Origin of the sequence: Acrocarpospora phusangensis, from assembly GCF_016862995.1 — a bacterium.
In the GTDB taxonomy this organism is placed as follows: Bacteria; Actinomycetota; Actinomycetes; order Streptosporangiales; family Streptosporangiaceae; genus Acrocarpospora; species Acrocarpospora phusangensis.
Window position 1 is genome coordinate 1 of record NZ_BOOA01000044.1, and the last position, 55,186, is coordinate 55,186.

51 protein-coding genes and 1 pseudogene (1 of these 52 cut by a window edge) are annotated in these 55,186 nt (G+C 71.5%); 24 read left to right on the forward strand and 28 right to left on the reverse strand.

All coding sequences use genetic code 11. The annotated features are described in order from the left end of the window. Positions 1-121 precede the first annotated feature (121 nt). From Aph01nite_RS24710 to Aph01nite_RS24730, 5 genes are all read left to right on the forward strand, one after another. Positions 122-2,362: a HelD family protein gene (locus Aph01nite_RS24710; protein WP_204043362.1), complete on the forward strand. Its 2,241-nt coding sequence runs from the start codon at positions 122-124 to the stop codon at positions 2,360-2,362. Between the two features lie 580 nt (positions 2,363-2,942). After that, the gene (gene lnt, locus Aph01nite_RS24715) at positions 2,943-4,553 is read left to right on the forward strand and encodes an apolipoprotein N-acyltransferase (RefSeq protein ID WP_239161938.1); all 1,611 of its coding nucleotides are present in this window, start codon (positions 2,943-2,945) and stop codon (positions 4,551-4,553) included. Between the two features lie 80 nt (positions 4,554-4,633). Then, positions 4,634-5,377 (forward strand): polyprenol monophosphomannose synthase, encoded by a 744-nt coding sequence (locus Aph01nite_RS24720; protein WP_204043363.1) that lies wholly within the window; start codon positions 4,634-4,636, stop codon positions 5,375-5,377. Positions 5,378-5,446: 69 nt separating this feature from the next. After that, positions 5,447-5,956, forward strand: a complete 510-nt coding sequence (locus Aph01nite_RS24725; protein ID WP_239161939.1) for an FxsA family protein — start codon at positions 5,447-5,449, stop codon at positions 5,954-5,956. A gap of 81 nt (positions 5,957-6,037) precedes the next feature. Continuing rightward, complete coding sequence (locus tag Aph01nite_RS24730) at positions 6,038-7,918, forward strand: glycoside hydrolase family 15 protein (protein WP_204043364.1); 1,881 nt, start codon at positions 6,038-6,040, stop codon at positions 7,916-7,918. A gap of 108 nt (positions 7,919-8,026) precedes the next feature. Here the strand turns inward: Aph01nite_RS24730 and Aph01nite_RS24735 are convergent, their stop codons facing one another. The 3 genes from Aph01nite_RS24735 to Aph01nite_RS24745 all read right to left on the reverse strand — a co-directional run bounded on the left by Aph01nite_RS24735 (position 8,027) and on the right by Aph01nite_RS24745 (position 10,694). Next, positions 8,027-8,371 (reverse strand): RNA polymerase-binding protein RbpA, encoded by a 345-nt coding sequence (locus Aph01nite_RS24735; protein WP_155336694.1) that lies wholly within the window; start codon positions 8,369-8,371, stop codon positions 8,027-8,029. A gap of 135 nt (positions 8,372-8,506) precedes the next feature. Beyond that, positions 8,507-9,874 carry an MFS transporter gene (locus tag Aph01nite_RS24740; protein WP_204043365.1) on the reverse strand — a complete coding sequence of 456 codons (1,368 nt, stop codon included), beginning with the start codon at positions 9,872-9,874 and terminating at the stop codon, positions 8,507-8,509. Positions 9,875-9,893: 19 nt separating this feature from the next. Further along, entirely contained in the window at positions 9,894-10,694 is an 801-nt protein-coding gene (locus Aph01nite_RS24745; protein ID WP_204043366.1) for a glycerophosphodiester phosphodiesterase family protein, read from the reverse strand. Positions 10,695-10,858: 164 nt separating this feature from the next. On the opposite strand from Aph01nite_RS24745, the gene Aph01nite_RS24750 reads away from it, so the two are divergent. Further along, a complete protein-coding gene (locus tag Aph01nite_RS24750; RefSeq protein WP_204043367.1) occupies positions 10,859-11,344 on the forward strand; it encodes a cupin domain-containing protein in 486 nt (161 codons plus the stop codon). A gap of 8 nt (positions 11,345-11,352) precedes the next feature. Here the strand turns inward: Aph01nite_RS24750 and Aph01nite_RS24755 are convergent, their stop codons facing one another. The 8 genes from Aph01nite_RS24755 to Aph01nite_RS24790 form a co-directional block, all read right to left on the reverse strand. Continuing rightward, positions 11,353-12,330 (reverse strand): TolB family protein, encoded by a 978-nt coding sequence (locus tag Aph01nite_RS24755; RefSeq protein WP_204043368.1) that lies wholly within the window; start codon positions 12,328-12,330, stop codon positions 11,353-11,355. Further along, complete coding sequence (locus tag Aph01nite_RS24760; RefSeq protein WP_204043369.1) at positions 12,327-13,544, reverse strand: MFS transporter; 1,218 nt, start codon at positions 13,542-13,544, stop codon at positions 12,327-12,329. Before Aph01nite_RS24760 ends, Aph01nite_RS24755 begins: the two co-directional genes overlap by 4 nt. A 2-nt stretch (positions 13,545-13,546) precedes the next feature. Beyond that, positions 13,547-14,953: a CBM96 family carbohydrate-binding protein gene (locus tag Aph01nite_RS24765; protein WP_204043370.1), complete on the reverse strand. Its 1,407-nt coding sequence runs from the start codon at positions 14,951-14,953 to the stop codon at positions 13,547-13,549. 100 nt (positions 14,954-15,053) lie between these two features. Continuing rightward, positions 15,054-15,608, reverse strand: coding sequence for a TrmH family RNA methyltransferase (locus Aph01nite_RS24770; protein WP_204043371.1), 555 nt, complete (start codon positions 15,606-15,608; stop codon positions 15,054-15,056). After that, positions 15,605-16,210, reverse strand: coding sequence for a class I SAM-dependent methyltransferase (locus Aph01nite_RS24775; RefSeq protein WP_204043372.1), 606 nt, complete (start codon positions 16,208-16,210; stop codon positions 15,605-15,607). Before Aph01nite_RS24775 ends, Aph01nite_RS24770 begins: the two co-directional genes overlap by 4 nt. 40 nt (positions 16,211-16,250) lie before the next feature. Further along, on the reverse strand, positions 16,251-17,198 hold the full coding sequence (locus Aph01nite_RS24780) for a VWA domain-containing protein (RefSeq protein ID WP_204043373.1): 948 nt from the start codon (positions 17,196-17,198) through the stop codon (positions 16,251-16,253). Beyond that, positions 17,195-18,103 (reverse strand): DUF58 domain-containing protein, encoded by a 909-nt coding sequence (locus Aph01nite_RS24785; protein WP_204043374.1) that lies wholly within the window; start codon positions 18,101-18,103, stop codon positions 17,195-17,197. Before Aph01nite_RS24785 ends, Aph01nite_RS24780 begins: the two co-directional genes overlap by 4 nt. Beyond that, entirely contained in the window at positions 18,100-19,146 is a 1,047-nt protein-coding gene (locus Aph01nite_RS24790; RefSeq protein ID WP_204043375.1) for an AAA family ATPase, read from the reverse strand. The genes Aph01nite_RS24785 and Aph01nite_RS24790 overlap by 4 nt, the downstream gene beginning before the upstream one ends. A 95-nt stretch (positions 19,147-19,241) precedes the next feature. Here Aph01nite_RS24790 and Aph01nite_RS24795 point away from each other — a divergent pair, with 95 nt between their 5' ends. From Aph01nite_RS24795 to Aph01nite_RS24805, 3 genes are all read left to right on the forward strand, one after another. After that, positions 19,242-19,988 carry a hypothetical protein gene (locus Aph01nite_RS24795; RefSeq protein ID WP_239161940.1) on the forward strand — a complete coding sequence of 249 codons (747 nt, stop codon included), beginning with the start codon at positions 19,242-19,244 and terminating at the stop codon, positions 19,986-19,988. A 43-nt stretch (positions 19,989-20,031) separates the two neighbouring features. After that, positions 20,032-20,907, forward strand: coding sequence for a DUF2268 domain-containing putative Zn-dependent protease (locus tag Aph01nite_RS24800; RefSeq protein ID WP_204043377.1), 876 nt, complete (start codon positions 20,032-20,034; stop codon positions 20,905-20,907). A 68-nt stretch (positions 20,908-20,975) separates the two neighbouring features. Continuing rightward, positions 20,976-21,740, forward strand: coding sequence for a sulfite exporter TauE/SafE family protein (locus Aph01nite_RS24805; RefSeq protein ID WP_204043378.1), 765 nt, complete (start codon positions 20,976-20,978; stop codon positions 21,738-21,740). 3 nt (positions 21,741-21,743) lie between these two features. Here Aph01nite_RS24805 and Aph01nite_RS24810 read toward each other — a convergent pair whose 3' ends face one another. Next, positions 21,744-22,667, reverse strand: coding sequence for a hypothetical protein (locus tag Aph01nite_RS24810; protein WP_204043379.1), 924 nt, complete (start codon positions 22,665-22,667; stop codon positions 21,744-21,746). A 121-nt stretch (positions 22,668-22,788) separates the two neighbouring features. On the opposite strand from Aph01nite_RS24810, the pseudogene Aph01nite_RS42255 reads away from it, so the two are divergent. Both Aph01nite_RS42255 and Aph01nite_RS24815 read left to right on the forward strand, forming a co-directional pair. Next, positions 22,789-22,920 (forward strand): annotated as a pseudogene (locus Aph01nite_RS42255) (IS701 family transposase); the annotation flags it as partial. A 109-nt stretch (positions 22,921-23,029) separates the two neighbouring features. Continuing rightward, a complete protein-coding gene (locus Aph01nite_RS24815) occupies positions 23,030-23,929 on the forward strand; it encodes a hypothetical protein (protein WP_204043380.1) in 900 nt (299 codons plus the stop codon). A 224-nt stretch (positions 23,930-24,153) separates the two neighbouring features. Here Aph01nite_RS24815 and Aph01nite_RS24820 read toward each other — a convergent pair whose 3' ends face one another. The 3 genes from Aph01nite_RS24820 to Aph01nite_RS24830 are packed head-to-tail and all read right to left on the reverse strand — an operon-like array spanning position 24,154 to position 27,088. Continuing rightward, complete coding sequence (locus Aph01nite_RS24820) at positions 24,154-25,122, reverse strand: phosphotransferase (RefSeq protein WP_204043381.1); 969 nt, start codon at positions 25,120-25,122, stop codon at positions 24,154-24,156. 2 nt (positions 25,123-25,124) lie between these two features. After that, entirely contained in the window at positions 25,125-26,306 is a 1,182-nt protein-coding gene (locus Aph01nite_RS24825) for an MFS transporter (RefSeq protein WP_204043382.1), read from the reverse strand. Positions 26,307-26,329: 23 nt separating this feature from the next. Next, a complete protein-coding gene (locus Aph01nite_RS24830) occupies positions 26,330-27,088 on the reverse strand; it encodes a DeoR/GlpR family DNA-binding transcription regulator (protein WP_239161941.1) in 759 nt (252 codons plus the stop codon). A 73-nt stretch (positions 27,089-27,161) separates the two neighbouring features. On the opposite strand from Aph01nite_RS24830, the gene Aph01nite_RS24835 reads away from it, so the two are divergent. The 3 genes from Aph01nite_RS24835 to Aph01nite_RS24845 are packed head-to-tail and all read left to right on the forward strand — an operon-like array spanning position 27,162 to position 29,535. Beyond that, positions 27,162-28,130: a helix-turn-helix transcriptional regulator gene (locus Aph01nite_RS24835; RefSeq protein WP_204043383.1), complete on the forward strand. Its 969-nt coding sequence runs from the start codon at positions 27,162-27,164 to the stop codon at positions 28,128-28,130. A 41-nt stretch (positions 28,131-28,171) separates the two neighbouring features. After that, on the forward strand, positions 28,172-28,795 hold the full coding sequence (locus Aph01nite_RS24840) for a LysE family translocator (RefSeq protein WP_239161942.1): 624 nt from the start codon (positions 28,172-28,174) through the stop codon (positions 28,793-28,795). Next, complete coding sequence (locus tag Aph01nite_RS24845; protein WP_204043384.1) at positions 28,792-29,535, forward strand: alpha/beta fold hydrolase; 744 nt, start codon at positions 28,792-28,794, stop codon at positions 29,533-29,535. The genes Aph01nite_RS24840 and Aph01nite_RS24845 overlap by 4 nt, the downstream gene beginning before the upstream one ends. Positions 29,536-29,668: 133 nt before the next feature. Here Aph01nite_RS24845 and Aph01nite_RS24850 read toward each other — a convergent pair whose 3' ends face one another. Continuing rightward, positions 29,669-30,643, reverse strand: a complete 975-nt coding sequence (locus tag Aph01nite_RS24850; protein ID WP_204043385.1) for an aldo/keto reductase — start codon at positions 30,641-30,643, stop codon at positions 29,669-29,671. Between Aph01nite_RS24850 and Aph01nite_RS24855 the strand changes: the two genes are divergently transcribed. Continuing rightward, on the forward strand, positions 30,642-31,298 hold the full coding sequence (locus Aph01nite_RS24855) for a pyridoxamine 5'-phosphate oxidase family protein (protein WP_239161943.1): 657 nt from the start codon (positions 30,642-30,644) through the stop codon (positions 31,296-31,298). The two genes, Aph01nite_RS24850 and Aph01nite_RS24855, sit on opposite strands and share 2 nt — an antisense overlap. A 584-nt stretch (positions 31,299-31,882) precedes the next feature. Here the strand turns inward: Aph01nite_RS24855 and Aph01nite_RS24860 are convergent. The 3 genes from Aph01nite_RS24860 to Aph01nite_RS24870 all read right to left on the reverse strand — a co-directional run bounded on the left by Aph01nite_RS24860 (position 31,883) and on the right by Aph01nite_RS24870 (position 33,939). Then, a complete protein-coding gene (locus tag Aph01nite_RS24860) occupies positions 31,883-32,656 on the reverse strand; it encodes an SDR family NAD(P)-dependent oxidoreductase (RefSeq protein WP_204043386.1) in 774 nt (257 codons plus the stop codon). A 208-nt stretch (positions 32,657-32,864) separates the two neighbouring features. Next, complete coding sequence (locus Aph01nite_RS24865) at positions 32,865-33,302, reverse strand: hypothetical protein (protein WP_204043387.1); 438 nt, start codon at positions 33,300-33,302, stop codon at positions 32,865-32,867. Positions 33,303-33,402: 100 nt separating this feature from the next. Next, a complete protein-coding gene (locus tag Aph01nite_RS24870; protein ID WP_239161944.1) occupies positions 33,403-33,939 on the reverse strand; it encodes a MarR family winged helix-turn-helix transcriptional regulator in 537 nt (178 codons plus the stop codon). Between the two features lie 122 nt (positions 33,940-34,061). Between Aph01nite_RS24870 and Aph01nite_RS24875 the strand changes: the two genes are divergently transcribed. The 3 genes from Aph01nite_RS24875 (at position 34,062) to Aph01nite_RS24885 (ending at position 39,930) form a co-directional block, all read left to right on the forward strand. Next, on the forward strand, positions 34,062-37,280 hold the full coding sequence (locus Aph01nite_RS24875) for an efflux RND transporter permease subunit (RefSeq protein WP_204043388.1): 3,219 nt from the start codon (positions 34,062-34,064) through the stop codon (positions 37,278-37,280). Between the two features lie 163 nt (positions 37,281-37,443). After that, positions 37,444-38,865 (forward strand): adenylosuccinate lyase, encoded by a 1,422-nt coding sequence (purB, locus tag Aph01nite_RS24880; protein WP_204043389.1) that lies wholly within the window; start codon positions 37,444-37,446, stop codon positions 38,863-38,865. Between the two features lie 60 nt (positions 38,866-38,925). After that, the gene (locus Aph01nite_RS24885) at positions 38,926-39,930 is read left to right on the forward strand and encodes a DUF4037 domain-containing protein (protein WP_204043390.1); all 1,005 of its coding nucleotides are present in this window, start codon (positions 38,926-38,928) and stop codon (positions 39,928-39,930) included. Between the two features lie 3 nt (positions 39,931-39,933). On the opposite strand, the gene Aph01nite_RS24890 is transcribed toward Aph01nite_RS24885, so the two are convergent. From Aph01nite_RS24890 to Aph01nite_RS24910, 5 genes are read right to left on the reverse strand one after another with little or no spacing between them, the layout of a single operon-like run. After that, complete coding sequence (locus Aph01nite_RS24890) at positions 39,934-41,073, reverse strand: alpha/beta hydrolase family protein (RefSeq protein ID WP_204043391.1); 1,140 nt, start codon at positions 41,071-41,073, stop codon at positions 39,934-39,936. Positions 41,074-41,086: 13 nt separating this feature from the next. Further along, on the reverse strand, positions 41,087-42,511 hold the full coding sequence (locus tag Aph01nite_RS24895; protein WP_239161945.1) for a S41 family peptidase: 1,425 nt from the start codon (positions 42,509-42,511) through the stop codon (positions 41,087-41,089). Continuing rightward, positions 42,508-43,560: an ABC-2 membrane transporter-related protein gene (locus Aph01nite_RS24900; RefSeq protein ID WP_204043392.1), complete on the reverse strand. Its 1,053-nt coding sequence runs from the start codon at positions 43,558-43,560 to the stop codon at positions 42,508-42,510. Before Aph01nite_RS24900 ends, Aph01nite_RS24895 begins: the two co-directional genes overlap by 4 nt. Then, on the reverse strand, positions 43,557-44,447 hold the full coding sequence (locus tag Aph01nite_RS24905; protein ID WP_204043393.1) for an ABC transporter ATP-binding protein: 891 nt from the start codon (positions 44,445-44,447) through the stop codon (positions 43,557-43,559). The genes Aph01nite_RS24900 and Aph01nite_RS24905 overlap by 4 nt, the downstream gene beginning before the upstream one ends. Continuing rightward, positions 44,444-44,848, reverse strand: a complete 405-nt coding sequence (locus Aph01nite_RS24910) for a GntR family transcriptional regulator (protein ID WP_204043394.1) — start codon at positions 44,846-44,848, stop codon at positions 44,444-44,446. The genes Aph01nite_RS24905 and Aph01nite_RS24910 overlap by 4 nt, the downstream gene beginning before the upstream one ends. A 127-nt stretch (positions 44,849-44,975) precedes the next feature. Here Aph01nite_RS24910 and Aph01nite_RS24915 point away from each other — a divergent pair, with 127 nt between their 5' ends. From Aph01nite_RS24915 to Aph01nite_RS24925, 3 genes are read left to right on the forward strand one after another with little or no spacing between them, the layout of a single operon-like run. Continuing rightward, complete coding sequence (locus tag Aph01nite_RS24915; RefSeq protein WP_204043395.1) at positions 44,976-45,335, forward strand: GntR family transcriptional regulator; 360 nt, start codon at positions 44,976-44,978, stop codon at positions 45,333-45,335. After that, positions 45,332-46,198, forward strand: coding sequence for an ATP-binding cassette domain-containing protein (locus Aph01nite_RS24920; protein WP_204043396.1), 867 nt, complete (start codon positions 45,332-45,334; stop codon positions 46,196-46,198). Before Aph01nite_RS24915 ends, Aph01nite_RS24920 begins: the two co-directional genes overlap by 4 nt. Beyond that, positions 46,195-46,902 (forward strand): hypothetical protein, encoded by a 708-nt coding sequence (locus tag Aph01nite_RS24925; protein ID WP_204043397.1) that lies wholly within the window; start codon positions 46,195-46,197, stop codon positions 46,900-46,902. The genes Aph01nite_RS24920 and Aph01nite_RS24925 overlap by 4 nt, the downstream gene beginning before the upstream one ends. Here the strand turns inward: Aph01nite_RS24925 and Aph01nite_RS24930 are convergent. Together Aph01nite_RS24930 and Aph01nite_RS24935 are read right to left on the reverse strand one after the other, a co-directional pair. Continuing rightward, a complete protein-coding gene (locus tag Aph01nite_RS24930) occupies positions 46,871-47,608 on the reverse strand; it encodes an HAD family hydrolase (RefSeq protein WP_204043398.1) in 738 nt (245 codons plus the stop codon). The two genes, Aph01nite_RS24925 and Aph01nite_RS24930, sit on opposite strands and share 32 nt — an antisense overlap. A 73-nt stretch (positions 47,609-47,681) precedes the next feature. Further along, a complete protein-coding gene (locus tag Aph01nite_RS24935) occupies positions 47,682-48,443 on the reverse strand; it encodes a MerR family transcriptional regulator (protein WP_204043399.1) in 762 nt (253 codons plus the stop codon). A gap of 79 nt (positions 48,444-48,522) precedes the next feature. On the opposite strand from Aph01nite_RS24935, the gene Aph01nite_RS24940 reads away from it, so the two are divergent. Beyond that, positions 48,523-50,190: an aldehyde dehydrogenase family protein gene (locus Aph01nite_RS24940; RefSeq protein ID WP_204043400.1), complete on the forward strand. Its 1,668-nt coding sequence runs from the start codon at positions 48,523-48,525 to the stop codon at positions 50,188-50,190. Here Aph01nite_RS24940 and Aph01nite_RS24945 read toward each other — a convergent pair. Beyond that, positions 50,159-51,712 carry a class I adenylate-forming enzyme family protein gene (locus Aph01nite_RS24945; RefSeq protein WP_204043401.1) on the reverse strand — a complete coding sequence of 518 codons (1,554 nt, stop codon included), beginning with the start codon at positions 51,710-51,712 and terminating at the stop codon, positions 50,159-50,161. The genes Aph01nite_RS24940 and Aph01nite_RS24945 overlap by 32 nt on opposite strands. Positions 51,713-51,789: 77 nt before the next feature. On the opposite strand from Aph01nite_RS24945, the gene Aph01nite_RS24950 reads away from it, so the two are divergent. Together Aph01nite_RS24950 and Aph01nite_RS24955 are read left to right on the forward strand one after the other, a co-directional pair. Beyond that, positions 51,790-52,959, forward strand: a complete 1,170-nt coding sequence (locus tag Aph01nite_RS24950) for a thiolase family protein (protein ID WP_239161946.1) — start codon at positions 51,790-51,792, stop codon at positions 52,957-52,959. After that, entirely contained in the window at positions 52,956-53,423 is a 468-nt protein-coding gene (locus Aph01nite_RS24955) for a PaaI family thioesterase (RefSeq protein WP_204043403.1), read from the forward strand. The genes Aph01nite_RS24950 and Aph01nite_RS24955 overlap by 4 nt, the downstream gene beginning before the upstream one ends. Before the next feature lie 674 nt (positions 53,424-54,097). Here Aph01nite_RS24955 and Aph01nite_RS24960 read toward each other — a convergent pair. Then, positions 54,098-55,186, reverse strand: partial view of a tyrosine-type recombinase/integrase gene (locus Aph01nite_RS24960; protein ID WP_204043404.1) — the 3' portion only. 3 nt of this gene lie beyond the right edge of the window; only the last 1,089 of its 1,092 coding nucleotides appear in the window; the start codon falls outside the window, past its right edge; it ends in the stop codon at positions 54,098-54,100.

Genomic DNA, 55,186 nt, shown 5'->3' on the forward strand with positions numbered 1-55,186 from the left:
CGGTGCCCACCGGCTACACCTGCACCTCCCCGTGACGACCGGAAAGCGCTGAACCGACGTAGCCGATCGCGGGCTCGCCCGTCGTGAGAGACAGGACCACCCAGGTAGAATCTGGCGGCCTATGTCTCATTCAACGGCGGGCGAGCTTGCCCGCGAGCAGCAGTACGTCGCCAAGCTCTACGAGCGTCTCGACGTCCTGCGGGTGCGGACCCGCGGGCAGCTGGACGGCGTCCTGGCCCAGGGCGCCGCGGGCGGAACCCACCAGAACCGCTCGGAGCGCGACTCCTTCGCGGACATGTACGCCACCCGCCTGGCCCGGCTGTGGGCGGTCGAGAACGGCCTCTGCTTCGGCCGCCTCGACCTGGCGGAGGGCGCCGCGGAACCGGATGAGACCCGGCTCTACATCGGCAGGCTGGGCCTGTCCGACGACGACCAGCACCGGCTGCTGATCGACTGGCGGGCGCCCGTCGCGCAGCCGTTCTACCGCGCCACCCCCGCCGCGCCGATGGGCGTCACCCGCCGCCGCCACCTGCACACCAAGGGCAGGACCGTGCGGACCATCGACGACGACCTGCTCGACCTGGACGGCCTCTCCGACGCCGACCGGGCCACCCTGAACGGGGAGGCCGCCCTGCTGGCCGCGCTCGGCGAGACCCGTACGGGCAGGATGCGCGACATCGTCGCCACCATCCAGGGCGAGCAAGACAAGATCATCCGAAGTGACCTGAACGGCGTGCTCGTCGTCCAGGGCGGGCCGGGCACCGGCAAGACCGTGGTGGCCCTGCACCGGGCCGCCTACCTGCTCTACACCTACCGGGACCGGCTGGAACGCCGGGGCGTGCTCATCCTCGGGCCCAACCCGACCTTCCTGCGCTACATCGAGCAGGTGCTGCCGTCGCTGGGCGAGACCGACGTGCTGCTGTCCACGGTGGCCGAGCTGTACCCGGGGGTGACCGCGCGCCGGCCCGAGCGGCCGGAGGCCGCGGCGTTCAAGGGGGCGGCGCGGATGGCGGAGGTGGTGGCGCGGGCCGTACAGGACCGGCAGCGCATGCCGCGGCAGACGGTGGAGATCAAACTCGACAAGTTCACCCTCAGGCTGGACCGGCAGGCCTGCGACGTGGCCCGCTCCCGCGCGGTCAAGTCCCGCCGCCCGCACAACGCCGCCCGGGGCGTGTTCGTACGGCAGCTGCTCAACGCCCTCACCAAGCAGGCCGCCCGCCACCTCGGCCGCGGCATGCTGAACGACGAGGACTTCGCCGACCTGCGCGAGGACCTGCGCACCGAGGAACCGGTACGGGCCGCGCTGAACCGCCTGTGGCCCTACCTGACCCCGCAGCAGCTGCTGATCGGGCTGTTCACCTCGCCCGAGCGGCTCGCCTACGCCGGGCTGACCCCGGCCGAGGCCGCGCTGCTGCTGCGCGAGCCGCCCAGGGCGGGGGAGAGCTGGTGGAGCGAGGCCGACGTGCCGCTGCTCGACGAGGCGGCCGAACTCCTCGGCGACATCGACGAGAACGTGCTGCGGGCGGCCCGGCGGGCCGAGGAGGAGCGCGAGCAGCAGCTCGCCTACGCCCGCGAGGTGCTGGAGCTCACCGGCATGGCCGACATCATGGACGCCGAGCGGTTCGCCGCCCGGCAGCAGGCCGAGGAGACCTACCTCACCACCGCCGAACGCGCCGCCAAGGACAGGACCTGGGCGTTCGGGCACGTCATCGTGGACGAGGCGCAGGAGCTGTCGGCGATGGCCTGGCGCACGGTGATGCGCCGCTGCCCCACCCGCTCGATGACCGTGGTCGGCGACATCGCCCAGACCGGTTCCACGGCGGGCGCGCTCAGCTGGGCGAACGTGCTCGACCCGCACGCCGCCGGACGGTGGCGGGAGGCCAGGCTGACGGTCAACTACCGCACCCCGGTGGAGCTGATGAGCGTCGCCGCCGACGTCCTCACCCTGGTCGACCCGGCCCTCAAGGCCCCCGAGTCGGTCCGGGAGAGCGGCGAGCCCCCGTGGGCGCGCCGCCTGGCCGGCCTGAGCGAGCTCGAAGAGGTCGTGGCCGAGAGCCAGGTGCCCGGCGGCAAGCTCGCCGTGCTGGTCCCCGAAGGATTGACGGTGGACCTGCCGGGAGCGGCCGTCGGAGCCGGCCTGGCCGCGCTGGAGGCGCCCGTTTCGGTGCTCACCGTGGCCGAGGCCAAGGGCCTGGAGTTCGACGCGGTGGTCATCGTCGAGCCGGGCCGCATCCTAGAGGAGTCCCCGCGCGGCCCCAGCGACCTTTACGTCGCGCTGACCCGGGCCACGCGACGACTTGGCGTGGTGCACACCGCCGGCCTGCCGTCTGTTTTGACGGGCCTTGATCAGCGCACCAGGTAGTGCGGCAATAGCGGGATGTGGGCGACATCACTGGTGCGCCTGCGTACGCGGTTGCTCACCCCGGCCTGTCCTAGCTGCGAAAACTTGGTATTCCCGCTGTTCGGGACACGGTTGACATCTGCGCTGAGGTCGGTAGTTTGCTGCGCAGTCCAGCACGGGACTGACCGGTTGGCCGTCTTCAGACATCGTCGGATTCTGCGTCCGTGACGGTGCGTGACCACCAGGTCCCGTCCGTTAGCTCAGCCAGGCGCAGCGCCGACGTTCCGTCGAGGCGGGGCACCCCAACCGGGTGGGGGGTTGGACCCGGGAAGGATCCGGACACCCAGTAGACAACGGAGCTCCGCGCCCGCCGCCGACGGGACGGAACCGGTCCGAAGGGTCGTCGGGGTCCTGTTCCGTCTCGTGCGGGGGACTGCGAACGACGAAGGGCACGAAGGCACCCGTGCCCCGAGCGAAACGCCGGGATGGGCCTTGAGTTCTCCTGTGGCCACAGGAGAACTCAAGGCCCATTGATCCGGAACAGGCCCATAACGCCCCCGGTGGTTTGGGGTCCGCAGTTCATCGCGGGTACGGTCCTATCGTGCTGAGTGACGCGACTGTTCCCGACGTCGGCGACCCGGCCGGCAGTGCCGAGACGCCAGAGACGCCGGGTCCCGGTCGCGACGCCGGTCCGCCCGCCTGGGCGCGCGCGCTCACCGCCGTCGCCGGCGGCCTCCTCGCCTTTCTCGCCTTCCCGCCGATCGGCTGGTGGTTCACCGCCCCGCTCGGCGTCGCCCTCCTCTTCGCCGCCCTGCACGGCGCGCGTCCGCGCCGCGCGGCCTGGATCGGCTATCTGGGCGGCGCGGCCTTCCTGTTCCCCGCCCTCGCCTGGGTGCGCCCCATCGGGGATGACGCGTGGCTGGCCCTGGTCGGCGTTGAGAGCGCTTTCTGGGCGGCCATGGCGGTCCCGGCCGCCCTCGTCATGCGGCTGCGCCTGTGGCCGCTCTGGGTGGCCTGCCTGTGGGTCGCCCAGGAGTGGGCCCGCGGCCTGTTCCCGGTCGGCGGGTTCCCGTGGGCGCGGATCGCGTTCAGCCAGGGCGACTCGCCGTACACGGGGCACGCCGCGCTGGGCGGGGCCCCGCTTGTAACTTTCACGGTCGTGCTGACCGGGGCGCTCATCGCCCACGTGCTCGTGCGGGGGGTCTCCCGCCCGGTCTGGGACCGCCGGGTCGCCGCGGTGCTCGCCGGAGCGGTGGCGCTGCCCGTGCTGGGCCTGCTGGTGCCCCGGCCGGGCGACGAGGGCCGGTCCATCCGGGTCGGCGTGGTCCAGGGCAACGTGCCCGGCCGCGGCCTCGGCTGGGCCGGCGACGAGCCCGCCGTCGTGCTCAGGAACCACGCCGACGAGACGCACCGGCTGGCCGCCGACATCCGGGCCGGAAAGCAGCCCAGACCCGACATCGTGGTGTGGCCGGAGAACTCCACCGACATCGACCCGTACCGGGACCGGGCCGCCTACCAGACGATCGACGCGGCCGTGAAGGACATCGGGGTGCCGGTGCTGGTCGGGGCCGTGGTCTCGGTCAGCCCCGAGACCCGGGCCACCCGCAGCATCGTGTGGGATCCGGTGACCGGGCCGGGGGACTATTACGACAAGCAGAAGCTGGTGCCGTTCGGGGAGTTCACGCCGTACAAGGAGGTCGTGCTGGCGCTGTTCGAGCGGGCCAACCTGGTCGGCCGGCAGTCGGTGCCCGGCTCCGGGGACGGCGACCTGAAGGTCGGTCCCGTCACCGTCGGCGCGGTCAGCTGCTACGAGGTGGCCTTCGACGGGATCGTGCGCGGCACCGTGCGGGCCGGGGGGTCGCCGCTGGTCGTGCAGACCAACAACGCCACCTACGAGCTGACCAACCTGCCGCCGCAGCAGCTGGCCATGTCCCAGCTGCGCGCCGTCGAGCACAACCGGTCCGTGATCGCGGTGGCCACCACCGGCATCTCCGCGTACGTCTCGCCCGCCGGGAAGGTGGAATGGCGGACCGCGGAGCTGGTGCCCGCCCGGACCGTGGTGAACGTGCCGGTGCGCACCGGAAACACCCTGGCCACCAGGGTCGGCGCGGGGCCGGAGCTGGTGTTGATATTGATGGGGGCGGCGGCGACCATTGTGGCGGCGGGTGCGGCGCGGGCCGTACGGGCATCACGGACAGGACGGGTGCGATGACAACGGCGGGTAAGGCGCGCCGGGCGGGCAAGGCCGGGCCACGGCGCCGGGCACGCAGACGGACTGGACAAGGGAGTCGAATGGAACGCATGCCGGGACGCGTGCTCGTCATCGTCCCCACCTACAACGAGCGTGAGAACCTCCCGCTGATCGTGAACCGGGTCCGTGCCGCGCTGCCCGACGTGGACGTGCTCGTCGCCGACGACAACAGCCCCGACGGCACCGGCAAGATCGCCGACGAGCTGGCCGGCGAGGACGGGCACGTGCGCGTCCTGCACCGGCCCGGCAAGCAGGGCCTGGGCACCGCCTACATCGCCGGCTTCCAGTGGGGCCTGGACGAGGGCTACGACGTGCTCGTGGAGATGGACGCCGACGGCTCGCACCAGCCCGAGGAGCTGGTCAAGCTGCTCGACGCGGTGGCCGCGGGGGCGGATCTGGCGATCGGATCCCGCTGGGTGCCCGGCGGCAAGGTCGTCAACTGGCCGTCCTCCCGCGAGTTCCTGTCCCGCGGCGCCAACACCTACACGCGCCTCATGCTGGGCCTGCCGGTCCGCGACGCCACCGCGGGCTTCCGCGCCTACCGCGCCAGCACCCTCCGCAAGATCGGCCTTGAGGGCGTGCAGTCGCAGGGCTACTGCTTCCAGGTCGACCTGACCCTCCGTACCGTCCGGCACGGCCTGCGCGTCACCGAGGTCCCGATCACCTTCGTGGACCGCACGATCGGCGCCAGCAAGATGAGCCGGAGCGTGGTCACCGAGGCGCTGTGGCGGGTCTCGGTGTGGGGCGTGACCGGCCTGCCGGCGCGGCTGCGGCGCAAACGCTGACCCACGCGCCGGGACGCTGGAACGCATAGGGTTCCCCCGACGTTGCTTAGGTATGAGTGAGGTCGTGTGATGCTGCGAATCGGACTGTTCCTGGCGTTTCTCGTCGTGCCCGTGCTGGAGATCTGGGTGCTGATCCAGATCGGGCAGGTGATCGGCGGCTGGCAGACGGTGGGGCTGCTCATCGCGGACAGCCTGCTGGGCGCCTGGCTGGTGCGCCGGGAGGGGCGCAGAGCCTGGGCGGCGCTGCAGAGCGCGCTCCAGTCGGGGCGCATGCCGGAACGGGAGCTGGCCGACGGCGGCATGATCGTCGCCGGTGGCGCGCTGCTGCTGACCCCCGGCTTCATCACCGACATCGCCGGATTCTTCCTGATCCTTCCGTTCACCCGGCCGCTGGCCCGGCGCGGCCTGCGCTGGTTCCTCGGCCGGCGGGTCCAGGCCATGTCGGCTCGCTCGCCGTACGGGCCGCTGCTGAACAATCCCCTCCGTCCCCAGGACTTCCAGGAGTCCCAGGATCACCGTCGCCCGGGGAACGTGGTCCCCGGGAAGATCGTCGATGACGACGATTTTGCCGAACGGTGATCATCGCGAAAACCTGACCGCCTGCCCCGGCTACCTCCCCCGCGTATCGTTTGGGGGATGTACAAGGGGATAGGACGGTAGATGGACACGCTTCATGGATCTTCGCCCTTTCCGCCGATAGCCGACTACGGATTCCTGTCCGACTGCGAGGTAACCGCGCTGGTCGCCAGCAGCGGGAACATCGAGTGGCTGTGTCTGCCCCGGCTGGATTCGCCGAGCGTGTTCGGCGCCATCCTGGACCGCAGCGCCGGACGGTTCCGGCTCGGCCCGGCCGACACCATGGTGCCGGCCGCACGGCGTTATCTCCCCGGCACCATGGTGCTGGAGACCAGCTGGGGGACGCCCACCGGCTGGATCATCGTCAGGGACCTTTTACTGATCGGCCCCTGGCACCACGAGCGTGAGCTCTCGCACACGCATCGGCGGGCGCCCACCGACTACGACGCCGACCACGTGCTGCTGCGCACGGTCCGGTGCGTGAGCGGCGAGGTCCAGGTCACCCTGGACTGCGAGCCCGTGCTCGACTACGGGCGCAGCCCGGTCCGCTGGGACTACACCGACCGCGGCTACCACCAGGGCCTGGCCACGGCCGACGACGCGGACATCCGGCTGCGGCTCACCACCGACATGCGGCTGGGCTTCGAGGGCGGCAGGGCGATGGCCCGTACGCTGCTCAAGGAGGGCGACACCCGGTTCTGCGCGCTCAGCTGGACCGAGCACGAGCCGCCGTACACGTTCGCGGAGGCGTACCAGCGGCTGGTGTGGACCGCGCACCACTGGCAGCACTGGCTGGCCCGGGGCGACATCCCCGACCACCCGTGGCGTCGTTACCTGGAGCGCAGCGCGCTCACCCTGAAGGGGCTCACCTTCGCCCCGACCGGCGCGCTCGTCGCGGCCGCCACCACCTCGCTGCCGGAGACCCCGGGCGGCGAGCGCAACTGGGACTACCGCTACACCTGGATAAGGGACTCCACGTTCGCCCTGTGGGGCCTCTACACGCTCGGCTTCGACTGGGAGGCCGACGACTTCTTCTGGTTCATCGCCGACATGGCGGAACGCGACGAAGAACTCCAGATCATGTACGGCGTGGACGGCGAGCGCGACCTGACCGAGCGCACGCTGGACCACCTGCACGGCTACGAGGGAGCCCGCCCGGTCCGGGTCGGCAACGGCGCCTTCAACCACCGCCAGAACGACGTGTGGGGCGCGGTCCTGGACTCCTTCTACATCCACATCAAGTCCAGGGACCGGCTCGACGAGCGCGTCTGGCCGATCCTGAAACGGCAGGTGGAGACCGCCATCGTGCACTGGCGGGAGCCGGACCGCGGCATCTGGGAGGTGCGCGGCGAACCCAAGCACTTCACCTCGTCCAAGGTCATGTGCTGGGTCGCCCTGGACCGGGGCGCCAAGCTGGCCCGGCTGCGGCAGGAGCCGGAGCTGGCGCAGCGCTGGCAGGAGATCGCCGACGAGATCCACGCGGACGTGTGCGAGAACGGGGTCGGCGAGAACGGCGTCTTCACGCAGCACTACACCACCACCGCGCTGGACGCCTCGCTGCTGCTCATCCCGCTGGTCCGGTTCCTGCCGCCGGACGACCCGCGGGTACGGGCCACCGTGATGGCCATCGCCGACGACCTGACCGTCGAGGACCTGGTGCTGCGCTACCGCACCAAGGAGACCGACGACGGCCTGGCCGGCGAGGAGGGCACGTTCACGATCTGCTCGTTCTGGCTGGTCTCCGCGCTGGCCGAGATCGGCGAGCTGGGCCGGGCCCGGCGGCTGTGCGAGAAGCTGCTCTCCTTCGCCAGCGCGCTCGGCCTGTACGCCGAGGAGATCGACCCGGTCAACGGCCGCCAGCTGGGCAACTTCCCGCAGGCGTTCACCCACCTGGCGCTGATCAACGCGGTGATCCACATCATCCGCGCCGAGTCGCACGCGCCGGTCCCGCACCACACGACGTAACTTCGGGCCCGGTCATGCGGAAGCCCCCGGGACGATCTCCCGGGGGCTTCCCTTCTCCCTCTGCCTTGTCGAGGGTCGGCCTGAGGTCTCCTAGGGTCCCTGCTCTGCCTACGCGCTCTTGCGCCGCTGCGCCCGGAGAATCGCCAGCCGCTCGTTCAGCACCTCTTCGAGGTCCTCGATCGAGCGCCGCTCCAGCAGCATGTCCCAGTGCGTTCTCGGCGGCTTGGCCTTCTTCTGCTGGGGCTGCTCCGCGTCCACCCGGAGGGCCGGAGAGCCGCAGCTGCGGCACTCCCAGCTCGCCGGAATCTCGGCTTCGGCGGCAAGCGGCACGGTGGTGTGATGGCCCTTCGGGCAGGTGTAGGACACCTCCTGGCGCGGAGCCAGGTCGGTGTTGCGGTCGTTCTCGTAGCTGGTCGCCCCGAGCCGGGTACCGCGAAGTGCACGCTCGCCCATGTTCTAAGCCTCCTGAGGTCCCCCTAGCGATACAGCCTTAGAGGGGTTGGTCTCCACCGCGTACAACGCTTGATACCGTGTGTGGATTCCCACCCAAGAGGTGATCCAATCGCGCTTTTTGGCGCGGGCTCGGCACTAAATCCGCTCGGGCACCTCGTTGCCGGCGGCCCGGATGGCCTTGGGCAGGTTGATGAAGGCCAGCAGCACGCCGCCCAGCACGAAGAACACGATCAGGGACAGGATCCCGAAGCGGTAGCTGTCGGTCAGCTGGAGCGCCATCCCGAGGCTGAAGGAGCCGATCAGGGTGGCGCCCTTGTCGCTGATCTCGTACAGGCTGTAGTACTCGGCCTCGCGGCCCTTGGGGATCACGTGCGAGAACAGGGAGCGGGACAGGGCCTGGGTGCCGCCCATGACGATGGCGATCGCGAAGCCGAGGGCGAAGAACGGCAGCGCGGAGCCCTTGGGCAGGAAATAGGCCACGGCGACGACGACGGTCCAGCCGACCAGGGCGTACAGGACGACGCGCTTGGTGCCGTGGCGGGTGGCCAGCCGGCCGAGCAGGAGCGCGCCGAAGAAGGCCACGAACTGGACCATCAGGATGGCGCCGATCCGGACCGTGTCGTCCAGGCCGAGCTCCTTGTCGGCGTACGTGGCGGAGAAGGCGATCACGGTCTGCACGCCGTCGTTGTAGGCCAGGTAGGCCAGCAGGAACAGCAGCGTCTGCGGGTAGCGCCGGAACAGGTCGGCCACGGTGCGGCCGAGCTGGGAGAGGCTGCGGCCGACCGCCTGGGAGGCGCTCTCCGTGCCGGGGGCCAGCGCGCGCCGGTTGCGCAGCCGCAGCAGCGGGATGATCGTGAAACCGCCCCACCAGAGCCCGGCCGAGGCCAGCGCCAGCCGGGCCGCCGTCCCGCCGTCCAGGCCGAGCGCCTCGGCGTTCAGGAACAGGCCCAGGTTGATCGCCAGCAGCAGGCCGCCGCCCAGGTAGCCGAAGCCCCAGCCGCGCGCCGAGACCGTGTCCCGCTCGGCCGGCTCGGAGATCTCCGGCAGGAACGAGTTGTAGACCACGAACGCGGAGGCGAAGCTGACGGTCGCGATGATGAACAGCACCCCGCCGAGCAGGTACGCGCCGCCGCTCACGAACCACATCAACAGCGTGGCCAGCGACCCCAGGTAGGCGAAGAAGGCCATGATGCCCTTCTTGCGCCCGGTGTGGTCGGCCAGCGCGCCCGCGACCAGCATGACCACGACCTGGAAGATCGCCGCCACACCCACCACGAACGAGTAGTACGCGCTCGGCCGCACGTCGAACCCGATCACGTCGATGTACGGCGCGCCGGCCGCCGCCGTCTCGGCCACGTCCGTCAGGTACGGCCCCAGGAACACGGTCAGCACGGTCGTCGGGAAGGCGGAGTTCGCCCAGTCGTACCAGTACCAGCCGCGCTGTTCCCGCTTGCGGGCTTCCGGGCTCTCGTCGATGACCTGGGGGGCCTGGGGGGCAGTCATGTTCTCCTACTTAAGGTGCTCAGGGTTGCCGGGTTTCCCGCGGATGCCACTGGCCGCGCGCGTCCAGCACGCCGCGCAGGCCGGAGATGTTGTCGGTCATGATCCCGTCCACGCCCAGGTCGAGCAGGCGCTCCATGACGGCGGGCGCGTCGACGGTCCACACGTGCACCTGCATGCCGATGGCGTGCGCGGTGCGGATGAACGCCGGGGTGACGATGCGCAGCCCGCGTACCCCGATGGGCACCTGGGCGCAGGGCACGCCGGTCCTGGCCAGGCCGGCCAGGAGCCTGCCGTACCCGGAGCCGATGGCGGCGGTCCGCAGGGCCGCGACGCCGCGCGGGCCGAGCGCGGAGCACACGCGCGCGCCGACCGCCCGCCGGGCCCGCGCCAGCCGCTGGTCGGAGAAGGAGGTCAGGCAGACCCGGTCGTGCGCGCCGAGCCGGTCCAGCGCCGCGGCCAGGGGCTCGATCGCGGGAGCCTCCTTGACGTCGATGTTGACCCGCACGTCCGGCCAGGTCCCGAGCAGGTCCTCCAGCAGCGGGATCTCGTCCACGCCGCCGATCCTGGCCTTGGCCACCTCCCGGTAGGGCAGCTCGGAGATCCGGCCGGTCCGGTCGGTCACCCGGTCGAGGGTGTGGTCGTGGAAGGCCAGCAGCACGCCGTCGGCCGTCGCGTGCGCGTCGGTCTCCAGATAGGAGTAGCCCAGGTCGACGGCCCGCTCGAACGCGGCCATGGTGTTCTCGCGGCCCTCGGCCGCCCCGCCCCGATGGGCGAACGCCAATGGCCCGGGATGCTCCAGAAACGGGAAACGCCGCCGCACGAGTGGAGTATGCCGTTTGTCAGGGCTCGCCGTCAGCGCGCGGAGGTGAACGTTTGGGTCACGTCTGGACCAATGACCACTCAGGACTCGGCAGAGCACCGGGGCACGGCCGGTAACGTCGGGAATATCGCTGAAATGTCACTGTAAGCGGAGGTGAGGCGACGATGAGTCACCCCTACATTCGGCGAGCGGGCGAGGGGGACACGATCTGGTTCATCGGCAACCTCGTCACGGTCAAGACGACCGGCGCCCGGACGCAGGGGCACGCCACGGTGGTCGAGTTCGTGCACGCCCCCGGGTTCGCGCCGCCGCTGCACGTGCACAGCGTCGAGGACGAACTGTTCTACCTGGTCTCGGGGACCGCCAGGTTCCAGTGCGGCGGCGAGCGGTTCGAGGCCGGGCGCGGCGACTTCGTCCTGCTGCCCGTCGGCCTGCCGCACACGTTCCTGGTCGGCCCCGGCGAGCCGCTGCACGCGCTGCTGATCGCCACGCCGTCGGGGTTCGAGCGCTTCATCGCCGAAGCCGGGCGGCCGGCGCGGGCGCGCAGCCTGCCGGATCCCGAGCCCGAGGACCCGGCGGACATCGTGGCCATCGCGGCCCGGCACGGCATCGAGATCCTGGGCCCGCCGCCCGCCGAGATCCCGCTCTGACCCGAGGGTCATGCCAGGACGGCGGGGGAGTTCGCCCCCGGCACCAGCAGGACGGGCGTGCCGCTCCCGTCGGCGGGGACCGACCAGGTGTTGTTGGTGCCGTCCCCGGTCTGCAGCGCGTACGCGACGGTCCGGTCGTCCAGCCAGGCGGGCTGGTCGTCGACGCTGCGGGTCTCGGCCAGCGGCGTGATCCGCCCGCCGGCGACCTCCAGCACCGACAGCCGCCAGCCCTGGGCCGGGTCGGCCCCGATGGCCGCCTTGAAGGCGATCCTGGAGCCGTCGGGGGACAGCGACGGGCACTCCACGTTGTCGCGCAGCGTGCGTACGGTTCCGGCCGCGAAGTCGCCTTCGACCAGGTAGCGGCGCCCGCCGGTGGACAGCGTCGCGTAGAACCGGTTGTCGTCCGCGGTGAAGGTCACCCCCCAGAAGTTCACGTCCGCGTTCCGGTACGGCCTGCCGTCCAGCGTGACCGCGAACTCCTCCAGGGACTTCACGGTCCTGCCGGTCCGGGTGTCGAGCACGCCGGTCTGGGTGGAGAAGCCGGTGGTGGCGTAGGAGTGGCCGTCGATGAAGAGGGTCCAGGCGACCATGCGGCCGCTGGCCGACACCCGCAGCCGGTTGGGGAACCCGGTGAGCGGGATCGTGGTGCGCGGCCTGAGCGCGGAGTCCATGACCACCAGGCTGGTCGCGGTGAGCGCCTGGGCCGGGGTGAGGCAGGCGACGGTCCCGGCGGCGGCGTGGGCGCGGTCGCAGCGCACGGCCGTGACCTCGCGCGGCCCGCCCGGGTCGGCGCGCGTCACGGTGGAGAGCAGGCCGTTGGTGAGCACCTGGAGGCGCGGCCCCGAGCCGAGCGGGGAGCCGGCCGCCACGCCGGACGGGGCGGGGGCGGCGGCGCTGGGGGCCAGCGCGGCGTAGCCGAGGGCGATCCCGGCCAGGACCACGGTCGCCAGCACGGTGACGATGAGACGTCTGCGGAGCGAGGTCACGGCTTCCTCCTGAGCAGCAGCACGGCGACGGGGAGCACGACGGCGGCGGCCGCCGCGGCGGCCAGGCAGGCCGGGCCGGGACCCCACGCCTGCCAGGCCAGGCCGAACAGGACCGACGAGACGAGGTAGGACAGGGCCTGGCCGCTCTGGATCAGCGCCAGCCCGGTGGCGCGCAGCTCCGGCGGCAGGACCGCGCCGGCCATGGCCATCAGGATCCCGTCCGTGGCCGCGTAGAACGTCCCGTACAGGAGGGGGATGAGGACCAGCAGGGGCCAGCCGCCGAGCGGGCCGTCCAGCAGGAGGTAGACGGCGACGAGGCAGGCGTGGCCGGAGATCATCACGCGGAGGCGGCCGAACCGGTCGGCCAGGCGGCCGAGGGGCGCGGCCAGCAGCAGGTAGGCCAGGCTGGTGCCGACCGCGAGCAGCGGGAACCAGCCGAGGCCCAGGTCGGTACGGCGCTGCAGGAGCAGGAAGACGAAGCCGTCGCCGACGGTGGCCAGGCCGAGCAGGCACGCGGCCGGCAGCAGCCGCGACCTGGCCGGGGCGAGGGCCTCCCGCCACTGGGACAGGGCGGGCTTGCGCTCGCGGGGCGCGGGCAGGCGCACGTCCTGGACGAACAGGGCCAGGATGAGCACGCCGAGCAGCGCGACGCAGAAGCTGGCCAGGAAGACGGGACCGAACGCGCCGCCCGCCAGGGCGAGCACGCCGACGGCCGCCAGCGGCCCCAGGAACGCGCCGGTGGCGTCCATGGTCCGGTGCACGCCGAAGGCGGTGCCCAGGCGTTCCGGCGGCTCCGTGAGCGTGATCAGGGCGTCCCTGGGCGCGGTGCGCAGGCCCTTCCCGGCCCGGTCCGCGGTGATGGCCAGGCCGATCAGGGGGGCGGACGTGCCGGCCGCGAGCAGCCCGAGCTTGGCCAGCGCCGACAGGAGGTAGCCGGCGCCGGCGACCGCCTTGTGGCGGCTGATCCGGTCGGCCAGGTGGCCGCCCGCCAGCCGCAGCAGCACGGTCGCGCCGGTGTAGAGGCCGTCGATCAGGCCGTACGCGGCGGGGCTGAACTGGAGGCCGATCACGAGGTACAGGGGCAGGACGGCCGTGATCATCTCGGCGGAGACGTCGGTGACCAGGCTGACCGCGCCGAGGGCGAGGACGGTCCCGCCGACGGCTCCGCGTGAGCCGTCGGCGGAACGCGTCCGGCCGAGTGTGGACAGGTACACCGTCAGTGGCAGTTCGTGGTGCCGCTGTCGCTGTACGTGCGCCCGGCCTGCGGGACGAACTGCCAGGTGTAGGAGTTGCTGCGCAGGGTCAGCTTGAGCACGCCGTAGGTGTCGCTGTTGCGCGCCTCGCTGTTGGCCAGGATCGTGCCGAAGCCGTAGTGGCTGGCGCCGCCGGAGCCGACCACGAAGTGGCGGATGCCGCGGGAGTTGTCGAGCTGGTTCGACGGGTTGATCGGGGCGAACCGCTCGTACTGGTGGTTGTGGCCGGTCAGGATGAGGTCGGCGTTGGCGTCGTACAGGGCCTGGACGAACGGCGCGACCGAGCTGTTGGGGGCGTGGTTGGAGCCGGAGGTGTAGCGCGGGTGGTGCCACATGGCCACCGTGCACGGGCGGGTGTTGGCGGCCAGGTCGGCGCGGAGCCAGGTCACCTGGGCGGAGCTCGTCCCGCACGGGACCGCGGAGCAGTTGGAGTTGAGCACGATCACGTGCCAGTTCGAGCCCAGGTTGTAGGAGTAGTACCCCTTGGCCGGGTCACCGGCCGACGACCCGAAGTACGCGTAGTATCCGGTCGCGCCGGAGGTGTTGTAGTCGTGGTTGCCGGGCACCGGGCGGGTCCGCGCCTTGTGCCGTCCCCACGTCGGGTCGTAGTGGGTGTTGAACTCGGAGAGCGTGCCGTTGTCGTACACGTTGTCGCCGAGGGTGAAGACCGTGCCGGGGATGGAGTCCAGCAGGGCGGCCGTGGTGCTGTCGCCGGAGCCGGAGTTGGCGATGTCGCCCGCGCCCACCAGCACCGGGTCGCCGCCCGGCGATGGGCTCGGGGAGGGGCTGGGGGACGGGCTCGTGCCGGTGGTGACCACCAGCTGCGGGGCCGTGCCCGAGCCGCTCTCGCGGGAGTCGTAGTCGGCGCCGTTGCTGCTCGGCGAGGTCACGCCGATGCTGTAGGTCCCGTTCCCGGTCACGTACGAGGTGACGTCCACCTCGTACCACCCGTTCCTGGCGACCGAGCCGAGCGTGCCGAGGGTGGCGCCGTCGATGGACGGCTGGTTGTTCCACGTGGTGGCCGTCTCCGACCAGGTGGTGCTGCTCATCCGGCGGAACACGCCGCCGCTGTCGCTCTCCGAGCCGCTCACGTCGTCGGTGTGCACCCGCAGCTTGACCGAGCTGATCGGGCCGCTCACCCCGGACACGGTGAACCGCAGGAACATGCGCTTCACCGGCGAGTTGTCCACGCCGAGCTGGCCGGACGTGCCGTAGTTGGTGCCCGTGGCGCTGTTGTCCACGTACGTGTCCGCGACCGGCGCGAACGTGGTGGTGGCCGCGCCGGCCACTCCGGTGGAAAGACTGATGGTGACAAGTACGGCGGCCACACCGGCGGCGACCGCCGTGAAGCTTGTACGCCGGAAGAACATGCGACGCTCCTCGTGCTCCTGGCTTGGGGCACCCCGGAGATTAGATCGCCGATCGCGCGATCAGGTGATCGCCAGGAGTCCGGCGGGTGAAGGGCGGGCTTCAGCCGGGCGCGCGGGAGGTCCACTCCTGGCGGCGGGCCTCCGCCACGGCGATGGCGGCGGCGATGGAGACGTTGAAGGAGCCGACCCTGCCGACCTGGGGGATGTAGGCGACGCCGTCGCAGGCTTCCAGCAGCGCGGGGGAGCAGCCGTGGTCCTCGCTGCCGACGACCAGGCAGACGTCGCCGGTGAGGTCGGTCTCGTGCAGCGGCTTGGCGTCGCCGGTGAGCTCCACGGCGACGACGCGGTAGCCGTCCTCCTTGGCCAGCTTGACGGCTTCGGCGGCGGGCACGGCCTCGTGCCAGGCCACCAGGCGGTCGGTGCCGAGGGCGGTCTTCTGGGCCTTCGGGTTGGTGGGCGGGGTGGCGTTGCCGGCCAGCCAGACCGTGTCCACGCCGAAGGCGGCGGCCGTACGGAAGATGGAGCCGATGTTGAAGGGGCCGGTGACCGACTCCAGGATGAGCGCCAGGCGGGCCTCGGTGCCGCGGCGCCAGGTGCGGTTGAGCCGCTTCACGTCGGTCGGCCGGAGCTGGCGGCGCGGGTTGGGCGTGCTCATCGCGGGGTCACCTTCAGGATTCGGTAGGCGGCTCGGGAGGTGTGGCGGCCGGCGTGCCAGCCCTGCTCGGTCAGCCAGCGCTGGAGCGAGTCGGAGCCGAGGTGTTTCTGCACGACCAGGTAGGCGACCCCGTCGGGGGTGAGGCGGTCGAGCCAGCGGGTCAGCATCTCGTGCAGGGCGGCCTTGCCGATCCGGATGGCCGGGTTGGACCAGATGGCGCGGAACCGGACGTCCGGCGGCACCTCGTCCACGTGCACTGACCTTACTTTGTCAAGGGCGGCGCTCGCGGCGTTGCGGGCGGTCAGTTCGACCGAGCGGCGGTTGACGTCGACGGCCCAGACGGTCGCCCCGGGCGCGCGGGAGGCCATGGTCAGCGCGATCGGCCCGTAGCCGCAGCCCAGGTCCAGCAGGTCGCCCTCGGCGGGCGGCGCGGGCACCGACTCCAGCAGGATGCGGGTCCCCAGGTCCACCTTGTCGGGGGAGAACACGCCGCGGTCGGTCTCCAGGCGCAGGTGCAGGTCGGGCAGGATCAGGCTGACCGTCCCCGGCCGGGACGCGGCCCGCGGACGCTCCTCGAAGTAGTGCGCGCCGGTGTTGCTCACACGCAGCAACCTTACCAATCCCGTGGTGCCCGCCGGTCCGTCAGGGGATGCGGGTGCCCAGGATGAGGGCCGAGCCCGCGACCAGCAGGCCCACCAGGATGGCGCCGATGATGAAGCGCTGGGTGATCTCCTCGTGGACGATCTTGTAGCCGAGCGAGGTGCCGATCTGCTCGTACACGTCGCGCAGCTCGCTGCCCGACTCGGCCGTGTACGCGCGCCCGCTGGTGCCGTCGGCCAGCGACTGGAGGGTCTGCTTGTTGACGGGCACCTGGACGTCCCTGCCGTCGATGGCCACGGTTCCCTCGGGCGTGCCGTACGCGATGGTGGAGACCGGGACCTTGCCGGCGAGGGCGGCCTCGATGGCCTCGTTGACCGAGCGGCCGGAGGTGTTGTCGCCGTCGGAGAGCAGCACGATCGCGGCCGGCGGCGGGTCGGTGACGGCCTGCTGGTCGAAGGAGCGGATCGCGTCCAGGGAGTTGAAGACGGCCTCGCCGATGGCGGTGCCGGGGCGGGTGCTCAGGTTCCTGATGGTGTTGACGACGGCGGCGTGGTCGGTGGTGGGCGGGATGGCGACGGCGGCCGAGCGGGCGAAGGAGACCACGCCCACGTTGAAGCGCTCCGGCAGTTCCTGGACGAACGTCTCGGCGGCCTGCCGGGCGGCGATCATCCGGGTCGGCGGCACGTCGGCGGCCTCCATGGACAGCGAGATGTCGATCGCGATCATGATGGTGGCCCGGTCCCTGGGCACCCGGACCGCGTCGGCCGGGCGGGCCGCGCCGAGCACCAGCAGGCTCATCATGACGAAGAACAGCGCGGCGGCCACGTGCCGCCGCCAGCCGGGCTTCTCCGGCGCGACCAGGGCCAGCAGGGCCAGGTTGGTGAAGCGCACCGCGTACTTGCGGCGGGTGAGCTGGATCACCACGTAGAGCGCGACCAGGCCGGCGAGGGCGGCGAACAGCCAGAGCCAGGCGGGGGACAGGAAGATCATACGCGTGCCCTCCGGGCCATCAGGTGCGCGGTCCGCCGCTGGCGCAGGACGAACTGGGCGATGTCGAAGACCCAGTCCCGGTCGGTGCGGAGCACCAGGTGGGCGACGCCGCTGCGGCGCAGCGCCACCCGGTTGGCCTCCCGCTGGGCGGCGGCGGCCTCGGCGTAGCGCTCGCGCAGCCGCCGGGACAGGTGGATGTCGCGGGAGTGGCCGGTCTCCGGGTCCACCAGGGTGATCTGGCCGACGTCGGGGAGGGTCAGCTCGCGCGGGTCGATGATCTCGACGGCGAGCACCTGCTGGCGGGCGGCCATCCGCCGGATCGGCCGTTCCCAGGTGTCGGGGGCGTCCAGGAAGTCGGAGATCACGACCCGCATGCCGCGCCTGCGGTGCGCGGCGGCCATCAGCTCGATCGCGCCGCCCAGATCGGTGGAGCCGGCGTCGTGGGGGGCCTCGGTGAGCGACTTGAGCAGGCCGAACAGGGCGGGCCTGCCGGGCCTGGCCGGGTAGCGGTGGACCTCCTCGCCGTGCATCACGTACGCGCCGAAGCGGTCGCCGACACGGCTGGCCAGGAAGCCGATGGCGCCGACGGCGGCCACCACTAGGGAACGTTTGTCGGTGCCGGCGGTGCCGAAGTCCATGCTGGCCGACAGGTCGGCCAGCGCCCACGTCTCCAGCTCGCGGTCGGCGATCAGGTCGCGGACGTGCGGGACGGTGGTGCGGGCGGTGACCGCCCAGTCCATGCGCCGCACGTCGTCCTCGCCGGGCACGTAGACGCGGGTGTCGCCGATCTCGCTGCCGGGGCCGGGCAGCAGGCCCTGGTGGCCGCCCTGGAGCAGCCCGTCCAGGCGGCGCACCACGGTCAGCTCCAGGCGCCGGAGCGCGGCGTCCGGTGAGCGGGAGGTCACCGCTGGCCCTGGTTCCAGACGACCAGCGGCGGCGGCACCGACAGCAGGATCTGGCGGACCACGTCCTCGGGTTCGATGCCGTCGGCGAGGGCGTCGAAGGTGAGCATGAGCCGGTGCGACATGACGTCCACCGCCACGTCCCGCACGTCGTCGGGGAGCAGGTAGTCGCGGCCGCGCAGCAGGGCCAGGGCGCGCCCGGCGGCGACCAGGCCGAGGGTGGCGCGCGGGCTGACCCCGATCTCGATGGTCTCCTCCAGCTCGCGCAGCCCGTACTCGGCCGGGTTGCGGGTGGACATGACCAGGCGGACCACGTAGTCGGCGACCAGCTGGTGGACCGACACCTCCTCGGCGGCGTGCTGCAGGGCCAGCAGCCGGGCCGGGTCGAGCACCTTCTCCGCCACCGGCGGGGTGACGCTCATCCGGTGCAGGATCTCCAGCTCCTCGTGCGCGCTGGGGTGGGCGACCCGGACCTTGAACAGGAAGCGGTCGCGCTGCACCTCCGGCAGCGGGTAGACGCCCTCCGACTCGATCGGGTTCTGGGTGGCCAGCACCACGAAGGGCCGGGGCAGCTGGTGGGTGACGCCGGCGAGGGTGACCTGCCGTTCGGCCATCACCTCCAGCAGCGCCGACTGCACCTTGGCCGGCGCCCGGTTGATCTCGTCGGCCAGCAGGAAGTTGACGAACACCGGGCCGAGCTCGATGTCGAAACGTTCAGTGCTCGGATGGTAGACGCGGGTGCCGACGATGTCGCTGGGAACCAGGTCGGGGGTGAACTGGATGCGGGCGAACGTGCCGCCGACCACATTGGCGAGGGTGGCGGCGGCCAGCGTCTTGGCCACACCCGGCACCCCTTCGAGCAGGCAGTGCCCGCGGGCCAGCAGCGCCACCAGCAGGCGCTCGACCATGTGGTCCTGGCCGACGATCACCCGCCGCACCTCGTTCAGCGCGTCCTGGAGCGCGCCGAGGTCGGCCGTGGCGCCGATGTCGTCGTCCTGCTCCACCCGGGCCACCGTGGTTCCCGGCTCTCCTTCAGCAACCGTCATGGGTGTTATTCAATCGTGACTCCCCGGCAGAATCCATGCTTTGATCACTGCCCGTTGCGGTGGGCGAAAACACCCCATGTGTTTTCATGAAGGAGATGGCCACACCACTGCAGTACGGCGACCCGCCCCGGCTGGGGCCCTTCGTGCTCCAGGCACGCCTGCAGGCGGCTCCGGCGGGCCTGGTCTACCTCGGGCAGGCGGCGGACGGGCGGGCGGTCTCGGTGGCCGTGCTGACCCGGGGCGCGGCCCTGGACCCGGCCGCCAGGAACCGGTTCGTGACCGGGATCAAGGACGGGGAGGCGGCCAGGTCGGGCGTGCGCGGCCTGTTCACCCGGGTGTCGCGGCGGCGGAGCGTGAGCACGCCGCCGGTGGTGGCCTGGGACGGGGGAGAGGCGCCCTGGGTGGCGGTGCCGTACGCGCCGGGCGGGGTGGGGGCGGAGCGGTTCCTGGAACCGGTCATGGTGTCGGGCATGCTGATCGGGGACCGGCACGGTCCGGACTTCGTGCCGTACTGGCTGGGGGACCGGAATCCGGCGCTGCCGGCGCCGCCGCCGCCCGCGCCGCCGCGGACCGAGACGGTGCGCTCGGTGGCGCTGGCCTCGGCGCTGCTGGCGACGCTGGTCCTGTTCATCGGGGCCATCCTGTGGCTGATGCTGATGCGGTCCGACGACGATCCGATGCCGGCCAGGCCGCTGCCGCCGACCGTGTTCGTGCCGACGCCGCCGCCGGTGCCGAGCTCGCCCGAGCCGATGCAGCCCTCGCCGACGCCGGGGGAGACCGAGCAGGGGGAGAGCCCGTCGCCGATGCCGGGGGACAACGACGATCCCGGGGACGACATTTAATGGGCTTGAGCCTCACGTAACGTGAGTTCTTAGCGTCGTGCGCATGAAACTTCACGTGCACGACACCGCCGACGTCATCGGCGGCATCCTGGCCCTGCCGCTGGACCGGCGGGCCGAAGGACTCTCCGCGCTCATCGGCCCCATGGCGGCCGGCCTGCCCTTCCCCGTCGGCGACCTCGCCGCCTTCCACCACCGGGGGAGCGGCTTCCGGGTGGACCGCGACGACGACCGCTACCCGGCCGCGCTGGACCGCCTGCGGGCGGCCGGGACGTGGCGGCGGGTCGAGGACGAGCTGACCCGCGCCTGGGACCACCAGCGGGCCGCCGTCCCCGGCATCGCGACCGCCGACGAGATCCACGTCATCCTCGTCCTCGGCGACCCCGACGACGAGTGGCTGACCCGCCACAACCAGGGCCTGTTCGGCATGGGCGGCATCCCCGGCTGGATCCACCTGACCGTCTGGCCCACCGACGCCAACCTCGACCTGATCCCGCACTGCGCGGTCCACGAGTTCCACCACAACGTGCGCTACGCCAACGTGGCCTGGAACCCGGCCAAGGTGGAGCTGGGCGAGCAGATCGTGTCCGAGGGACTGGCCGACGCCTTCGTGCGCGAGCTGTCCGGCGAGGCCGCGTTCGGGCCGTGGGCGACGGCGCTGCGCCCGGAGGACTTCCCGGCCGCCTACGACAAGATCACCGGTGCGCTGGGCCTGACCGGGATGGGCAACTTCTCCGCGTACGTACACGGGGACACCGCCGCCCGGCGGATGGGCGCGGACCCGGTCGGCCTGCCCGACATGGCCGGTTACCCGGTGGGGCTGGCGATCGTGGACGCGCACCTGGCGGCCACCGGGCTGACCGCGGCCGCCAGCACCGCCCTGCCGAGCAAGGAGATCATCGCCAACGCGGGCCTCAGCTGAATGTCCTGATATGGGGTTTTGCTACTGTCCTGGGGGTCTTACTACACAACACTGCGGGGTCGGCGGGGATGCGGGCGGAACAGATCGTGTTGCTGCTCGCGGCGGCGCTGGCGGCCGGGTGGGTGGACGCGGTGGTCGGCGGCGGCGGGCTGCTCCAGCTGCCCGCCCTGCTGCTGGCCGGGCTCTCCCCCGTGCAGGCCCTGGCCACCAACAAGACGGCCTCCATCTTCGGTACGGCCTCCGCCGCCGTCACCTACGCCCGCAAGACCAAGCTCGACCGGGCGGTCGCCGTACCGGCGGGGGCGCTGGCCGTGTGCGCGGCCGGGGCGGGGGCGCTGTCGGCGGCCCTGCTCTCGGCGGACGTGCTGAAACCCCTGGTCATGGTGGTGCTGCTGGCCGTGGCCGCGTTCGTGACGTTACGTCCCGCGTTCGGGGTCGTGCCGCACCCGCAGCTGCGGATCCGGGCGCGGGTGGCGGCGGCCATCGTGGCGAGCGGCGTCTTCATCGCCTTCTACGACGGCATCCTCGGGCCCGGCACCGGCACCTTCCTGCTGATCGCCTTCACCTCGATCCTGGGCATGGACTTCGTGCACGCCTCCGCCACCGCGAAGATCATCAACACGGGCACGAACCTGGGCGCGCTGCTGGTGTTCGGCGCGCAGGGGCACGTGGTGTGGGCGCTCGGCCTCGGCATGGCCGCCTGCAACGTCGCGGGCGCGCAGATCGGGGCCCGGATGGCGCTGCGCCGGGGAGCCGGGTTCGTCCGGATCGTCCTGCTGTGCGTGGTGACCGCGCTGGTGCTGCGCCTCGGCTACGACCAGTTCGCCGGCTGAGCCTCACCACTCGTCGAGGAAGCTCAGGAACCGGCACCACAGGCTGTGGTCCTCCCGGCGGGCCGCCCACCGGCCGCAGTCCGGGCACTGCTGAGAGCGGACGGGGGGCGCGAACGTGCGCCCGGCGACCGACATGACGGCCGTCGCCGTCAGCGGGCGGGCCAGGCCGCCGATCGCCGGCCGGTTCGGGCATTCGTCCATCGCCTGGAACGCCGATCCGGTCACCGTCTGCCCGCACCACGGGCACCGCACCGCCGGCAGCGCGCTCAACCGCCGCGTCGGGTACGGCGTCCGCCCCACCAGCGGCAGATTCACCTGCCGCGCCCCCGGAACCCAGAAGCCCCCCGGCGTCCGCTGCAACTCCCCGAACCTCGGCCCGCCCGCCGCCACCACACCCGTCCCGGTGCCGGTCACCGGGTCCTTCGTGCCGAACAGCGCGTGCGCGCTCGTGCCCAGGGCGGCCACCGCGTAGTCGTCGCCCGGCACGGTGATCCGCGTCGTGGTCCCGATCCGCGCCGGCACGATCAGCCCACTCCTGGTCGAACTCACCGTACGGCTCGACAGCGCCAGCGACACCGGGTCGCCGTCGCGCAGGCCCATCGCCCGGGTGGACGACGTCAGGCTCGGCGTGACCGACAGCACCTGCGTGCCCCGGCCCCGGTCGCCCAGCAGCGGCACCGCGTTCACACTCGGATACCCGTCGCGTACGGCGACCGCCTCGCCCTCCGGGTTCATCGCCTGGAACGGCGCGCCCCCAGCGTCGAACAGCAGGTGCCGGCGGTCGTAGAGGTATTCCCCGGCCAGGTACAGGATGAAGCCCCCGGGGCCCGCCAGCAGGCCGGCCGCGGCCCGGAAGGCGTCCCGGGTCCACGTGCTGCGCTCCATGGCGGTCGGCCGCCACGACTGCGGTCGATTGTCCTGAGTCATCACGCTCTCCCGGCTGCTCCAGGGCCCCGCTCCCGAGACCACCGCAACCGTAGGCACCCCCGACCCCCCGCCCCCAGGGTGCTGCCCCTGCACTCCCCTCCCGGAAAACCCGGGCCATCCGGTGCTGCAGGCGATGATCGAACGCGCGATCACCGCGAAGGTCCCTTTCAGCTGGGTCACCGCCGACGAAGCCTACGGCGACAACGGGCCGCTCCGCCGTTTCCTGGAGATCGCCCAGGCCGGCTACGTTCTGGGCGGTCTCGCGTGACCACCAGATCTGCTAGCGGCCACCCGCCCGTACGGCGATGCAAATGTGATGCGACTTCGATGCGGCGGCCCCCGACGCTACCGATATGCCAACCTTGACGCAACGAATCGGAGCGGCGGCCGGGGCCGTCGCGCTGGTCACGGCCGCGCTGGTCGTGCCCGCATCCCCGGCGTTCGCCGCGCTGCCGGGCCTCCAGCGCGTACCCGGAGCCAGCATTACGTTCCAATCGGAGGACAGCAAGAACGTGCTGGTCCAGTGCCCGTCCGGCAAGCAGGCCGTCGGCGGCGCGTACTGGATCACCACCAGCGCCGCGGCATCGGTGGCCGTCATCTCCGTCATCCCCACCGGCAACCCGCCCACCGGGATGTCGGCCACCGCCGTCGAGACGGACTCGACCAGCGGGAACTGGCAGCTCGCCCTTCAGGTCTTCTGCGTGAACCCGCTCCCGGGCATGGAACTCGTGTCAGGTCCGGGATCCGCGTCGAACAGTGCCGCCACCCGCCACGCGGAGGCGGAGTGTGACGACGGCAAGGTGATGACCGGCAGCGGCTTCTCCGTCGCGAACGGAGCGGGCCAGGTCGTCGTCACCAGCTGGCAGCCACGAGGCGTCGCCACTTCGACGCCCACCTCCGTGGGGGTGCAAGCTGATGAGGAGGATTCCTACTCGGGGACCTGGAGCCTGCGGGCCTGGGCGATCTGTGCCAACCCGATCAGCGGCTTGACCGTCACGAGTGTCAGCCACGCGTCCCAGGACGTCGACAGCCAGCAAATCACCCGGACCTGCGCCAGTGGCAAGCGACTGCTCAGTGCCGGGTTCCACGTGAGCCTGACCGACCCGGACGCGCCCGCCGGGCAGATCGGGATCCACAACCTCGACGTCGACATGAACCCGGTCGGCAACCAGGCGACCGAGGTCGAGGCCAACGGCACAAGGTTCGACTCGAATGACGAGGACTGGTCCCTGACCGCCTACGCGATCTGTGCCACCGCTTAATACTCTTAGCAGGGCGGCCGCAGATTGGGATCTTGGCCGCGTAGGCCCGAGGCCCTGCCATGTCCGGACGTCCGCATCATCCGTACGTACGCGCCAGTAAAAGCAACGGCCACCGCTGTGATCATTCAGGTGTGCTGGAACTGAAGATCATGCGGTGGCCGCGCCTGCGCCCGGCGATGCCACTACCAGCGACGACAACTCAGAGATCAGTAGATGCGGCTGCCCTACCAGGGCTGGTCGAGGTAGCCGAGGAGGATGCGCCAGGACTCGGCGTCGTCGCGGGTGCCGGTGTGGGGGGCGCGGAAGCCGGCGACGCAGATGGCCAGGTCGGTGAGGGTCCAGCGGATCTGGTAGAGCTCCATCACGGCGGGGTCGGGGGTGACGCCGGTCGCGGTGGCGTACGCGGTGAGGATGGAGCCGTCGCCGGGGTCGAGCGCCCACAGGTCGCGTTCCGGCGGGGCGAGCAGGGCGGTCTCCCAGTCGATGAGCACGAAGCCGTCCGCCGTGCGCATGGTGTTGCCCGGGTGGGGTTCGCCGTGGGTGAGGACGGCCGGCCGGGTCCGCGCCCGCCGGGCCAGTTCGTCGTAGCGGGCGAGCATGCCGGTCACCCTGGCCGCGTTCGCGGTCATCAGCCGGGCGGCCGGCCGGGCGTACGGGCCGACGTCCTCGGCGTCGGGGGAGAGCAGCGACGCTTCGAGCTGGTCGCGGTGGAGGAGGGCGAAGTCGTCGGCGCGCGCCTGGACGGGCGCGCCGTGCAGCGACACCAGCAGGCCGAGTACGGCCCGCCGGTGCTCGGGCGTGGGGAACTCCCCCCAGGCGAAACTCTCACCGTCGATGTACGGGTAGAGGGCCAGGCCGTACCGGGGGGTGAGGCGGATCAATGGGCGTCCGTCGCGGGCGGGGAGCGGGGCCGCGGCGAAGTGGTGGCCCTGGTCGTGGAGGGCGCGGGCGGCGGCCAGCGCCGAGGCCAGCCGCCCGAACGGCTCGTCCAGCGGCTCGTCCCGGGAACGCCGTTTCTGCTCCAGGTCGTCGACGGTGGCGAACCAGCGGCCGTCCCCGTCGCCCCGGACCTCCCAGTGGTGGCTGCCGAAGCCGACCGGACGGTAGACGAGCGACCCGGCCTCGACGCCCCAGCCGCGGCCGATCTCCGCCGCCAGCGTCGTGGCGGGGAGATCCTCCGGCGGCGTGAACACGGTTACCCGCGGGCCGGGCGCAGCGCGGGGGCGGCCGCGGCGACGAACAGGGCCATGATCGCGGGGATGGCGAGCGCGATGGGCTTGCCGGTGAGCTCGGCGACCGCGCCGATCAGGACCGGGCCGGCCAGCAGGCCCGCGTAGCCGATGCTCGCGACCCTGGCCAGCGCCCGGCCGGACTGGGCGGGGTCCCGGTGGCCGGCGGCGGAGAACACCTGCGGGATGATACAGGACAGACCCGCGCCGAACAGGCCGAAGCCGATGACCCCGGCGACCTGGTGACCGATCAGCAGGGTGACCAGCAGGCCGACTCCGGCCAGCGCGCCGCAGCACCGTACCAGCAGGACCGGGCCGAGGCGGGCGGTCAGCCGGTCCCCGGCGAGACGCCCCGCCGTCATCATGATCGAGAAGGCCGCGTATCCGGTCGCGCCGACCGCCTCGGCGGCGTGCAGGTCCTCCACCAGGTAGACCGAGCTCCAGTCGGCCGCCGCGCCCTCGCCGACCAGGCAGCAGAAGGCCAGCACGCCCAGGAACAGCACCCACCCGGCCAGTGAGCGCCCCGGCGTCGCCGCCGCTTCGGCGGTGACGGGCTGCCGGCTCTGGTCGTACGCGTCAGGCAGCGCCCACCGCAGGCACAGGAACGCGACCACGGTGGTCACCGCGGCGACCGAGCCGAAGGTCACCGGCACGCTCGCGCCGGCGTGCGCGAACAGGCCGCCGGTGCCCGCGCCGAGGAAACCGCCGATGCTGAAGACGGCGTGGAACGAGGACATGATCGGTTTGGCGTAGGCGCGTTCCACGACGACCGCGTTGGCGTTCATCGACACGTCCAGCACGCCGTGCACGATGCCGAAGGTGAACATGGAGGCGGCCAGCGCGGGCAGGTTCGGCGCGAACGCGGGCAGGGCCAGGGCGGCGCCCTGCAGCAGGCCGACGGGGATCATGACGCGGCGGCTGCCGTACCGGTCGATGAGGCGGCCGACGGCCTGCATGCCGGCGATGGCGCCGCCGGCGATGCCGAGCAGGGCGATGCTGAGCTCGCCGTCGCTGAGGGACAGGCCGTCCTTGATGGCGGGGATGCGGGAGGTCCAGGTGCCCAGCGCGACTCCGGCGATCAGGAACAGTCCGTACACGGCGAGGCGGGCGTGGAGCAGCGTGGTGCGGGGAGGGGCGGTGGTTGTCATGGTTGTCGACTCCGGGGGAGGGGTCAGGTGACGCGGACGGTGACGCCCGCGCCCGTGAGCGCGTCGTGCTGGTCGGAGGGGATCCCGATGTCGGTGACCACGACGTCGAGCTTGTCGTAGGAGCAGACCGCGCCGAACGCGGTCCGGGTGAACTTGCCCGAGTCGCAGGCGACGATGACGCGCCGGGCCGAGGCGATGGCGGCCTGTTTGACCGCGACGTCCTCCAGGTCGTGGGCGGTGACCCCGTGCTCGGCCGACATGCCGCAGCAGCCGATCACGGCGGTGTCGAAGCGGAGCGAGCGCAGCGAGGCCTCGGTGAGCGGGCCGGTGAAGTTGAGCTCGCCGGGCCGGACCTCGCCGCCCGGGAGCACCAGTTTGATCCGCGGCGCGGTGGCCAGTTCGTCGGCGCAGCGCAGCGCCAGCGGTAACACCGTCAGCCGCCGGTCGTGCACGATCCTGGCCACCTCCAGGGTGGTGGTGCCGCCGTCCAGCACGATCGCCTCGCCGTCGGCCAGCAGGGCGGCCACCTCGGCGGCGATCCTGCGCTTGGCGTCGACGGCTTCCCGTTCCCGTACGCCGAAGGGGGGTTCCTCGCCGCGCAGCAGCAGGCTGAGGGCGCCGCCGCGGACCCGCCGCACCACGCCCTGCTGGGCGAGTTCGTCCAAATCGCGGCGGATGGTCATCTCGGACACGCCGTACCGGCCGGCGAGTTCGGCGACGGACACGCTGTCGCTCGCGCGGAGCGCGTTCATGATGGCCCTGATCCGGTCTGCACCTTCCATGTGTGCATTTGAACATGAGCCATGTTCGGAAGGCAAACTGAATCTACAATGTAAAGGTGGCAGACTGGGTGCCATGCGCGCCAGCCGGTTGCTGTCCCTCCTCCTTCTCCTGCAGACGAGGGGGCGCATGACGGCGGCCGAACTGTCGGCGGAACTGGAGGTGTCGATCCGGACCGTCTACCGGGACATGGAGGCGCTGTCGGCGGCCGGAGTGCCCGTTTACGCGGATCGGGGGCCCGCCGGAGGCTACCAGCTGCTGGACGGGTACCGGACCAGGCTGACCGGGCTGACCGCGGCGGAGGCGTCGTCGTTGTTCCTGGCGGGGCTGCCGGGGCCGGCGGCCGAGCTCGGGCTGGGGGAGGTGGCGGCGGCGGCCGAGCTGAAAGTGCTGGCGGCGCTGCCGCCGGAGCCGCGCTCGCGGGCGGCCATGATGCGTGAACGTTTCCATCTGGACGTGCCGGGGTGGTACCGGGGGAGTGACGAGGCGCCGTTCCTGGCCGAGGTGGCCGAGGCGGTGTGGGAGCAGCGCCCGCTGCGCATGCGCTACCAGCGCTGGGGCCGGCAGGTGGTCGAGCGCGACATCCACCCCTACGGCCTCATCCTGAAGGGCGGCTCCTGGTACCTAGCCGCCGAAACATCCGGAGATTTCCGGACTTATCGTGTTGCGCGCATTCTGGGGGTGGAGCCGCTCGCCGGCCGGTTCGACCGCCGGGACGACTTCGACCTGGCCGAGTTCTGGTCCCGGTTCGCCGCCGACTTCGCCGCCCGCATGTACACCGGCACCGCGCTCATCCGCCTCGACCCCGGCTACCTGGGCCTGCTCCGCTACACCTTCGGCAACGACGTCATCGACAAGGCCGTCGCCTCCGCCGAGACCGGCCCCGACGGCTGGCTGCGCCTCACCGTCCCCGTCGAGTCGGTACGGCACGCCCCCTGGCAGTTCCTCCGGCTCGGCTCCGCCCTCGAAGTGCTCGGACCGCCCGAACTGCGCGAACGCATGGCCGAGGCGGCCGAGGAGCTGGCCGGGATGTACCGGGATTAAATGCGTTGCCGTCACCCGGCCGGGATGGCGACGATGACGGCGTGCTCTTCCTCGCCTTCCTCGGCTCCTGCCTGCTGCTCGCCATGATCCCCGGCGTCAGCACGGCGGTCATCGTGCGCCAGACGCTCCGCGAGGGGCGAGCGTCGGGCCTGGCCGCCACGCTCGGCAACGAGACCGGGATCTTCCTGTGGGCGATGGCCGCGGTCTTCGGCCTGTCCGCGCTGGTGCTGGCCTCCGAGGCCGCGTACGGCACGCTCAAGATCGTCGGCGCGGGGGTGCTGGTGGCGATGGGCGCCCAGTCGATCTGGCACGCCCGCCGTGCCACGCCGCTCCCCGGCCTCGGCCCGGCGCCCGCGGGCACGCCGTCCAGGCGGCGGTCGTACGCGCTCGGCCTGGCCACCTGCGGCGCCAACCCGAAGGCCGCCGTCTTCGCCATGTCCTTCCTCCCGCAGTTCGTCCCGGCGGGCGCCAACGTACCCGTCACTTTGGCCCTGCTTGCTGCGGTTTGGGTGGTCGTGGACCTTTTCTGGTACGTTGCGCTGATCTGGACGGTTGGTAAGGCGCACGCCGTGTTCTCCCGCTCGTCGGTACGCCGCCGGCTGGAGCAGATCTCCGGCGCCGTACTGATCGGCCTCGGCATACGACTGGTGGTGGAGTCACGATGAGCGTCTGGTTCGAAGAGGCCGGAACCGGCCGGGCCGTGGTGCTCCTGCACTCCACGGCCGCCGACGCACGCATGTGGGACGAGGTGTGGGAACCCCTCGCAGCGCGCTTCCGCGTGATCCGCCTGGATTTCCGCGGGTACGGCAGGAGCCCGCTGGTGGCGGACAAGCCGTACTCCAACGCCGGCGACGTGGCTGACCTGCTCGACCGGCTCGGCGTCGCGACCGCGGCGGTGGTGGGGTCCTCCGGCGGCGGCCGGGTCGCGCTGGAACTGGCGACCGTCCGCCCCGACCTCGTGTCGGAACTGGTGCTGATCGCCGCGGCGGCCGGCCTGCCGCCGTCCCCCGAGCTGGCGGCGTTCGGCGACGAGGAGGACCGGCTGCTCGAAGCGGGAGACGTCACCGGCGCGGCCGAACTCAACGCCCGCACGTGGCTCGGCCCCGACGCCGACGAGCGGGCCCACGCCAAACTCGTCGAAATGCAACGCAACGCCTTCGAGATCCAGCTGGCCGCCGACCCCGAGCCCGAGGTGACCCGCCCCGAGGTCGATCTGACCGCGATCACCGCGCCCGCCCTGGTCGTGATCGGCGGCCAGGACCTGGCCGACTTCGCCACCACCGGCAGACACCTGGTCGCCGAAATGCCCTCCGCGACCCTCCTCGAACTCCCGTGGGCAGGCCACCTACCCGCCATGGAACGCCCCGCCGAAATCGCCACCCTGCTCATCGACCGCTTGGGCTGATCTCCCGCGCCGAGGTCAGGGGGACATTCCGCGTTTGCGGTCCTTTCGCGCAACGTAGGTGCCGCTTCTCGCAGCACCGGCGTCAAGGATCAGCCGGGCGGTTCATTCGCCTGGGCGGTATCAATCCCGGGGGTCAGCGGTTGACGGAGGACATGCCGCCCTCGTCGTAGCGTTCGCCTGCGACGGCGGATGCCAGTTTGGCGAGTCTTTCGAGTTCGTCCTCGGTGAGGGTGAGTTCGGTGGCGGCGGTGTTCTGTTCGAGGTACTTCACGCGCTTGGTGCCGGGGATGGGAACGACGTCTTCGCCTTGGGCGAGGACCCAGGCCAGGGCGACCTGGGCGCCTGTCGCGTTTCTGGCTTCGGCGAGTTGGGTGATCTCCGCTACCAGGGCCTGGTTGGCCTCTAGGTTGCCGTCGCGCCAGCGGGGGTTGTTGCGGCGGAAGTCGTTTGGTGCCAGTTGATCCACGTTGCGGTACGCGCCGGTGAGGATGCCGCGGCCGAGTGGGCTGTAGGCCACCAGGCCGATGCCGAGTTCGCGCAGGGTGGGGAGGAGTTCGGCTTCGATGCCGCGCGAGAACAGGGAGTATTCGTACTGGCCTGCGGCGACCGGGTGGACGGCGTGGGCGCGGCGTACGGTCTGGGGTGCGGCTTCGGAGATGCCGAGGTGGCGGACCTTGCCGGCTTCGACGAGTTCTTTGAGGGCTCCCCAGGTGTCCTCGATCGGGACCGAGGGGTCGACGCGGTGCTGGTAGTAGAGGTCGATGTGGTCGACGGCGAGGCGCTGGAGGGAGGCGTCGACGGCGCGGCGTACGTAGTCGGGGTGGCCGTTGACGCCGACGCGGGTGCCGTCGGGGCGGCGTTCGATGCCGAACTTGGTGGCGAGCACGACCTGGTCGCGGCGGCCGGCGATGGCCTTGCCGACGAGTTGCTCGTTGGTGAAGGGGCCGTACATGTCGGCGGTGTCGAGCATGGTGATGCCCAGGTCGAGGGCGCGGTGGATGGTGGCCACGGACTCGTTCTCGTCGCCGGGGCCGTAGAAATCGCTCATGCCCATGCAGCCGAGGCCGAGTTCGGATGAACGCAGGGCACCCAGGGTGTGCTGCTTCATGTACTCCTCCGTCCGGTGGTCTAGAGGTCTGTTTCAGTCTTCAGGTTGGAGCGCACACCAGGTCAAATTAATCTACATTGTAAAGTCGGGCTCTCCGGGATTTCGAAATATCCGGGGCAAGATCAAAAGCCTCACCGAGTCCGGCCGCGCGATTTTGTCGGTGGCGGCGGGCACGATGGGGGGCATGGCTTCATGGCAGGAGATCGAGAGCGAGGCTCCCGAGTTCGCCGCTCGCGTGCTGGCGGCGATGGGGGCGGGCAAACACAAGACGATGGCGACTCTGCGCAAGGACGGGTCGCCTCGGATCAGCGGCACCGAGTTGGAGTTCAAGAACAACGAGGTGTGGCTGGGGTCGATGCTGGGTGCGATGAAGGCCCTGGACCTGAGACGTGATCCGCGGGTGGCGCTGCACAGCCCGTCCGTCGATCCCGATTCGGAGAACCCGAGCGACTGGCCCGGTGAAGCCAAACTCTCCGGGCTCGCCGTGGAGATCACCGACCCGGCGGACTTGGAGGCGTATGGCGCTCCACCCGGCGAATTCCATCTCTTCCGGCTCGACATCAGGGAGGCCGTGTTCACCCGAGTCGACGGCGATCACCTCGTCATCGAGAGCTGGGCTCAGGGCCGTGGTCTCCGTGAAATCCGCCGCAAGTAGCCGCCGGTCGTGTTCCGCCGGGCGGTGACCGGGTCGGTGCGCAGGTGGCCTCCGAGCGTTGTGGGCGATGCTCGGCGGGTGCGCTGTGGCGGGCCCGGCCACAGCTGTGAGCGAAATTATCGGCACAGGCTTCTCTGCCCATGTGATGACGGACGGGCTCTTGGAGGCTTCCGAGTTCCAGGGCTCGCGAGTCGGCGGCGACGAGGCATCCTCCCGGGATTCTCAAGACTGGCCGTTCAGATGTCCCCGTTGTCTGCGGGGGCCGGGGACATCTGAGCGGCCAGCCAGAGCCCGCCACGCTCAGCGCCGCGCACAGGCAGCCCCGAGACTCTCCCATCGGCCGCTCCCGCCGGACCACCTTCCCCAACGGTCCGCACTGGGGCGACCGATGGGAGGCCTGGCATCTCTGAAGGCCCCGCCGAGGGGTCCTCGGGTGGCGCGGTCGAGCCCGGGGAGCGGGACGGCTCCTTGCGCGCGTGGGCGGCTCGGGAACCTGTCGGGTAACTTCGCGCTCGTCACCGACGGCTCCTTGCGCGTGTGAACGGCGCCGTCGAGGAGCCGCGGAGAGCTGCAAATGTTCGGGGTCAGGTGGCGGAGAAGCCGCCGTCGACGCAGAGGGTCTGGCCGGTGATGTACGCGGAGGCGGGGGAGGCCAGCAGGATGGCGATGCCGGCGAAGTCCGCAGGGAGGCCGTTGCGGCCGGTCATGGTACGGGCGGCGAGGGCTTCGACGCGGCCGGGGATGGCCTGGGCGGCTTCGGTGAGCGGGGTGAGGACGAAGCCCGGGATGAGGGTGTTGCTGGTGACGCCGTGCGGAGTCCACGCTTCGGCCTGGGAGCGGGTCAGGCCGCAGATGCCGGCTTTGGCGAGGCCGTACGCGCCGCTGTCGCCGAAGGCGCGGATGGACTGCTGGGAGCCGATGTTGATGATCCGGCCCCAGCCGCGGGCGGCCATGCGCGGCCCGTAGTGCTGTCCGAGCAGGTAGGGCGCGGTGAGGTTGACGGCGATGGTCTGCTCGTAGTCGTCGAGGGTGAGTTCGGTCATCGGGCGGCGGATGTTGTTGGCGGCGTCGTTGACGAGGATGTCGATGTCGCCGAAGAAGTTCGCCGCCTGCTCGGTGACCTGGGCGACCGCGGCCCGGTCACCGAGATCGGCGCTGATGGTGGCGACGCGCACGCCGTGCCCGGCCAGCCCTGCGGCGGCCTCCGCCAGCTGCTTCTCACGCCGCGCCACCAGCACGACGGCCGCCCCGGCCCGCCCGAGCGCCTCGGCGATGCCATATCCGATACCGGAGCTGCCCCCGGTAACAAGGGCGACCCGCCCCGCGAGCGAAAACAGACCCGAAAGGTAAGACGACATAGCCGGTTACCGTATCATCCCATCTTTGCTGAGACTAGGGGAGCGGGGACCAGCGCGACCTCGCCACCCTGCAAGTCGTACGCTCCCAACTCCTGGACGACGTCGCCTACGTACGGATGACCGGATTCGCCAACCGCGCGTGATCTGTTAAGACCCTGGCAGGAACGTCAGCGGGGTCTGGCGCACTTCGGTCGCGGAAGCAGCGGAATTACAGGCGTTCGGTGGGAATCGTGATGAAGCCCAGGAACTCGACGCCGCATCGGGCCACGCTCTCTCCGTCGAACCCGTCTCCCCGGGTGTCCGCCTCGAACAGCCTCTCCAGGCAGGGCAGGTCATTTTCGGAGATCAGGCCGTAGTAGTGCCGGAACGTTAATCCATGCGCCCGCGAATACGCTATCGACCTTTTCGGCTGGTACCAGCAACCGTCGGAGTCGGGAAGGATCCGATGATTCCTTCCCCACGAGTATCGCCCCGTACCCGGATTTTGCTCGGGGGTGCTGTCAACGGTAGAAGGGTCCGACCAGCCGAACGGATACAGCAGCCGCCCTGCCGGAATACGTCCGGAAAGTTGCCCGGAGACTTCCAGGAAAACGAATGGCGCGCCGCCCTGCCGCCCACTGCCGACGTTGTATTCGACGAAGTTCATCCGAACCCCGGGATTGGCCAGCTCAGTGTACGCATCGCGCACCACCGCGCCGCCCAGCCGATGACATGCCCTGCCCGACGGGTTAGCGGGCTGCCATGAGTCAGCGCGGGGACGGGGGATGGAGTTCGGACATCACCTCGACGAGGCGGCGCATGACGCGTTCGAGGTCGCGGAGGGTGTCGAGGTCCAGGTGGGCCAGGAGGTCGCGCCAGGTGGCGGCGCCCGCGTCGAGGATCTGGGTGCTGAGGTCGCGGCCGGCCGGGGTGAGTTCGACGCGGCGGACGCGGCGGTCGGAGGGGTCCTCGTGGCGGGAGGCGAGGCCCTGGGCGACGACGCGGTCGACGATGCCGGTGATGGTGCCGAGGCCGATGCCGAGTTCGCGGGCCAGGTCCTGGCCGGAGGCGGAGCCGAGGAAGGACAGGGTCATGACGACTTTGAGCTGCTGCATCGTCAGGTTGGAGGCCAGCAGGGGGAGGGATCGGTCCCGGGCGAAGAAGCGGCCCATGCCATGCTGGAGTTCGCCCAGCCGCTCAAGCAGCCGCTGCCGTTCCTCCTTCACGTCGGCGGCCGAATCGATGTCGGATGCGCCGACCCCGCCGGGGGTCAGGTCCGGTGTCTTGCCTGTCTCGTCGCTCACGCTCACCTCTCGCAACCTGAGAAGGTTATCAGGAAAGCCACGTGACCTTAAATATTCGTACAAGGCGAAGTGTTAGGGTTGGGCGAACAAAATCCCGCGTCATCCTGAGGAGTGCTGCCCCCATGACGTCCCTGGCCAGGCTGAGCCTCGCCAACCGCAGTCTCGTCATCATGATTGCGGTGGTGCTGAGTGCGTTCGGCGCGTTCGCCATCCCGTCGCTGAAACAACAGCTTTTCCCCTCCCTGGAGTTCCCGGGGGCGTTCGTGATCGCGGCCTACCCGGGCGCCTCTCCGGAGATCGTCGAGGAGCAGGTCACCAAGCCGATCGAGAACAGCTTCCAGGGTGTCGCGGGCGTGACCGAGATCACCTCGACGTCGCGGGAGGGCATGGCGCAGATCCAGGTCGCCTTCGAGTTCGGCACCGACATCGACGAGTCCGTCGGCAAGATGCAGCAGTCGATCGCCAGGATCGACGCGCAGCTTCCCGCGAGCGTCGATCCGCAGGTGGTGGCGGGCAGCACCGACGACCTGCCGGTCATGGTCATCGCGGTCAGCGACGGTGGCGACCAGCACGGCACCCTGGACCGCCTGGATCGGATCATGGTCCCGGCCGTGCAGGCCGTCACGGGCGTGCGGGAGGCGGAGGTCACGGGGGCCCGCGAGAAGCAGGTCGTGATCACCCCGGACGCCAAGGAGCTGGCGAAGCTGGGGCTCTCCCCGGCGGCCGTCCCGGAATTGCTGCGCGCCAACGGCGTGGCGATCCCGGCGGGGTCGCTGGTCGAGGAGGGCAAGAACCTCACCGTGCAGATCGGCGACCGGATCGAGGACGTCGATGACCTGAAGGCCCTCTACCTGGCCCCCGCGCCGCAGGCCGCGGGCACCGCGGGACAGGCCCGGCCGGGCGCGACCGCGGGACGCGCTCCGGCTGGGGCTGCGGGAGCGCGGCCGGTGGTGGCGCCGAAGCCGCCCAAGCCGGTGACGCTCGGCTCGGTCGCCGACATCGAGGTCAAGGACGTCGCCGCCTCGACGATCACCCGCACGAACGGCAAGCCGAGCCTGGGCGTCTCGGTCACGATGGCGCCGGACGGCAACGCGGTGCAGATCTCGCACGACGTACGGGAGCTGATTCCCGGCCTGCGTGAGGACCTCGGCGCGGGCGCGGAGCTGACCGTGGTGTTCGACCAGGCGCCGTACGTGGAGCGGTCGATCGAGGACCTGACGACCGAGGGCCTGCTGGGCCTCACGTTCGCGGTTCTGATCATCCTGGTGTTCCTGCTGTCGGTGCGGTCCACGATCGTGACGGCGGTGTCGATCCCGCTGTCGGTGGTGATCGCGCTGATCGCCCTGTGGGCGGGGGACTACTCGCTGAACCTGCTGACCCTGGGCGCGCTGACGATCGCGGTCGGCCGGGTGGTGGACGACTCGATCGTGGTGCTGGAGAACATCAAGCGCCACCTCGGGTACGGCGAGGAGAAACGTTCCGCGATCCTCTCCTCCGTGCGCGAGGTCGCCGGCGCGGTGACCGCCTCGACGCTGACCACGGTCGCGGTGTTCCTGCCGATCTCGTTCGTGGGCGGCATGGTGGGCCAGCTGTTCAGCCCGTTCGCGATCACGGTGACGGTGGCGCTGCTGGCCTCGTTGCTGGTGTCGCTGACGGTGATCCCGGTGCTGGCGTACTGGTTCCTGAAGGCGCCGAAGCTCTCGGCCGAGCAGGCGAAGGCGGTGCGGGAGGAGGCCGAGCGCAAGGAGCTGCGCTCGCCGCTGCAGCGCATGTATCTGCCGGTGCTGCGGTTCGCGACCAAGCGCCGCCTGGTCACCCTGCTGATCGGCCTGGTGGTGTTCGCGGGGACGATGGCGCTGGCGCCGAACCTGCGCACCAACTTCCTGGACTCCTCCGGCCAGGACACCATCCAGATGTCGCAGCGTTTGCCGGTCGGCACCAACCTGGAGACGACCGACGCGGCGGCGGCGAAGGTCGAGGCCGTGCTGGCGGGCATGCCGGAGATCGCCTCCTACCAGGTGAACGTGGGCGGCGGCGGCCAGTTCATGGGCGGCGCGGGCGGCAGCGCGGACCGGGCGTCGTACTCGGTGACGGTGGCCGAGGACGTGGACACCCCGGCGCTGGAGGCGAAGCTGCGGGAGCGGCTGTCGTCGCTGGACGCCGGCGAGGTCGTGATCGGCGGGGGCGGCGGCGGGTTCCGCTCCGACCAGCTGCAGGTGATCCTGCAGGGCGCCGACAACGAGCAGCTGAAGTCGGCCGCCGGCACGGTGGCCGCCGCGCTGGCGGGTACGGCCGGGCTGCGGGACGTCTCCTCCAACCTGGAGGAGTCGGGGCAGCGGGTGGAAGTGCACGTGGACCGGGAGAAGGCGGCCGAGCACGGCCTGACCGAGGCGGGCATCGGCCAGCTGGTGGCGCAGGCGTTCCGCGGCGCCCCGGTCGGCTCGGTGGACCTGGACGGCCGTTCCAGCGACATCGTCCTGCGTACGGGTGACGCCCCGGCGACGCTGACCGAGGTGCGGGACCTGGCGCTGCCGACGGCGGCCGGCCCGATCAAGCTGTCGACGGTCGCCGAGGTCGACAAGGCGGGCGGCCCGACCCAGATCAGCCGCCTGGACGGCGAGCGCACCGCCACCGTGTCGGGTACGGCCGACGCGAGCGACCTGGGCGCGATCACCACGGCGGTCACCGAGAAGCTGAAGGGCGTCACGCTGCCGGCCGGGGTGAGCTACCAGATCGGCGGCGCCAGCGCCGACCAGGAGGAGGCGTTCGCGGACCTGGGCATGGCGATGCTGCTGGCCGTGGCCATCGTCTTCATGATCATGGTGGCGACGTTCCGCAGCTTCGTGCAGCCGCTGATCCTGCTGGTGTCGATCCCGTTCGCGGCGACGGGCGCGATCGGGCTGCTGCTGCTCACCGACACCGCGCTGGGCGTGCCGGCGCTGATCGGCATGCTGATGCTGATCGGCATCGTGGTGACGAACGCGATCGTCCTGATCGACCTGATCAACCAGTACCGGGAGCAGGGCTACGGCGTGGTGGAGGCGGTGCTGGAGGGCGGCCGCCGCCGGGTCCGGCCGATCCTGATGACGGCGCTGGCCACGATCGGCGCGCTGACGCCGATGGCGGTGGGGCTGACCGGGTCGGGCGGGTTCATCTCGCAGGCGCTGGCGATCGTGGTGATCGGCGGCCTGGTGTCCTCGACGCTGCTGACGCTGGTGCTGGTGCCGACGCTGTACACGATGGTCGAGCGCACCAAGGAGCGGTTCCACCGCAAGCCGGGCGGCCACGAGGCTCCGAAGGTGAAGGTGTACGAGGAGGAGGCCCTGGCCCCCACCCACTAGGAGCGGCAGGAAAGACCGCGTGACCGATCGCGGGTCACGCGGTCTTTCCACATACTAGATCTACTTTGTAAAGCTGGTGGCGCGGTGAAAAATCCCGTCACAGAAAATCCAAACCCGCGGCCGGGGTGAGGCTCGCGGCGGGTGGCCGATAGGCTGGGGCAACGTGACCAAGCCGCGTATCCCCAATGTCCTGGCCGCTCGTTACGCCTCTGCGGAGCTGGCCGATCTGTGGTCGCCGGTTCACAAGGTGGTGCTGGAACGCCGCCTGTGGCTGGCCGTGCTGAAGGCCCAGGCCGATCTCGGGGTGGATGTGCCCGCCGAGGCGATCGCCGCGTACGAGAAGGTCGTCGACCAGGTGGATCTGGCGTCGATCGCGGAGCGGGAGCGGGTGACCCGGCACGATGTGAAGGCGCGGATCGAGGAGTTCAGCGCGCTGGCGGGTCATGAGCAGGTGCACAAGGGCATGACGTCCCGGGACCTGACCGAGAACGTGGAGCAGTTGCAGATCCGCGACAGCCTGCTGCTGGTGCGGGACCGGGTGGTGGCGATGCTGGCGCGGCTGGGCCGGCTGTCGGCGCGGTACGCGGACACGGTGATGGCGGGCCGTTCCCACAACGTGGCGGCGCAGGCGACGACCATGGGCAAACGTTTCGCGTCGGCGGCGGACGAGTTGCTGGTGGCGTACGCGCGGCTGGAGGATCTGATCGCCCGGTATCCGCTGCGCGGGATCAAGGGCCCGGTCGGGACGTCGCAGGACATGCTGGATCTGCTGGGGGCGGACCGGCTTGCGGAGCTGGAGGACCGGGTCGCGGCGCATCTGGGTTTCGCGGAGCGGTTCACGAGTGTGGGCCAGGTGTATCCGCGTTCGCTGGACTATGACGTGGTGACGACGCTGGTGCAGCTGGCGGCTGCGCCGTCGTCGCTGGCGAAGACGATCCGGTTGATGGCCGGGCAGGAGCTGGTGACGGAGGGGTTCCGGGAGGGGCAGGTCGGGTCGTCGGCGATGCCGCACAAGATGAACACGCGGTCCAGTGAGCGGGTGAACGGGCTCATGGTGGTGCTGCGTGGGTATGCGGCGATGGTGGGGGAGCTGGCGGGGGATCAGTGGAATGAGGGTGATGTGTCGTGTTCGGTGGTGCGGCGGGTGGCGTTGCCGGACGCGTTCTTCGCCTTTGACGGCCTGTCGGAGACGATGCTGACGGTGCTGGATGAGTTCGGGGTGTTCCCGGCTGTGGTGGAGGCGGAGCTGGAGCGGTATCTGCCGTTCCTGGCGACGACGAAGATGCTGATGGCGGCGGTGCGGGCGGGTGTGGGCCGGGAGTCGGCGCATGAGCTGATCAAGGAGCACGCGGTGGCGGCGGCGCTGGCGATGCGGGAGGGCGGTTCGGGCAACGACGTGCTGGACCGGCTGGCGGGTGATCCGCGGTTCCCGCTGGACCGGGCGGCGCTGGAGGCGTTGCTGGCGGATCGGCTGTCGTTCACGGGTGCGGCGGCGGGGCAGGTGGCCGCGGTGGTGGCGCGGGTGGAGCGGGTGGCGGAGGCGCATCCGGCCGCGGCGGCGTACGTGCCGGGGGCGATTCTCTGATGAGGTCGTGGGCGCGGAAAACCAGGTGAGTCTTCCGGGGGGAAGAGGCACATTGGTGGGATGATGTCCAGTTTCGTGCCGGGTCTTGAGTTGTCGCGGGCGTTCTATCGGGAGGTCGTGGAGCCGCTGCTGGGTGGGGTGGCTCATGGGGCGGCGCTGGTCGGGCCGGGGTCGGAGGTGCTGGGGTTCGACACGGCCCGGTCGGCTGATCACGACTGGGGTCCGCGGGTGCTGGTGTTCGTGGCGCCGGGGATGGTGGAGGGCGTTCGGGAGTCGGTGTGGTCGCGGCTTCCGCCGGAGTTCGGGGGTTATCCGGTGCTGCCTCCGGGGGTGGAGGTGGCGGAGTTCGGGCCGTGGGCGCGGGCGCTGCTGGGGTTCGATCCGCGGGGTGTGGTGACGGTGGAGGATTGGCGGTCGGCGCCGTGGCAGCGCCTGGCGGAGGTGACGTCGGGGGAGGTCTTCCATGATGGGTTGGGGGAGCTTGCGGCGGCGCGGGATGGGTTGCGCTGGTATCCGCCGGATGTGTGGCGGTATGTGCTGGCGTGTCAGTGGGTGCGGATCGCGCAGGAGGAGGCGTTTCCGGGCCGGGCGGCCGAGGTGGGGGATGATCTGGGGTCGCTGTTGTCGACGGGCCGGCTGGTGCGGGATCTGATGCGGTTGTCGTTGCTGATGCGGCGGCGGTATCCGCCGTACGGGAAGTGGCTGGGGAGTGCTTTCAAACGGTTGAGCGGGTCGGCGGAGCTGGGGGAGGCGTTGGGCGGGGCGTTGCGGGCGGGGGATTGGCGGGAGCGGGAGGAGTTGCTGTGTGTGGCGTACCGGCGGGTGGCGGGGGTGCAGAACCGGCTGGGGTTGTGTGATCAGGTGGACGGTTCGGTGCGGCCGTATTTCGCGCGGCCGTTCCGGGTGATCGGGGGGATGCGGTTCGCGGAGGCGTTGATGGCGTCGGTGTCGGATCCGGCGGTGCGGGCGTTGCCGCCGGTGGGGACGGTGGATCAGTTCTCGGACAGTACGGACGCGCTGATGCGTTCGGATCGGGCGCGGTCGCTGGCGGCGGCGGTGCGGTGAGGGTCACGGGCTGGGGAACGTGGCTTCGGGGTGGCTCGGTGACGGTTTGTCGAGGAGGGGTTGCGGCTTCGATTTGAGGTGCCGGTCGAGGAAGGCGGCCACGTAGGTGCGGGTGAGTTCGGCGGTGCGGGCGGCGGGCAGGATGCCGGTGGGGATCTTGACGCCGAGGGCGCCGGACACCAGCGGGCCGTCGGTGAAGGACTGGTGTTCGGTGCCGGTCAGGACGAGCCAGCGTTTCCATCCGGTCAGGAGCTTCCAGTCGCGGTCCCAGGAGTTGTCGCGTCCGCCGGGTGCGTGTTCCGGGGTGCCGATGAACATGAACGGCCGGGTGAATCCGGTTGTGGGGATGCGGGCGTAGGTGGTGCCGTCCATGTTGACTCCGGCGCGTACGCGGGGGTCGTGCAGCATGGCGGCCATGGCGCTGGCTCCGCCGATGGACTGGCCGGCCATGGCGATCCGGGAGGGGTCGATCAGGCCGGAGCCGTCCCAGGCCGTGGTGAGGTGGTCGAGGACGAAGGAGACGTCGGCGGCGCGGCTGCGTACGACTCCGGTGCCGAAGCCGGGGTCGGTGTCGCTGTCGCAGGCGAGGCATTCGGCGATGCGCCCGTCGGTGAGGGTGGTGGCGTGGCTCTCGTAGGGGTGGTCGATCCCGGCCACGACGTACCCTCGGCTGGCGAGGTCTTCGGCCAGGGAGGTGAGGGTGCTCATCGGCTTGGTGAAGCCGGGGGAGAGCACCACCAGCGGCCGGTTCCCGCCCGCGGGTTCTGCGTCCTGGACGGCGTTGGTGGTGGTTCTGCTGAGCATGTCGTACGGCGCGGAGGTGACGCCGAGTCCTTTCAGGGTGAGCTCGGACTCTTTCGCCGTCATGTACGGCGCCCGCCTCCCGTCGCCTCGTCCGGCCGGGTACCAGAGTGTGACCTTGAGTTCTCTGGCGTCGGCGTCGAGGTTCCACGGATCGGCGCGGGAGGTGTCCTTCAGGTGGAGGGCGGTGGTGCCGACCGGGTGGGGGCCGGTGGGGGCGGGCAGCGTGGCGGGGGCCGGCGTCGCCGTGGGGGCGGCGGCGGACCGGGGTGGTGTGGGCGCGGAGCAGGCGGGCACGGCGAGGACGGCCAGTCCCGCGGCGACGGCCAGGATCTGTCTCATCGGGAGGGTCCGTTCACGTGTGCAGCAGGGCGAGGGCTTTGGCCAGGGCGGGGTCGCGTCCGGCGGCGGCGTCCCGCGGGGTCAGGGGGACGTGGTGGTCGGGCGGCACGCCGATCTTGTCGATCATTTGGCGGTTGGGCCCGAGGTGGTGTCTGGCGGGGAAGCTCAGCAGGGTGTTGTCGGCGAGCAGGTACGGCCGTGCCGGTCCGGAGATGACTCCGGCGGTCCTGGTGCCGACGAGCAGGCCGAGGCGCAGGTCTTTGACGGCGGAGCTGACGTGTTCGCACGCCGACGCGCAGCCGCGGTCGGTGAGTACGGCGAGGGGCAGGTTGAGCAGGTCGACGGTGTCGTCGGTCCAGTCGGTGGCGCAGGTGCCGTCCGCGTCGCACTGGTGGGCGGTGGCCTTGCCGTGGGTGAACGCGCTGAGCAGCCGGATGGCCTCGACGGGGCTGCCGCCGCCGTTGCCGCGCAGGTCGAGCACGACGCCGGCGAGGGTCCGGCCGGTGCGCATCCTTGTGATCGCCTTGAGGGCGCGGTTGGCGGAGTCGGGGGCGAATCCGGTCATCCGTACGTAGGCGACGTCGTCCAGGAGTTGGGAGCGTACGACTTGCAGGGTGGCGAGGTCGCGCTGGTAGAGGCCGGGTTCGAGGGTGGTGGTCCAGCGGCGGCCGGTGGTCTGGCGCAGCAGCGTCAGCCGTACGGGGCGGGCTTGGGGGTAGCGCGGGTAGAGGGCGGCGATGGCGGGGGTGGCCCGGCCGTCGATGAAGGGCGCGGAGCCGTTGACGGATTCGATGATGTCGCCGGGGCGCAGTCCGGCTGCCCGGGCCGCGCCGCCTTCGATGCCGGTGACGAACAGCGGGGGGAGTGCGGTGCCGGGGTTGCCGTCCAGTTGGGGGCCGTTGACGTTGGCCTGGAGGCCGAGGCCGTACCCGTCGCCGTCGTAGTAGTCGGGTGGGCGGGTGAGGTCGTGGATCCAGCGGGCGTGGTTGTCGCCGAGGGCGGCCACGATGGCTTCGAGGGTGGTTTCGGCGAGGGTGTCGCGCAGGCCGGGCACCTGGTCGGTGGTGTCGCGGTAGGCGGTTTCGAACGCGGCCCAGTCGGCTTTCCGGTCTCCGGTCAGGGCGGGCATGACGGCTTCGGGTACGTCGCGTCCGTTGCGGTTGAGTTCCTGGGTGAGTGCGGTGAATCCGGCGGTGAGCAGGGCGCGGGCGTCCAGGGTGGCGCCGCTGTAGTAGTTGCCGAGGATGCAGTGGTAGGCCTGTTCGATCACGTCGATCGTGGTGGCCGTCTCGGCCGCGGGGGGTGCGTGGGGTGGCGCGCACGCGGCGCTGGGGGTCGTCGCCTGGCCGCGCGGCGGGGTCGGCGCCGCGCAGGCCGCGGCGAGGAGCAGGGCGAGTCCGGCGGCGGCGGTCCTGATGGCGGTCCTGATGGCGGTCACGAGAGGCGTCTCCTGATCCACCAGAAGCAGAACCCCGTGAGCGCGGCGGTGAGCAGGGCGTAGATGCCGGTCTCGATCCACTGGAAGGGCCAGAAGCGTTCGAGAGGGTGGTAGGTCGCCTGCTGCCGGTAGCCGAGCTGGTTGATCTCCACCCAGCACGCGTCGAGGTTGGGCGGTCCGCCTTGCGGCGCGCAGGGTCCCGAGGTTCCGGAGACGGGGACGGGCGCTTCCTCGCCCATGCCGGCGATCACGCGTCCGGACGGGTCGGTCAGCTCGCTGGTCAGGACCCAGGCTCCGGCGTCGCCGGGTACGGCGGCTTTCGTGGCGATCTGCACGTCTCCGCCTCCGTGGTCCTGGATGGTGAAGCCCCCCACGTTGGCGTGGCCGAGTTCGAAGGTCGCGGTGACGGGCGGCATGAGGTGGGGGCGGACCAGCAGCGGCATGGCGAGCTGGACGGCGGCGAAGACGGCCAGGGTGAGCGCCATGGCGGGCAGGGTGCGGCGGACGAGCATGCCGACGGTGACGCCGAGGACGAACGCGAAGGCCGCGTACCCCATGGAGACGGTGCCGCGCGCGCCGAACACGAGGGGGGCCATCTGGGCCAGTTCGGGGACGGCCGACCTGTCCAGGGGCTGGGACCACCAGGTGGCGGCGAGGCCGCACACGCAGGCGGCGGCGACGGCCGTCAGGCCGGTGAGGGCGAGCTTGACCGCCAGCCAGCGGCCGCGGGTGATGCTCTGGTTCCACACCAGCAGGTGGGTGCCCGCTTCCAGTTCGCGGCTGATCAGCGGCGCGCCCCAGAAGAGGCCGGTGAGGGCGGGCAGGGCCAGTACGGCGAAGCTGACGGCGACGAAGGCGAGCTGGTTCTCGCCGAAGAACTGGTCGAAGAAGCGTGTGCAGGCGTCGCCGGAGGTGCAGCCGGCGATTCCGGTGGCGTACTGGGCGGCCAGGCCGGGGCCGGTCAGGGCGAGCACGGCGGTGAGGGTGAGGAGCGCGGCGGCTGTCATGAGGGCCGAGCCGCGGAACTGGCGCCAGGTGAGCCAGATCATCGCTGTACCTCCAGGTCGAGCCGCCGGTCGCCGTTGGGGCGCCGGTCCATGTAGGCGAGGACGAGGTCTTCGAGGTTGAGCTGGGTGACCAGCCAGGCGGGGTCGTGGATGGGGGCGTCGGTGCGGATGACGTACGTGCTCTGCCGGTCGGTGTGGCTGGCGGAGATCACGTGCTGGTCGGCGGGGAGGCGGGCGGGGTCGCGGCGGGGGCCGGTGAGGCGGTGGTGGGTGGCGAGGAGCCGGTCGACCTCTCCGGCGACGCGGACGCGGGAGTCGGTGAGGACGATCAGGTAGTCGCAGACGCGTTCGAGGTCGGAGACCAGGTGTGAGGAGAGGACGACGCTGAACTCGTGGGCGACGGTGGCCTCCATGAGCGCCTGGAGGAATTCGCGGCGGGCCAGCGGGTCGAGGGAGGCGACGGGTTCGTCGAGGATCAGCAGGTCGGGGCGTTTGGCGAGGCCGAGGGTGAGGGCGAGCTGGGCGCGTTCGCCGCCGGACAGCCTCCCGGCCCGGTGGTTGGGGGCCAGGCCCAGGCGGGTGAGGCGTTCCCGGGCCATGGCGGCGTCCCAGCGGGGGTTGAGGCGTGCGCCGAGTTTCAGGTGGTCGGCGACGGTCAGTCCGGCGTAGACGGGGGTGTCCTGGGCGACGAATCCGACTTTGGCCAGTTGGGCGGGAGTGGCGGCCGGGGAGCCGCCGAGGACGCTGATGGTGCCGGCGGTGGGTTCGAGCTGGCCGGTGGCGAGTTTGAGCAGGGTGGTCTTGCCGGCGCCGTTGGGGCCGACCAGGCCGACGACGTGGCCGGCGGGGATGTCGAGGGCGCAGTCGCGCAGCGCCCAGCGTTTGCCGTACCGCTTGCCCAGGTCCTGGGTCTGTAAGACGGGTGTCACGCTATGTCCTCCTCGGCGGCGGTGCGAAAGGTGGTCATGAAGAGGGCTTCGATGCTCTCGTCGTCGAGGCCGGCCCGGCGGGCTTTGGCCAGCCAGCGGCGCAGTTCCGTGCGGAGGGGGCCGTGGGCGGCCAGGGAGGCGCCGGTGAGGGTGGCGGTGGCGAAGGTGCCGACGCCGGGGCGGGCGGCGACGAGGCCTTCGTGTTCGAGTTCCCGGTAGGCCTTCAGGACGGTGTTGGCGTTGATCGCCAGTTGGGCCACGACTTCTTTGACGGTGGGCAGCTGGTCGCCCTCGCGGAGGAGGCCGAGGCGTAGCGCGTGCCGTACCTGCTGGACGAGCTGCAGGTAGGGGGCGACGCCCGACCTGCCGTCCAGGTGGAACTCGATCACCGGCAACTCCATTTATCTAGGCTCCTAGTACTTTAGATGCCTCCATGTTAAGCCATCGTAAGAAATCCCGCGGTTGACCGGGACCGGTTCATGCTTCTATGGTTCATTACTAGAGTAATGAACCAGCGAGGCGGGCCAGATGTTCGACGACCGGAGTCCGATCTACCGGCAGATCGCGGACCGCATCAAAGCCGACGTGCTGAGCGAGACCCTCAAGGGCGACGAGCAGGTCATGTCGACCAACCAGTACGCGGCCTTCTACCGGATCAACCCCGCCACGGCCGCCAAGGCGTTCCAGCAGCTCGTGGACGAGGGCGTGCTGTACAAGAAGAGAGGTATCGGCATGTTCGTGAGCCCGGACGCCCGGGACAGCCTGCGGGCGGCGCGGCGGGAGAGCTTCTTCTCCGAGGTGGTGGATCCGATGGTGGCCGAGGCGAAGGCGATCGGCATCCCCCTGGGGGAGATCGTCGGCCGGATCAACGAGCTGGGGTCGCGATGAGAGTCGAGGTGCGGGACCTGGTCCTGCGCTACGAGGACACCTTCGCCGTGGACGGCCTCAGCCTGTCCCTGGCGGAGAACAAGATCTACGGCCTGCTCGGGCGCAACGGCTCAGGCAAGTCGAGCCTGCTGTCGGTGCTGGCGGCCTTCCGCCGGCCCACCGCCGGCGAGGTGCTGATCGACGGCGCGCCCGTCTTCGAGAACGCGGCCGTGACCCGGCGGATCAGCCTGATCAGGGACGTGGGGGAGACCGTCGACGTGGGCACGGTCGAGGACGTGCTGTTCTTCGCCGAATGGCTGCGCCCCCACTGGGACGCCGCCTTCGCCGCCACCCTGCTGGAGCAGTTCTCGCTCACCCGGAAGATGTCGGTGAAGACCATGTCGAAGGGGCAGCGGTCGGCGCTGGGCGTGATCGTCGGGCTCGCCGGACGCGCGCCGCTGACCATGTTCGACGAATCCCACCTGGGCATGGACGTGCCCTCCCGCGCCGCCTTCCACGACGTGCTGCTGGCCGACTACATGGCCCACCCGCGGACGATCATCATGGCGAGCCACCTCATCGACGAGGTCAGCCCCCTGTTCGAGGAAGTCGTGATCATCGACCACGGGCAGGTGGTCGTGCACGAGGAGGCCGAGACGCTGCTGTCGCGCGGCATCGCCGTCACCGGCGCCACGGCGCCCGTGGACGCGTTCACCGCCGGCATGACCGTGCTGGGCAGCCGCGAACTCGGGCCGACCAAGTCGTGCATGGTGTACGGCGAGCTGGACGAGGCGCGGCGGCGCGAGGCCGCGGCGGCCGGCTTACAGCTGGGCCCGATCGCGATGCAGGACCTGTTCGTCCACCTGACCGGAGGTTCGCGGTGAGATTCCCCACTCGGCTGCTGGCCGCCCACCTCGCCTTCGGCGCGCTGCTGTGGGCCGGCTACGTGGTCGTGATCGCCCTGTTCACGGTGGCGGTCGCGATAATCGGAAAGGTGACCGGCAGCATCTGGGAGCTCGCCGCCCAGCTGCCGCGCATCTATGTCCTCTTCTTCGGGGTATCGCTGGTGCGGGAGTACCTGCCCATGTACGTCGCGCACGGGCAGACGCGCCGCCGCTTCGCCGAGCACGCGGCGGCCACGATCGCGGTGTTCGCGCCCTGCATGGCGGCGCTGATGGCGGTCGGCTACCTGATCGAGAACGGCTACCACGCGCTGGCGGGCTGGCCGCAGGGGCTGGAACGGCCGCACCTGTTCGAATCCACCGGCCAGGCCGGGCTGGTGTTCAGCGAGTACCTGATCGAGTTCCTGGCCTGGGCGACGGCGGGCGCGCTGATCGGCGCGGGCTTCTACCGGTGGCGGGGCGGCGGGCTGCTGCTGACGCTCCCGGCGGGGATCGCCCTGGTGCTGGTGGCGGCCGGCGCGACGGGCAGCGAACTGCGCATGCCGTTCGTGGCCAAGCTGCTGGCGTTCCGGGTGGACCTGCCGGACAGCCTGCCGGTGACGTACGCGGTCGGGCTCGGGGTGTTCCTGGCGGGACTGGCGCTGACCTGGCCGATCATCCGCGACGTGCCGCTGCGGAACCGGTGAGCACACCGGCGCCCAGGGAAGGCAGCAGGGCGGGCAGGCCGGCGAGGGTGCGGACGGCCGGCACCCCGGGCGGGGGCGCGGCGGTGCCGTACCGGTCGAGCCAGATGCCGTGCATGCCGACGCGGGTGGGGCCGATCGCGTCGAACTCGAGGTTGTCGCCGACCAGGGCGATCTCGCCGGGCGCGAGGCCGAGCTTGGCGGCGGCGGCCAGGTAGCAGCGGGGGGACGGCTTGAAGTGGCCGCCGAGCGAGTCGGGGGTCAGGACCGGGTCCAGGCGGTCCAGCAGGCCGAGCCGCCGCAGCTTGGCCTCCTGCTGGACCGGCTGCCCGTTGGTGAGCACGCCGAGGGTCAGCCCCGTGCCGGTCAGCGCCTCCACGACGCCGGCCGCGTCGGGGAAGGCCTGCCAGGCGGCCTCGTACCGGGTGAGGAACTGGCCGTAGGCCTCGTCGAGGTCGCCCGGCACCGGCAGGCCGAGGTGGTGGCAGTAGTCGCGGAGCCGGCGGCGGCGCTGCTCGCCGAAGGAGCACTCGCCCGCGTGCCAGGCGGGCAGGTGCTTGTCCTCCAGGCGCAGCCACAGGGCGGGACCCTCGGCCAGGAGCGGATGGCAGGGGGACCGCGCCGCCGTCCACGAGGTCACCGCCGCCGCGACCGCGGCGCGGTGGTCGAAGAGGGTCTCGTCCAGGTCGAAGAGGATGGCCCTGATCATGTCTGCCATCCTGGGGAACGCCTATTACAACGGCATTTCCGCGATGTGAAACCGGATATCCGGTCAGCCCCGGTCAGGCCCCGCGCTCGTCGGCGTTGGCGTGCACGGCGTCGCGGATGTAGGCGGCCAGGCCCTCGGCGACGGCCTCGTAGGTGGCGGCGAAGCGGGGGTCGGCGACGTACATGTCGGCCAGGCCGCGGTGGATGTCGTAGCCGCACGCGTAGAACCAGCGGCTGATGTGCTCGCGGTGCCGTTCGGCCAGCGCGGTCGCGCGGGCGTCGGTGGCGGGCACCCCCTCGGCCAGGCAGGCGGCGAAGCCCTCCACGACCGCGCCGCCCTCCCGCTTGAGCTCCAGCCAGTCGGCCTTGCCGTACGCGGCGGTGCGGCGGCGGCTCTCCCGGTAGGCGTCGCTGTCGCCCCAGCGGCGTTCGGCCTCCGGTTCGTGCTCCTCGGGCCGGAAGTCGCCGAACACCTCGAAGCGTTCGCCGGGGGTCAGGGAGATGCCCATCTTCTTGGCCTCCATCGCGGTTTCCACGGCGGCGAGCATGTCGCGCAGCCGGTCGATGCGGCCGCGCAGCAGCTCGTGCTGGCGCCGCAGGTGGGTGACGGGGTCCACGGCCGGGTCGTCCAGGATGGCCGTGATCTCTTCCAGGGAGAAGCCGAGCTCGCGGTAGAACAGGATCTGCTGCAGCCGGTCCAGGTCGGCCTCGGTGTAGCGGCGGTAGCCGGCGTGGCTGCGCTCCCCGGGGGTGAGCAGGCCGATCTCGTCGTAGTGGTGCAGGGTGCGTACGGTGACGGACGCGAACGCCGCGACCTGCCCGACCGTGTAGCTCATGCCCCAAGCTTGGGGTCTTCCGTTACGTGAGGGTCAAGCGGGGTTGTCCCCCGCACAGCTGACTTCTACTATGAAAGTCGTGGCTGAGGACCTGTACGGCAAGCATCTGGCGATCCTCGAACGCGCCCTGGCGGCCTGCCGCACCCGGGACAGCTGGAGCGCCTTCACCGACCACGTCACCCCCGAGGCCCGCCAGGCCGGCGCCGAGGCGTTCCAGGCCAGGCTCGGGCGGCCGTTCGACCTGGATCAGCCCGGCGTCCCCGTCCCTCAGGAGGACGAGGTGTCGCCGTACACGGGGGAGTGCCTGGGCGTCTCCTACCCGGCCGCCGGACCCGGCGCGCTGATGGAGGCGGCCGCGCGGGCGTGGCCGGCCTGGCGGGACGCGCACCCGCGGACCCGGGTGGGCGTGTGCCTGGAGATCTGCGCCCGCATCCACGCCAGGGCCGCCGAGTTCGCGGCGGCCACCATGCACACGGCCGGGCAGAGCCACGGCATGAGCCTGGCCGGCAGCGGCAGCAACGCCCTGGACCGCGGCGTGGAGGCCGTCGCCATGGCGTACGCGGCGATGGAACGCGTGCCGGAGCGGGCCCGCTGGACGCGCGAGTTCGGCACCGCCGCGGTGACGCTCGACAAACGCTACCGGGTGATGCCGCGCGGCATCGCGGTGGTGATCGCCTGCGCCAGCTTCCCCGCCTGGAACGCCTACCCGGCGATCCTGGCCAGCCTCGCGACCGGCAACCCGGTCGTCCTCAAACCGCACCCCACCTCCGTGCTGCAGATGGCCCTGGCCGTCGGCGCCTGCCGGGAGGTGCTGGCCGAGAACGGCTTCCCGCCCGACCTGGTCACCCTGGCCGTCGACAGCGCCGCCCGGCCGATCGCCAGACACCTCGTGGGGCATCCGCTGACCCGCATCGTCGACTTCACCGGCTCGGCCGCGTTCGGGTCGTGGGTGGAGGCCAACGCCTTCCCCGCCCTCGCCTACACCGAGACCTCCGGCGTCAACGCCGTCCTGGTCGACTCCCTGACCGAGCCCGGGCCGGTGCTGCGGGCCCTGGCCGGGTCGCTGTGCCTGTTCTCGGCGCAGATGTGCACCAGCCCGCAGAACATCTACGTCCCCCGCCGCGGCGTCCCCACCGCCGGCGGCCTCCTGACCCCGGAGGAGTTCGCGTACGCCCTCGGCGAGGCGATCAAAGCCATCAGCGGGGTGCCGCGCCGGGCCGCCGCGGTGCTCGCCGCCGTGCAGTCGCCCGGCACGCTGACCCTGCTGGACCAGCTCCGCGGCCAGGCCGCCGGACGCGGCAAGATCGTCGTCGAACCGGAGGCGTACCCGCATCCGGAGTACCCGGCCGCCCGGACCAGCGGACCGCTGCTGGCCCTGGTCGACGTCGCCGACCACGACCTGTACGGGCAGGAGCGGTTCGGGCCCGCCGCCTTCGTGATCACCGCCGACGACTCCGGCCAGGCCCTCGCCCGCGCCGCCTCCGACGCGGCCGCGCACGGCGCCATCACCGCGTTCGCGTACTCGACGCGGGAGGACTTCCTGGACCGGGCCGAGGACGCGTACGCCGTGGCCGGCGCGGCGATCACCTCCAACCTCACCGGGCCGATGCCGCTCAACTTCTCCGCCGCCTACAGCGACTACCACGTGACCGGGCTGAACCCGGCCGGCAACGCCTCCCTCACCGACGACTCCTTCGTCACCGGCCGCTTCCGCGTCACCCAGTCCCGCCGCCCGGCCCCTCGGTGAGCAGCCGCACCACGTCCCGGCGGCTGATCTTGCCGGTGGCGTTGAGCGGCAGCACCGGCACGTGGCGGGCCTGTTTGGGGCGCTTGTGGGACGGCAGTGCCGCCCGGCAGCGGGCGAGCACCTCCTCCGGGCCGACCGCGTACCCCGGCGCGCACGTGTAGGCGACCGCGACCCGCTGCCCCCAGCCGGGATCGGGCAGGCCGACCGCCGCCGCCTGCGCGACCCCGCCCAGGCCCGTCACCACGTCCTCGATCTCCCGCGGGTACACGTTGTACCCACCCGTGATGATCATGTCGTTCTTCCGGTCGGTCAGCCACAGCCGGCCCCCGTCGCCGAGCCGGCCGATGTCGCCGGTGCGCAGCCAGCCGCCCGCCACCGCCTTGCCCAGATCCTCCCGGCCGGCCGCCCGCCAGTAGCCCGGCATGACCGGATCGCCGCGCACCTCCACCTCGCCGTCCACCCCCGCCCCCACCGGTACGCCGTCGCCGTCCACCACCCGCAGCTCGACCGCCAGACACGGACGCCCGGCCGAACGCAGCAGGTCAGGACGGTCGCGCAGGCCGCGCGCGTGGTCGGCCTCGTCCAGCACCGTCAGCGGCGGCATCGCCTCCACCAGCCCGTAGTACTGCACCAGGCGCGGCGTCAGGGCCTCGGCGGCGCGGCGGATGTGCGCCTCCGGCATCGGCGCGCCCGCGTAGGCCAGCATGCGCAGCGACGCCAGCGGCCCGGCGTCCGGCAGATCCAGCAGGCGGGCGATCATCGTGGGGACGAGCGCGGTGTGCGTGACCCCGCGGGCGCGGACCGTCCCGGCGATCTCGGCCGCCCCGGCGTGGCCGAGCAGCAGCTGGCGGGCGCCCGACATCAGGAACGGCAGCACGAACAGGCCGCTGGTGTGGATGACCGGGCCCGCGTGCAGGAACACGGCGTCCGGGCCCGGCGGGCCGCCCAGCACCTCCTGCGTCATCGCCAGGGCGGCGGCGATCCGGTTGCGGTGGGTGCGCATCGCGCCCTTCGGCCGGCCGGTCGTGCCCGAGGAGTAGGCCAGGCCCGCCAGGTCGTCCAGGGACGAGGCGAACCGGGGGAGACCCGGCTGGGCGTCGCGGATCAGGTCCTCGCGGGAGTGCTCGCGGCCGCTGCCGCGTTCGCCGGAGGCCACCGTGACGTCCAGGCCGTCCCGCAGCGCCCCGGTTTCCGCCGCGAAAGCCGCGTCGTACAGGAGAGCCCGCGCCCCGCAGTCGCCGGCGATGCCCTCCCACTCGCGCGGGCCCAGCCGCGGATTGAGCGGCACCCGCACCAGACCGGCCCACGCCAGGGCCAGATCCGACTCGATCGACCCGCACCCGTTAGGCTGCAACTCCAGCACCCGCTCGCCCGGACGCAGGCCCAGAGCGAGCAGGGCCGACGCCAGGCGGCTCACCCGGTCCGCCAGCCCCGCGAACGTACGCGTCCCATCCGGGCCCTCCACGGCGACGCGGTCCCCGAACCGGGCGGCCGCCCGCTCCAGGAGCAGGCTCAACGGCATCGCGCGCCTCCCGGGCGATCAAGACCAGCGGACACGGCTACCATAAACGAAGTCAGGACTGTGTTGTGGAGGAGCCCGTGGAACCGTACATCCTCGACGCCGTACGCACCCCCTTCGGCCGCAACCGCGGCGGCCTGTCCGGCGTACGCATCGACGACCTGGCCGCTCACCCCATCACCGCCCTCGTCAAACGCCACCCCGGCCTCGACCCCGCCCGCATCGCCGAAGTCGTGTACGGCAACAGCAACGGCGCCGGCGAGGACAACCGCAACGTGGCCCGCATGGCCGTACTCCTGTCGGGACTGCCCGAAACCACCCCCGCCGTCACCGTCAACCGCCTCTGCGGCTCCGGCGCCGAAGCCATCGCCCAAGCCGCCCGCCTCATCAGAACCGGCGAAGCCGACCTCGTCATCGCCGGCGGCGTCGAAGGCATGAGCCGCGCCCCCTACGTCCTGCCGCCCATCGACCAGGCACTCCCGCGCGACCTCGCCCTGCTGCCCACCACCATCGGCTGGCGCATGGCCAACCCCGAATTCCCCTCCCGCTGGACCGAATCCCTCGGCACCTCCGCCGAACGCGTCGCCACCGAGAAAGGCATCGGCCGCGCCGCCCAGGACGACTGGGCCCTCCGCTCCCACCAGCGCGCCCACGCCGCCTGGCAGAACGGCCTCCACGACGGCTACGTCACCGAATGCGCCGGCGTCACCCGCGACGAATGCATCCGCCCCGGCACCACCCCCGACGCCCTCGCCGCCCTCGCCCCCGCCTTCACCCGCGACGGCACCGTCACCGCCGGCAACTCCTCACCCATCAACGACGGCGCCGTCGCCGTCCTCATCGGCTCCGAACAGGCCGCCGCCGACCTCGGCGTCGACCCCATCGCCCGCATCGCCGGCTCCGCCGTCGCCGCCCTCGCCCCCGACCGGTTCGCCCTCGCCCCCGTCCCCGCCATCCACAAACTCCTCGGCCGCGCCGGCCGCACCCTCGCCGACCTCGACGTCGTCGAACTCAACGAGGCCTTCGCCGCCATGGTCCTGTCCTGCCTCGACGAACTCCCCGGCCTCGACCCCGAACGCGTCAACCCCAACGGCGGCGCCATCGCCCTCGGCCACCCCATCGGCGCCTCCGCCGCCCGCGCCGTCGCCGACTGCGCCCGCCACCTGCGCCGCACCGGCGGCGGCCTCGGCCTCACCGCCGCCTGCATCGGCGTCGGACAAGGCATCGCCGTCCTCCTCGAAACCCCGTGACCCCCGACAACGGCGCGGCCCGCCCCACCCCGGCACCACGCGACGGCCACACCCTCCCCACCGCCGACGACCTCACCGCCATCACCGAAGGCCGCCTCCCCGGCCTGCTCGGCTTCCGCGTCACCACCGTCGCCGCCACCGAACTCACCGCCGAACTCGACATCCGCCCCGACCTGCTCGCCCCCAACGGCTACCTGCACGCCGCCACCGTCGTCGCCCTCGCCGACACCGCCTGCGGCTTCGGCTGCCGCGTCGCCCTCCCGCACGGCGCGACCGGCTTCACCACCCTCGAACTCAAAACCTCCTACCTCGCCACCGCCCGCGAAGGCACCCTCCACGCCCACGCCCAACTCCGCCACAACGGCCGCCAAACCCAAATCTGGGACGCCACCATCACCGACTCCACGTCCCGCACCCTCGCCCTCTTCCGCTGCACCCAACTCATCCTCTGGCCCCGCACCTGACCTATAACCCCGTATTCGGCCAACACTAGAAAGCCCGATCATCCGCTAGCGACCGCCCCATCAGCGGCCGGACATGGGCGTTGGCGCCCGTCATCAGGGGAAAACACCGGGGGAGCGGACCACGCGAAGAGGGCCGCTGCACTTCGCCGGCCCCAAGGAAGGCGCACTGTCTCGGAGAAGGCGCTTCGTCTCGGCTTGCGATGCCAGCAGACCAAGGCGAGGAACTCCGCCCGCGTCAGCGCTGCCTGAGGCGAATAGTTCTCGCCTTCCGCCGTCAGGGGAGTACGCGGCGTGGGGTGGGCAGGGCGGCTGCGCTCCCACAGCCCGCGTCATCGCCAGACTCCTCACGCAATGCCGGTCAGCATGGCGAGCATGCACCCCCACCAGCCCGTGAGTGGAGTCCCGAGAGGGAGCCATCGTCGTGTGCCGCTGTGACGGGCGTCACGCCCAGCCGGCGCTGGCAGGGCGTGAATGGACCGGCCCGGCGGATCCCACGGGAGTCGCTGGGCGGAGGCGATCCGCTCCCGCAGCCTGCGTCATCGCCGTGCTTCTCGCTCAAGGCCGCCAGGATGACAGGCAAATCATCTCGGCCTTGCCCTGGAACAGCCATTTTGCGGATTGCGGTGTCAGCGGAGCACGGGCGGGGGCGGGGCCAAATCGCCCACTGGCTCGCGTCAGCTCTGGCCCGGGAGGAAGCCATCGTCGTGTGCCGCGGTGTCGGGTGCCGGGTCCGGGGGGCTGTTGAGGGAGATGCTGGGTGGGCGGGGGGTGCGGAGAAGGGGGTGGGCGCGCATGGCGACCTCTAGTTCGCCGGGGAGTTCGTCGCGGTAGCGGCCGAGGGTGCTGAGGTCGCTGTGGCCGAGGACGCGGCGGACCGCGTCCATGTCGGTGCCGTCGGCCAGCAGGTGGGTGGCGGTGGTGTGCCGCAGGCCGTGCGGCGTGACGGTACGGCGGTTGTCGGGGTCCACCCGTTCCTGGATACGGTCGATGACGGCCTGAACGTCGCCTCTGGCCAGGCGTTTGCCACGCCAAGAGAGAAGGAGCGCCTTGTCGGGGGTGGCCGGACGGGCCTCCAGATGGGCGGTGAGCGCGGCGGCGACATCGCGGGGGAGCGGGACGTCGCGGGTCCGGCCGCCCTTGCCGAAGATACGCCAGTAGCGGACACCGTCGTTGGTGTAGAAATCCTCCACGTTCGCGCGGACGAGTTCCGACACACGGGGGCCGAGCGTGGTCAGCAACAGCACGATGAGCGCGTCACGCAAATCGGTGCGCTGGTCGCGGCGGCGCGGCCGATCCGGGGCGGCGGCGGGGGAGCGGGCAGCGCCGATCAGACCCTCGGCCTGCTCCTTGGTGAGCGCCCGCCGCTCGGGCCGCAGGCCGCCCCGCTCACGCGCCACCACCGTCGCCGCCGGCATCGGATTCAACTGCACCCAGCCCGCCAGCGCGGCGTGCTTGAACATCGCCGACACCGACCGCCGGAACCGCGCCTGCGACGACGCGCTCTGCGCCGCCTCCCCGCCTGAGACCTGTCGGCGCTCGTCGGGCTTGCGGGCGAACGCCAGCAGGATCGCGTCCACATCCTCACCGGACAAGTCGTCCAGAATGCGCGCAGGGTCGGCGAGCCGAGCGAAGGTGGCAACATCCCGCGCGTACACCTCGCCGGTGGCCGCCGACAGGGCACCCGTCACCGTCTTGGCACGGACCAACTCCACATAACGGTCCGCGGCCTCCTCCACGGTCAGCCGATTCACTTCACCCGGGCG

What these genes read in the sequence shown, in the direction of transcription:
- Aph01nite_RS24740 (WP_204043365.1), bottom strand. Translation starts at nt 9,874, where the DNA reads ATGACTGCCCCCCAGGCCCCCCAGGTCATCGACGAGAGCCCGGAAGCC.
- Aph01nite_RS24850 (WP_204043385.1), bottom strand. Translation starts at nt 30,643, where the DNA reads ATGAAGCAGCACACCCTGGGTGCCCTGCGTTCATCCGAACTCGGCCTC.
- Aph01nite_RS24710 (WP_204043362.1), top strand. Translation starts at nt 122, where the DNA reads ATGTCTCATTCAACGGCGGGCGAGCTTGCCCGCGAGCAGCAGTACGTC.
- Aph01nite_RS24825 (WP_204043382.1), bottom strand. Translation starts at nt 26,306, where the DNA reads ATGACAACCACCGCCCCTCCCCGCACCACGCTGCTCCACGCCCGCCTC.
- Aph01nite_RS24910 (WP_204043394.1), bottom strand. Translation starts at nt 44,848, where the DNA reads ATGGAGTTGCCGGTGATCGAGTTCCACCTGGACGGCAGGTCGGGCGTC.
- Aph01nite_RS24765 (WP_204043370.1), bottom strand. Translation starts at nt 14,953, where the DNA reads ATGTTCTTCCGGCGTACAAGCTTCACGGCGGTCGCCGCCGGTGTGGCC.
- Aph01nite_RS24795 (WP_239161940.1), top strand. Translation starts at nt 19,242, where the DNA reads ATGGCCACACCACTGCAGTACGGCGACCCGCCCCGGCTGGGGCCCTTC.
- Aph01nite_RS24875 (WP_204043388.1), top strand. Translation starts at nt 34,062, where the DNA reads ATGACGTCCCTGGCCAGGCTGAGCCTCGCCAACCGCAGTCTCGTCATC.
- Aph01nite_RS24725 (WP_239161939.1), top strand. Translation starts at nt 5,447, where the DNA reads ATGCTGCGAATCGGACTGTTCCTGGCGTTTCTCGTCGTGCCCGTGCTG.
- Aph01nite_RS24830 (WP_239161941.1), bottom strand. Translation starts at nt 27,088, where the DNA reads ATGGAAGGTGCAGACCGGATCAGGGCCATCATGAACGCGCTCCGCGCG.
- Aph01nite_RS24900 (WP_204043392.1), bottom strand. Translation starts at nt 43,560, where the DNA reads ATGATCTGGCTCACCTGGCGCCAGTTCCGCGGCTCGGCCCTCATGACA.
- Aph01nite_RS24835 (WP_204043383.1), top strand. Translation starts at nt 27,162, where the DNA reads ATGCGCGCCAGCCGGTTGCTGTCCCTCCTCCTTCTCCTGCAGACGAGG.
- Aph01nite_RS24780 (WP_204043373.1), bottom strand. Translation starts at nt 17,198, where the DNA reads ATGATCTTCCTGTCCCCCGCCTGGCTCTGGCTGTTCGCCGCCCTCGCC.
- Aph01nite_RS24845 (WP_204043384.1), top strand. Translation starts at nt 28,792, where the DNA reads ATGAGCGTCTGGTTCGAAGAGGCCGGAACCGGCCGGGCCGTGGTGCTC.
- Aph01nite_RS24920 (WP_204043396.1), top strand. Translation starts at nt 45,332, where the DNA reads ATGAGAGTCGAGGTGCGGGACCTGGTCCTGCGCTACGAGGACACCTTC.
- Aph01nite_RS24720 (WP_204043363.1), top strand. Translation starts at nt 4,634, where the DNA reads ATGGAACGCATGCCGGGACGCGTGCTCGTCATCGTCCCCACCTACAAC.
- Aph01nite_RS24805 (WP_204043378.1), top strand. Translation starts at nt 20,976, where the DNA reads ATGCGGGCGGAACAGATCGTGTTGCTGCTCGCGGCGGCGCTGGCGGCC.
- Aph01nite_RS24865 (WP_204043387.1), bottom strand. Translation starts at nt 33,302, where the DNA reads ATGAACTTCGTCGAATACAACGTCGGCAGTGGGCGGCAGGGCGGCGCG.
- Aph01nite_RS24890 (WP_204043391.1), bottom strand. Translation starts at nt 41,073, where the DNA reads ATGAGACAGATCCTGGCCGTCGCCGCGGGACTGGCCGTCCTCGCCGTG.
- Aph01nite_RS24770 (WP_204043371.1), bottom strand. Translation starts at nt 15,608, where the DNA reads ATGAGCACGCCCAACCCGCGCCGCCAGCTCCGGCCGACCGACGTGAAG.
- Aph01nite_RS24800 (WP_204043377.1), top strand. Translation starts at nt 20,032, where the DNA reads ATGAAACTTCACGTGCACGACACCGCCGACGTCATCGGCGGCATCCTG.
- Aph01nite_RS24735 (WP_155336694.1), bottom strand. Translation starts at nt 8,371, where the DNA reads ATGGGCGAGCGTGCACTTCGCGGTACCCGGCTCGGGGCGACCAGCTAC.
- Aph01nite_RS24810 (WP_204043379.1), bottom strand. Translation starts at nt 22,667, where the DNA reads ATGACTCAGGACAATCGACCGCAGTCGTGGCGGCCGACCGCCATGGAG.
- Aph01nite_RS24790 (WP_204043375.1), bottom strand. Translation starts at nt 19,146, where the DNA reads ATGACGGTTGCTGAAGGAGAGCCGGGAACCACGGTGGCCCGGGTGGAG.
- Aph01nite_RS24935 (WP_204043399.1), bottom strand. Translation starts at nt 48,443, where the DNA reads ATGAGCTACACGGTCGGGCAGGTCGCGGCGTTCGCGTCCGTCACCGTA.
- Aph01nite_RS24730 (WP_204043364.1), top strand. Translation starts at nt 6,038, where the DNA reads ATGGACACGCTTCATGGATCTTCGCCCTTTCCGCCGATAGCCGACTAC.
- Aph01nite_RS24860 (WP_204043386.1), bottom strand. Translation starts at nt 32,656, where the DNA reads ATGTCGTCTTACCTTTCGGGTCTGTTTTCGCTCGCGGGGCGGGTCGCC.
- Aph01nite_RS24930 (WP_204043398.1), bottom strand. Translation starts at nt 47,608, where the DNA reads ATGATCAGGGCCATCCTCTTCGACCTGGACGAGACCCTCTTCGACCAC.
- Aph01nite_RS24915 (WP_204043395.1), top strand. Translation starts at nt 44,976, where the DNA reads ATGTTCGACGACCGGAGTCCGATCTACCGGCAGATCGCGGACCGCATC.
- Aph01nite_RS24945 (WP_204043401.1), bottom strand. Translation starts at nt 51,712, where the DNA reads ATGCCGTTGAGCCTGCTCCTGGAGCGGGCGGCCGCCCGGTTCGGGGAC.
- Aph01nite_RS24885 (WP_204043390.1), top strand. Translation starts at nt 38,926, where the DNA reads ATGATGTCCAGTTTCGTGCCGGGTCTTGAGTTGTCGCGGGCGTTCTAT.
- Aph01nite_RS24750 (WP_204043367.1), top strand. Translation starts at nt 10,859, where the DNA reads ATGAGTCACCCCTACATTCGGCGAGCGGGCGAGGGGGACACGATCTGG.
- Aph01nite_RS24855 (WP_239161943.1), top strand. Translation starts at nt 30,642, where the DNA reads ATGTACTCCTCCGTCCGGTGGTCTAGAGGTCTGTTTCAGTCTTCAGGT.